Annotated in this window: 54 protein-coding genes (1 of these 54 running past the window's edge); 33 read left to right on the plus strand and 21 right to left on the minus strand. The window is 55.8% G+C overall.

The features are described 5' to 3' along the window. Positions 1–7: 7 nt before the first annotated feature. The 6 genes from rpsD to VNZ60_RS16370 all read left to right on the plus strand — a co-directional run bounded on the left by rpsD (position 8) and on the right by VNZ60_RS16370 (position 5450). Positions 8–631, plus strand: a complete 624-nt coding sequence (rpsD, locus tag VNZ60_RS16345; RefSeq protein WP_092414069.1) for a 30S ribosomal protein S4 — start codon at positions 8–10, stop codon at positions 629–631. Between the two features lie 151 nt (positions 632–782). Beyond that, positions 783–1760 carry a DNA-directed RNA polymerase subunit alpha gene (locus VNZ60_RS16350; RefSeq protein ID WP_014004419.1) on the plus strand — a complete coding sequence of 326 codons (978 nt, stop codon included), beginning with the start codon at positions 783–785 and terminating at the stop codon, positions 1758–1760. A gap of 172 nt (positions 1761–1932) precedes the next feature. Next, a complete protein-coding gene (rplQ, locus tag VNZ60_RS16355; RefSeq protein ID WP_211460599.1) occupies positions 1933–2328 on the plus strand; it encodes a 50S ribosomal protein L17 in 396 nt (131 codons plus the stop codon). A gap of 161 nt (positions 2329–2489) precedes the next feature. Continuing rightward, positions 2490–2822, plus strand: coding sequence for a divalent-cation tolerance protein CutA (gene cutA / locus VNZ60_RS16360; RefSeq protein ID WP_325660927.1), 333 nt, complete (start codon positions 2490–2492; stop codon positions 2820–2822). After that, positions 2815–4686: a protein-disulfide reductase DsbD gene (gene dsbD / locus VNZ60_RS16365; protein WP_325660929.1), complete on the plus strand. Its 1872-nt coding sequence runs from the start codon at positions 2815–2817 to the stop codon at positions 4684–4686. The genes cutA and dsbD overlap by 8 nt, the downstream gene beginning before the upstream one ends. Positions 4687–4808: 122 nt before the next feature. After that, positions 4809–5450: a peroxiredoxin gene (locus tag VNZ60_RS16370; protein ID WP_325660931.1), complete on the plus strand. Its 642-nt coding sequence runs from the start codon at positions 4809–4811 to the stop codon at positions 5448–5450. Positions 5451–5535: 85 nt separating this feature from the next. On the opposite strand, the gene VNZ60_RS16375 is transcribed toward VNZ60_RS16370, so the two are convergent. The 4 genes from VNZ60_RS16375 to yihA all read right to left on the minus strand — a co-directional run bounded on the left by VNZ60_RS16375 (position 5536) and on the right by yihA (position 10145). Beyond that, positions 5536–6666, minus strand: coding sequence for a magnesium transporter CorA family protein (locus VNZ60_RS16375; protein WP_325660932.1), 1131 nt, complete (start codon positions 6664–6666; stop codon positions 5536–5538). Next, entirely contained in the window at positions 6644–7900 is a 1257-nt protein-coding gene (locus VNZ60_RS16380; RefSeq protein ID WP_325660934.1) for a sterol desaturase family protein, read from the minus strand. Before VNZ60_RS16380 ends, VNZ60_RS16375 begins: the two co-directional genes overlap by 23 nt. Before the next feature lie 264 nt (positions 7901–8164). After that, positions 8165–9178 (minus strand): porphobilinogen synthase, encoded by a 1014-nt coding sequence (gene hemB / locus VNZ60_RS16385; RefSeq protein ID WP_325661015.1) that lies wholly within the window; start codon positions 9176–9178, stop codon positions 8165–8167. Between the two features lie 238 nt (positions 9179–9416). After that, positions 9417–10145 (minus strand): ribosome biogenesis GTP-binding protein YihA/YsxC, encoded by a 729-nt coding sequence (gene yihA / locus VNZ60_RS16390; protein WP_325660936.1) that lies wholly within the window; start codon positions 10143–10145, stop codon positions 9417–9419. A gap of 199 nt (positions 10146–10344) precedes the next feature. Here yihA and VNZ60_RS16395 point away from each other — a divergent pair, with 199 nt between their 5' ends. The 6 genes from VNZ60_RS16395 (at position 10345) to VNZ60_RS16420 (ending at position 16953) form a co-directional block, all read left to right on the plus strand. Continuing rightward, complete coding sequence (locus VNZ60_RS16395) at positions 10345–11010, plus strand: c-type cytochrome (RefSeq protein WP_325660938.1); 666 nt, start codon at positions 10345–10347, stop codon at positions 11008–11010. A 72-nt stretch (positions 11011–11082) separates the two neighbouring features. Beyond that, entirely contained in the window at positions 11083–13284 is a 2202-nt protein-coding gene (locus tag VNZ60_RS16400; protein WP_325660940.1) for a cytochrome c biogenesis protein ResB, read from the plus strand. A 94-nt stretch (positions 13285–13378) separates the two neighbouring features. Next, positions 13379–14524: a c-type cytochrome biogenesis protein CcsB gene (ccsB, locus tag VNZ60_RS16405; RefSeq protein ID WP_325660942.1), complete on the plus strand. Its 1146-nt coding sequence runs from the start codon at positions 13379–13381 to the stop codon at positions 14522–14524. Positions 14525–14528: 4 nt separating this feature from the next. After that, a complete protein-coding gene (locus VNZ60_RS16410) occupies positions 14529–15200 on the plus strand; it encodes an HAD family hydrolase (protein WP_325660943.1) in 672 nt (223 codons plus the stop codon). A gap of 86 nt (positions 15201–15286) precedes the next feature. Then, entirely contained in the window at positions 15287–16267 is a 981-nt protein-coding gene (msrP, locus tag VNZ60_RS16415; RefSeq protein WP_325660945.1) for a protein-methionine-sulfoxide reductase catalytic subunit MsrP, read from the plus strand. Between the two features lie 17 nt (positions 16268–16284). After that, the gene (locus VNZ60_RS16420) at positions 16285–16953 is read left to right on the plus strand and encodes a protein-methionine-sulfoxide reductase heme-binding subunit MsrQ (protein ID WP_325660947.1); all 669 of its coding nucleotides are present in this window, start codon (positions 16285–16287) and stop codon (positions 16951–16953) included. Here VNZ60_RS16420 and VNZ60_RS16425 read toward each other — a convergent pair. Both VNZ60_RS16425 and lysA read right to left on the minus strand, forming a co-directional pair. Further along, the gene (locus VNZ60_RS16425) at positions 16920–17687 is read right to left on the minus strand and encodes a transporter (RefSeq protein ID WP_325660949.1); all 768 of its coding nucleotides are present in this window, start codon (positions 17685–17687) and stop codon (positions 16920–16922) included. The two genes, VNZ60_RS16420 and VNZ60_RS16425, sit on opposite strands and share 34 nt — an antisense overlap. A gap of 22 nt (positions 17688–17709) precedes the next feature. Continuing rightward, positions 17710–18996: a diaminopimelate decarboxylase gene (gene lysA, locus VNZ60_RS16430; protein WP_325660951.1), complete on the minus strand. Its 1287-nt coding sequence runs from the start codon at positions 18994–18996 to the stop codon at positions 17710–17712. Between lysA and VNZ60_RS25335 the strand changes: the two genes are divergently transcribed. The 7 genes from VNZ60_RS25335 (at position 18977) to VNZ60_RS16465 (ending at position 25355) form a co-directional block, all read left to right on the plus strand. Further along, positions 18977–19252, plus strand: coding sequence for a hypothetical protein (locus VNZ60_RS25335; protein WP_325660953.1), 276 nt, complete (start codon positions 18977–18979; stop codon positions 19250–19252). The two genes, lysA and VNZ60_RS25335, sit on opposite strands and share 20 nt — an antisense overlap. A gap of 34 nt (positions 19253–19286) precedes the next feature. Then, on the plus strand, positions 19287–19613 hold the full coding sequence (gene cyaY, locus VNZ60_RS16440; RefSeq protein WP_325660955.1) for an iron donor protein CyaY: 327 nt from the start codon (positions 19287–19289) through the stop codon (positions 19611–19613). Between the two features lie 304 nt (positions 19614–19917). Beyond that, the gene (locus VNZ60_RS16445) at positions 19918–21168 is read left to right on the plus strand and encodes an MORN repeat-containing protein (protein ID WP_325660957.1); all 1251 of its coding nucleotides are present in this window, start codon (positions 19918–19920) and stop codon (positions 21166–21168) included. 146 nt (positions 21169–21314) lie between these two features. After that, a complete protein-coding gene (locus tag VNZ60_RS16450) occupies positions 21315–21830 on the plus strand; it encodes a hypothetical protein (protein WP_325660959.1) in 516 nt (171 codons plus the stop codon). A gap of 79 nt (positions 21831–21909) precedes the next feature. Then, positions 21910–23049, plus strand: a complete 1140-nt coding sequence (locus VNZ60_RS16455) for a DUF2827 domain-containing protein (protein WP_325660961.1) — start codon at positions 21910–21912, stop codon at positions 23047–23049. Positions 23050–23076: 27 nt separating this feature from the next. Further along, a complete protein-coding gene (locus VNZ60_RS16460; RefSeq protein WP_325660963.1) occupies positions 23077–24222 on the plus strand; it encodes a DUF2827 domain-containing protein in 1146 nt (381 codons plus the stop codon). Then, positions 24219–25355, plus strand: a complete 1137-nt coding sequence (locus VNZ60_RS16465; RefSeq protein WP_414648867.1) for a DUF2827 domain-containing protein — start codon at positions 24219–24221, stop codon at positions 25353–25355. The genes VNZ60_RS16460 and VNZ60_RS16465 overlap by 4 nt, the downstream gene beginning before the upstream one ends. Before the next feature lie 61 nt (positions 25356–25416). On the opposite strand, the gene VNZ60_RS16470 is transcribed toward VNZ60_RS16465, so the two are convergent. Beyond that, positions 25417–27786, minus strand: a complete 2370-nt coding sequence (locus VNZ60_RS16470; protein WP_325660967.1) for a penicillin-binding protein 1A — start codon at positions 27784–27786, stop codon at positions 25417–25419. Between the two features lie 373 nt (positions 27787–28159). Here VNZ60_RS16470 and VNZ60_RS16475 point away from each other — a divergent pair, with 373 nt between their 5' ends. The 8 genes from VNZ60_RS16475 (at position 28160) to VNZ60_RS16510 (ending at position 37015) form a co-directional block, all read left to right on the plus strand. Beyond that, positions 28160–29239 (plus strand): pilus assembly protein PilM, encoded by a 1080-nt coding sequence (locus VNZ60_RS16475; protein WP_325660969.1) that lies wholly within the window; start codon positions 28160–28162, stop codon positions 29237–29239. Continuing rightward, positions 29239–29907, plus strand: coding sequence for a PilN domain-containing protein (locus VNZ60_RS16480; protein ID WP_325660971.1), 669 nt, complete (start codon positions 29239–29241; stop codon positions 29905–29907). The genes VNZ60_RS16475 and VNZ60_RS16480 overlap by 1 nt, the downstream gene beginning before the upstream one ends. Next, positions 29904–30563 carry a type IV pilus inner membrane component PilO gene (locus VNZ60_RS16485; protein WP_325661017.1) on the plus strand — a complete coding sequence of 220 codons (660 nt, stop codon included), beginning with the start codon at positions 29904–29906 and terminating at the stop codon, positions 30561–30563. Before VNZ60_RS16480 ends, VNZ60_RS16485 begins: the two co-directional genes overlap by 4 nt. Next, positions 30560–31108: a pilus assembly protein PilP gene (locus tag VNZ60_RS16490; protein WP_325660973.1), complete on the plus strand. Its 549-nt coding sequence runs from the start codon at positions 30560–30562 to the stop codon at positions 31106–31108. Before VNZ60_RS16485 ends, VNZ60_RS16490 begins: the two co-directional genes overlap by 4 nt. Positions 31109–31176: 68 nt before the next feature. Further along, entirely contained in the window at positions 31177–33273 is a 2097-nt protein-coding gene (locus VNZ60_RS16495) for a type IV pilus secretin PilQ (protein ID WP_325661019.1), read from the plus strand. A 63-nt stretch (positions 33274–33336) separates the two neighbouring features. After that, a complete protein-coding gene (aroKB, locus tag VNZ60_RS16500; RefSeq protein ID WP_325660975.1) occupies positions 33337–35091 on the plus strand; it encodes a bifunctional shikimate kinase/3-dehydroquinate synthase AroKB in 1755 nt (584 codons plus the stop codon). After that, entirely contained in the window at positions 35088–36230 is a 1143-nt protein-coding gene (locus VNZ60_RS16505) for a deoxyguanosinetriphosphate triphosphohydrolase (RefSeq protein ID WP_325660977.1), read from the plus strand. The genes aroKB and VNZ60_RS16505 overlap by 4 nt, the downstream gene beginning before the upstream one ends. A 95-nt stretch (positions 36231–36325) precedes the next feature. Further along, positions 36326–37015, plus strand: a complete 690-nt coding sequence (locus VNZ60_RS16510; RefSeq protein ID WP_325660979.1) for a DUF4197 domain-containing protein — start codon at positions 36326–36328, stop codon at positions 37013–37015. 142 nt (positions 37016–37157) lie between these two features. Here VNZ60_RS16510 and hpf read toward each other — a convergent pair whose 3' ends face one another. From hpf to VNZ60_RS16545, 7 genes are all read right to left on the minus strand, one after another. Further along, on the minus strand, positions 37158–37508 hold the full coding sequence (gene hpf / locus VNZ60_RS16515; protein WP_325660981.1) for a ribosome hibernation-promoting factor, HPF/YfiA family: 351 nt from the start codon (positions 37506–37508) through the stop codon (positions 37158–37160). Between the two features lie 156 nt (positions 37509–37664). Next, complete coding sequence (locus tag VNZ60_RS16520) at positions 37665–39146, minus strand: RNA polymerase factor sigma-54 (protein WP_325660983.1); 1482 nt, start codon at positions 39144–39146, stop codon at positions 37665–37667. A gap of 187 nt (positions 39147–39333) precedes the next feature. Further along, complete coding sequence (lptB, locus tag VNZ60_RS16525; RefSeq protein ID WP_325660985.1) at positions 39334–40080, minus strand: LPS export ABC transporter ATP-binding protein; 747 nt, start codon at positions 40078–40080, stop codon at positions 39334–39336. After that, positions 40077–40619, minus strand: a complete 543-nt coding sequence (gene lptA / locus VNZ60_RS16530; protein ID WP_325660987.1) for a lipopolysaccharide transport periplasmic protein LptA — start codon at positions 40617–40619, stop codon at positions 40077–40079. Before lptA ends, lptB begins: the two co-directional genes overlap by 4 nt. Positions 40620–40690: 71 nt before the next feature. Continuing rightward, entirely contained in the window at positions 40691–41284 is a 594-nt protein-coding gene (gene lptC, locus VNZ60_RS16535; RefSeq protein ID WP_325660989.1) for an LPS export ABC transporter periplasmic protein LptC, read from the minus strand. After that, a complete protein-coding gene (locus tag VNZ60_RS16540) occupies positions 41281–41853 on the minus strand; it encodes a KdsC family phosphatase (RefSeq protein ID WP_325660991.1) in 573 nt (190 codons plus the stop codon). Before VNZ60_RS16540 ends, lptC begins: the two co-directional genes overlap by 4 nt. Beyond that, a complete protein-coding gene (locus tag VNZ60_RS16545; protein ID WP_325660992.1) occupies positions 41853–42884 on the minus strand; it encodes a KpsF/GutQ family sugar-phosphate isomerase in 1032 nt (343 codons plus the stop codon). The genes VNZ60_RS16540 and VNZ60_RS16545 overlap by 1 nt, the downstream gene beginning before the upstream one ends. Positions 42885–43013: 129 nt before the next feature. Here VNZ60_RS16545 and VNZ60_RS16550 point away from each other — a divergent pair, with 129 nt between their 5' ends. Together VNZ60_RS16550 and VNZ60_RS16555 are read left to right on the plus strand one after the other, a co-directional pair. After that, complete coding sequence (locus VNZ60_RS16550; RefSeq protein WP_325661021.1) at positions 43014–45038, plus strand: monovalent cation:proton antiporter family protein; 2025 nt, start codon at positions 43014–43016, stop codon at positions 45036–45038. A gap of 96 nt (positions 45039–45134) precedes the next feature. Further along, entirely contained in the window at positions 45135–46277 is a 1143-nt protein-coding gene (locus VNZ60_RS16555; protein ID WP_325660993.1) for a PepSY-associated TM helix domain-containing protein, read from the plus strand. 17 nt (positions 46278–46294) lie between these two features. Here the strand turns inward: VNZ60_RS16555 and VNZ60_RS16560 are convergent, their stop codons facing one another. The 3 genes from VNZ60_RS16560 to uvrA all read right to left on the minus strand — a co-directional run bounded on the left by VNZ60_RS16560 (position 46295) and on the right by uvrA (position 51238). Continuing rightward, positions 46295–47512: an FAD-dependent oxidoreductase gene (locus VNZ60_RS16560; protein ID WP_325660995.1), complete on the minus strand. Its 1218-nt coding sequence runs from the start codon at positions 47510–47512 to the stop codon at positions 46295–46297. A 25-nt stretch (positions 47513–47537) separates the two neighbouring features. After that, complete coding sequence (locus VNZ60_RS16565; RefSeq protein ID WP_325660997.1) at positions 47538–48317, minus strand: phytanoyl-CoA dioxygenase family protein; 780 nt, start codon at positions 48315–48317, stop codon at positions 47538–47540. A gap of 68 nt (positions 48318–48385) precedes the next feature. Beyond that, positions 48386–51238, minus strand: a complete 2853-nt coding sequence (uvrA, locus tag VNZ60_RS16570; RefSeq protein ID WP_325660999.1) for an excinuclease ABC subunit UvrA — start codon at positions 51236–51238, stop codon at positions 48386–48388. 203 nt (positions 51239–51441) lie between these two features. Here uvrA and VNZ60_RS16575 point away from each other — a divergent pair, with 203 nt between their 5' ends. From VNZ60_RS16575 to VNZ60_RS16590, 4 genes are all read left to right on the plus strand, one after another. Then, positions 51442–52692: an MFS transporter gene (locus VNZ60_RS16575; RefSeq protein ID WP_414648869.1), complete on the plus strand. Its 1251-nt coding sequence runs from the start codon at positions 51442–51444 to the stop codon at positions 52690–52692. 129 nt (positions 52693–52821) lie between these two features. Further along, positions 52822–53319, plus strand: coding sequence for a single-stranded DNA-binding protein (gene ssb / locus VNZ60_RS16580; RefSeq protein ID WP_325661001.1), 498 nt, complete (start codon positions 52822–52824; stop codon positions 53317–53319). Positions 53320–53450: 131 nt separating this feature from the next. Continuing rightward, positions 53451–53813, plus strand: coding sequence for a hypothetical protein (locus VNZ60_RS16585; protein WP_325661003.1), 363 nt, complete (start codon positions 53451–53453; stop codon positions 53811–53813). Next, positions 53785–54264, plus strand: coding sequence for a hypothetical protein (locus VNZ60_RS16590; protein ID WP_325661005.1), 480 nt, complete (start codon positions 53785–53787; stop codon positions 54262–54264). Before VNZ60_RS16585 ends, VNZ60_RS16590 begins: the two co-directional genes overlap by 29 nt. A 658-nt stretch (positions 54265–54922) precedes the next feature. Here VNZ60_RS16590 and VNZ60_RS16595 read toward each other — a convergent pair. From VNZ60_RS16595 to adk, 4 genes are all read right to left on the minus strand, one after another. After that, positions 54923–55330 carry a nuclear transport factor 2 family protein gene (locus VNZ60_RS16595; RefSeq protein WP_325661007.1) on the minus strand — a complete coding sequence of 136 codons (408 nt, stop codon included), beginning with the start codon at positions 55328–55330 and terminating at the stop codon, positions 54923–54925. 189 nt (positions 55331–55519) lie between these two features. Next, positions 55520–56272, minus strand: coding sequence for an SDR family oxidoreductase (locus VNZ60_RS16600; protein WP_325661025.1), 753 nt, complete (start codon positions 56270–56272; stop codon positions 55520–55522). Positions 56273–56477: 205 nt separating this feature from the next. Next, complete coding sequence (locus tag VNZ60_RS16605; protein ID WP_325661009.1) at positions 56478–57053, minus strand: TetR/AcrR family transcriptional regulator; 576 nt, start codon at positions 57051–57053, stop codon at positions 56478–56480. A gap of 169 nt (positions 57054–57222) precedes the next feature. Next, positions 57223–57671: the 3' portion of an adenylate kinase gene (adk, locus tag VNZ60_RS16610; RefSeq protein WP_325661011.1), read on the minus strand. It continues 208 nt past the right edge of the window; only the last 449 of its 657 coding nucleotides appear in the window; its start codon lies off the right edge, out of view; its stop codon occupies positions 57223–57225.

Genomic DNA, 57671 nt, shown 5'->3' on the forward strand with positions numbered 1-57671 from the left:
AAGCATCGTGGCACGTTATATCGGACCTAAAGCAAAACTTTCCCGCCGTGAAGGTACGGACCTGTTCCTGAAGAGCGCACGCCGCTCGCTGGATTCCAAGTGCAAACTGGATTCCAAGCCAGGTCAACATGGCCGCACATCTGGTGCACGTACCTCCGACTACGGTAACCAATTGCGCGAAAAGCAAAAAGTTAAGCGTATGTACGGCATTCTGGAACGTCAGTTCCGTCGTTATTTCGCTGAAGCGGACCGTCGTAAGGGCAACACCGGCGAAACGCTGCTGCGTTTGCTGGAAGCGCGTCTGGACAACGTTGTTTACCGTATGGGTTTCGGTTCGACCCGTGCTGAAGGCCGTCAATTGGTCTCGCACAAGGCGTTCACCGTCAACGGCAACGTGGTCAACATCGCGTCTTACCAGGTTAAGCCAGGCGACGTTGTTGCCGTTCGCGAAAAAGCTAAGAAACAAGTACGTATCGTTGAAGCTCTGTCGTTGGCAGAACAAGGCGGCATGCCATCGTGGGTTGCGGTTGATGCGAAGAAAATGGAAGGCACATTCAAGTCCCTGCCAGACCGCAACGAAATCGCTAACGATGTCAACGAATCGCTGATCGTCGAACTGTACTCGCGTTAATTTTAGTTTTCCCGGCCCGGCCCGCAGTTTTTTCCGCAGGTTGGGCCTTTTCATCTGGGTGCCGCCGGCAATCTTCTGGATTTCCGGCGGCACCCTTAATGCCATCAGCCTTATCGGTGTAACGAGCCGAGGGTATTGAAAAGGACATTTCATGCAAAACAGCTTGTTGAAGCCACGTATTATCGAAGTAGAAGCACTGGGTGCCGGCCACGCTAAAGTCGTGATGGAACCGTTTGAACGTGGTTACGGCCACACTCTGGGCAATGCGTTGCGTCGCGTGCTGCTGTCGTCGATGGTTGGCTATGCGCCGACTGAAGTGACGATCGCCGGCGTGGTGCACGAATATTCTTCACTCGATGGCGTGCAAGAAGACGTAGTCGATATTCTTTTGAACCTGAAGGGTGTCGTATTCAAGTTGCATAACCGTGACGAAGTCACGTTGACTCTGAAAAAAGATGGCGAAGGCGCTGTGTTGGCTTCCGACATCGATCTGCCGCATGACGTTGAACTGGTAAATCCGGACCACGTGATTGCCCACCTGACCGCTGGCGGCGCACTCGACATGCAGATCAAGGTTGAAAAAGGCCGTGGTTACGTGCCAGGCAACGTCCGTCGTCTGACGGAAGATGCCAACAAGACTATTGGCCGCATCATTCTGGACGCTTCGTTCTCGCCAGTACGCCGTGTTTCCTACGCTGTTGAATCGGCGCGTGTGGAACAACGTACCGACCTCGACAAGCTGGTCATCAACATTGAAACCAATGGCGTGATCACTCCAGAAGAAGCGATTCGCCAATCGGCACGCGTACTGGTTGACCAACTGAACGTGTTCGCGGCACTGGAAGGCACTGAAGCTGCTGCTGAAGCGCCATCGCGCGCACCGCAAGTCGATCCTATCCTGTTGCGTCCGGTCGATGATCTGGAGCTGACAGTACGTTCGGCTAACTGCCTCAAAGCAGAAAACATTTACTACATTGGTGATCTGATCCAGCGTAGCGAAAACGAACTGCTGAAGACGCCAAACCTGGGCCGCAAGTCCTTGAACGAAATCAAGGAAGTTCTGGCATCCCGTGGTTTGACACTGGGCATGAAGCTGGAAAACTGGCCGCCTGCAGGCCTGGAAAAGTAATATTTGTTGTTCAGCCAGGGGTGAGATAGAATCTCGCCCCTGAGCTTGTTTTGCTCTTGTTGTATTCATTGCTGTATCTATTGTTGTGCTAATTTCAACCGGCCCGCGACCAGGCAATAGCCAAAGTCGATCGAAGAGCTGGATGTAAACTCAAAAACTGAAAGGAATTACCATGCGTCATCGTCACGGTCTTCGTAAATTAAATCGTACTTCTTCCCACCGCCTCGCCATGTTGCGCAACATGACTGTTTCGCTGCTGCGTCACGAAGCAATCAAGACCACATTGCCGAAGGCAAAAGAGCTGCGTCGTGTGATCGAACCGATCCTGACACTGGGCAAGACCGATACTCTGGCAAACAAGCGCCTGGCATTCGCCCGTCTGCGCGACCGCGAAATGGTTTTGAAGCTGTTCGCTGAACTGGGCCCACGTTACGCTAATCGTAACGGCGGCTACCTGCGCATCCTGAAAATGGGTTTCCGCGTTGGCGATAACGCTCCTATGGCTTACATCGAGCTGATGGATCGTCCGGAAATCAGCGACGCTGCTGAAGTACCGACAGCGGACTAAGCTCAGTTCGTCAACTTAGTTAGCCAACTTAACCAGCCAAGCTGCGTTAAAATCAAAAGCCAGGCCTATAGCCTGGCTTTTTTGCTTTCCGGCGCCGTTCCCTGGCTTTCTTGCTGGCAGCCAGTGGCGCCCGCTGTAAGGATCGTTCTCGGGGATCGACTATGTCAGACGCCGTGCTTATACTCACCAACTTGCCTGATGCGCCCAGTGCGCAGGCGCTGGCGCGGCAACTGGTGGAACGCAAACTGGCCGCCTGCGTCAATATCCTGCCGGCGGTACAGGCAGTGTATCGCTGGCAAGGCGTAGTGGAACAGGCCAGCGAAGTGACCTTGCTGATCAAAAGTGTCCCCAGCCGCTACGCGGAACTGGAAAGCGCGATCAAGGCGGTCCATCCGTATGTATTGCCAGAAATAATTGCTTTACCGATTGTGGCCGGTTTGCCGGCCTATCTTGACTGGATTACCGCAGAAACCCAAAAGGACGTGAATGTTTAAGTCTCTCAAGCAATTGTCAGTGTTGTTTGCCATGCTGTTTGTGTTTGGCCTGGCGCATGCCGACGAAGACGATTACCTGGCGCCCGAAGTGGCGTTCAAGTTTTCAGCGCGCATGGCCGACGCCAAGACTGCGGAAGTGACCTACGCGATCGCCGACGGCTATTACATGTATCGTGAACGTTTCCACTTCAAGGCCGAAGGCGCCACGCTGGGTGAACCGCAGATTCCGGCCGGCACCGTCAAGTTCGATCAGACCTTCAACAAGAATGTCGAGACTTATCATCACAACGTCACCATTCGTTTGCCGGTCGAAGCGAACGGCAGCTTCACGCTGATTTCCACCGGCCAGGGCTGCGCCGACAAGGGTTTGTGCTATCCGCCTATGGATTCGCGCGTCAGCCTGTCTACGGCCGCTGGCAGCACCACCGGTGGCGGTTTGTTGAGTGCGATGGGTATCGCCAAAGGCGGCGTTGCGGCCGTTGATACGCCGCAAGCAAAGTCAGCGACTGACAATAACGCAGCTGCGGCAATCTCTCAGGCGTCAGGAAACGCGATTTCATCTGCGCCGGCCGATACCGAAAGCGGCCGCATCGAATCGTCGCTCAAGGGCGGCAAACTGCTGGTGATCATGCCATTGTTCCTGCTGCTAGGTCTGGGACTCGCCTTTACTCCCTGCGTTTTACCGATGGTACCTATCCTGTCGTCGATCATTGTCGGCGAGGGTGCCAAGGCCAGCCGCCGCCGCGGGTTCCTGCTCTCCGTGACCTATGCGTTGGGGATGGCGTTGGTCTACACCGCGCTGGGTGTTGCTGCCGGCTTGGCGGGCGAGGGCTTGGCTGCCACCCTGCAGAATCCCTGGGTATTGTCAGCGTTTGCCCTGCTGATGGTGCTGATGTCCCTGTCTATGTTCGGCTTCTATGAATTGCAGTTGCCAGCGGCTTTCCAAACCAAACTGACGCAGGCTTCCGGTCAGCAATCGGCTGGCAAGCTGATCGGCGTGTTTGTCATGGGTGCGATTTCGGCTTTGATCGTCGGGCCGTGCGTGGCGGCCCCGTTGGCGGGAGCCCTGGTGTACATCAGCCAGACGCGCGATGTGGTGATTGGCGGTAGTGCGCTGTTCGCGATGGCGGTCGGCATGAGCGTGCCGTTGATATTGGTCGGCATTTCTGCCGGCTCTCTGTTGCCGCGCGCCGGGGTCTGGATGGAGTCGGTCAAGCGTTTCTTTGGCGTGCTGATGCTGGCGGTAGCGTTGTGGATGGTGACGCCGGTTGTCCCGGTATTGACACAGATGCTGGGCTGGGCCGCCTTGGGTATCGGCTATGGCGCGTTTCTGTTGTGGGGAAAATCATCCGCCTGGTTCGCCAAGGGATTCGGCGTCGTATTCATGGTGTGCGGCGTGGTGCAACTAGTCGGTGGCGTCACTGGCGGGCGCGACGTGCTGGCGCCGCTGGCGCATCTGGGAGGCGCGCAGGAAAGCGCCAGCACGCAATTTATCAAGGTTAAATCAGTAGCGGAACTGGACGCCGCATTGGCGCAAACCAATGGCAAATCCGCATTGCTGGATTTCTATGCAGACTGGTGCGTCTCGTGCAAGGAAATGGAAAAACTCACTTTTACCGACTCCCGTGTAAAGGCGCGTTTTGGCGAAATGATATTGCTGCAAATCGATGTCACCGCCAACAATGCCGATGACAAGGCGATGCTCAAGCGCTTTAATTTGTTTGGCCCGCCTGGCATCATATTGTTTGACGGCCACGGACAGGAAGTGCCCCGCGGCCGCGTCATCGGTTATCAAAACGCCGATAAATTCCTGCAGTCGTTATCGATGCTGGATGCAAAAATAATCGCCAGATCAGCAGGCTGATCTCGCTTCTAACCGTAGCTTATGTCGATAGTCGATAAAATTCTTTACGTTACGGCCAAGGCAACGCTATAGTTTCAGCTCTATGTATTTTGCAAACCCCGTGCAATTTAAAGGAGACTGAAATGACTTTACGCCTTGGCGATGTCGCCCCCGATTTTGAGCAAGACTCTTCGCTCGGCAAGATTAATTTCTACGATTGGGCAGGTGCGTCGTGGGTGGTGTTGTTCTCGCATCCAGCCGACTTCACACCGGTCTGCACCACCGAACTTGGTTTGACGTCCAAATTGAAATCGCAGTTTGAACAGCGCGGCGTCAAAGTGATTGCGCTGTCGGTAGATCCGGCTGACAAACATCAGGAGTGGATCAAGGATATCAATGAAACACAGAACACCGTGGTGGGTTTTCCCATCATCGCCGATGCTGATCGCAAAGTGTCCGAGCTGTATGATCTGATCCATCCGAATGCCAGCGCAACAGCAACAGTGCGCTCGCTGTTCGTGATCGACCCAGCCAAGAAAGTACGCCTGATCATCACTTATCCTGCCAGCACCGGCCGCAATTTCGACGAAATCCTGCGCGTGATCGATTCCCTGCAGCTGACCGATAATTATTCGGTTGCCACGCCAGGAAACTGGAAGGATGGCGAAGATGTCGTGATCGTTCCATCGCTGCAGGATGAGGCTGTACTCAAGCAAAAATTCCCCAAGGGTTACAAGGCGATTCGTCCTTATCTGCGCTTGACGCCGCAGCCTAACCGCGACTGATTTTGCTGCCGCATCGAAGTCAGCAACTCTAAATGAAAAACCCCGTTTTTTGTAACGGGGCTTTTTTATTCCGAACTGACGACACTCAGCGTCGATCCAAAGCCTGGCTTTCCAGATAGCGACGCCGCTGGAAAAATACCAGCATGCCGATCACGATCGCCACCATGCCAGCCATCGCGATCCAGAATCCGGCATTGTTTTTCAGCAGCGGCATCTCGATAAAATTCATGCCGAAAATCCCGGTGATCAGGGTCAGCGGCATGAACAGCGCGGTGATGACGGTGAGTGTGCGCATGATTTCATTGGTGCGATGAGCGACTGCGGAAAAATGGATCTGCACCGCCGATTCAATCGATGACTCCAGCCGCCGCGCGTGATTCAGCACGCGTGTGATGTGCTCCATCACGTCATGGATGCGCACCAGCAGCAGATCCTTGGCGCGGCTGATCTCCACGCCGTCATCGATATCGACGAAATAGTCGCGCAACTCTTGCATCGCATCGTGCTGTTCTTCACATAGATTTTCCAGTTTGCGCAACTCAATCCGCGCATCCAGCAGCGCCATCCAATCCTTGAAAGGCCGGCGCGGATCGAGTAGCGCGCGCTGCCAGCGATCCAGCTGCGTCGTCAGCGGTTGGCGCAGGTCCAGATATTGATCGACCATGGCGTTGATCAGTCGCAGCAACAGGTCTTCCGGCGAGGTTGGCGGACGCGTCGAATGCGGTGTCTTTTCCGGCTTGTTGCAAAGGTCTAGCAGGCGCGTGCGTGCGGCCTCGATGGTACGGCTGTAGCGTTCGTGGACCGTGATCAGCGCATGATCCATGACCAGAAAAGTCACCGGTTGCGTCGCCAGTTTGCTCAATGCGGCGGGAATCCGGCGCTTGCTGCCTTCGCTCTCGGGGGAAACTGTTTTTGACGCCGAACTCTTGTCTCCGGCATCCGCTGCGCCATTCAGCATCAACTTGCGAAACACCACCATGCCGTAATCCTGAGTCGAATCGAAATACGAGGGGTGATTCGGATTCAGCGTATCCGTCATATGCGGATCGTAGATCTGGACGCCGGTAGCGCGGGTAATGGCGTTGCGCCAGGCTTCCGGATCGGCGCCTACTTCTTCGTGGGTGGCGTCGATCCACAGGAAACCTTTGGCCGGTACGGTGTCTGGGATTTCCTTGCTTTCGCTAACCTGGTTGTCACTGATGAGAAAGATGTCCATGCATTGTCGATAAGCGTTTAAAAATAAGCCAGAGGGCGATCATCGAGAGCAGCGATACGCTGATGACGGCGCCCTGCATCAGCGGTGATAAGAATACCGCGCCAAACCAGGCTTTACCTAGCAGTACACCGGCGCTGGTAGCGCTCAGCCGCAGCGCTTCCAGAGCAACATAGCGCGCCCGCATCTCCATCAGGCCGCCGATAATCCACAGCCCTGCGATCAGCCAGGTAGCGTAAGCCAGACTCTCCATCCATGGCATGCTGACCTGTGCCGCCAGGAAATGGGTGGTGACCAGCAACACGATGCCAAATTGCAGCAAGCAATAGACCTGGGCGGCGCGACTTAGTTGCGGATGATACAGCGGCCGGGCGATATCGAAAGCCGCGCTCGGCCATTTTGCGGCAACATCGGCAGGGCGCCAGCCTGGTGCGGCAAGCCAGACCCGCAGTTTGTCGCCACGGCTCTGTGCGCGCCAGGCATCCAGCCAGAGCACTTTATACACTTCGAAATTGGCCCAGATCGGATTCCAGCTGCGCAAGGGGCTGCGAGTGCCGTACACTACCGGATCCTGGTCGCTCTCTTCGATGAAGCTGCCAAACAAACGATCCCACAGGATCAGGATGCCGCCGTAATTTTTATCCAGATAGATATCGTTGACGCCGTGATGCACACGATGATTCGACGGCGTGACGAACACCCGGTCCAGCCATCCCAATTTACCTATCTGCTGGGTATGCACCCAAAATTGATAGAGCAGATCGATCAGCGCCAGCGCAGCAAATACTTGCACCGGATAACCCAGCAGCGCCATCGGCACATAAAAAATCCAGCCCAGAATCGGGCCGCTGCTGGTCTGGCGCAAAGCTGTGGACAGATTGTAGTCTTCGCTTTGATGGTGCACCACGTGGGCCGCCCACAAAACGTTGACCTCATGGCCGCAGCGATGCAGCCAGTAGTAGCAAAAATCGTAGAGCAGCAAGCCGGACAGCCAGACCCAGATGCTGTCGCCAGGGAGTTTGAATAGCGCGACATGATTCACCAGCCAGGCATAGATGCCGATGCGCAGCACTTGCATGAAGACGCCCGAGACCTGGCTCAATACGCCCAGGCTGATGCTATTGATGGCATCGTTGAGGCGATAAGTATTGCGCCGTCTCAGCAGGCCGACGATCAGTTCGATGAATATCAATAAAAAGAAAACTGGCGTCGCCAGGGTGATTACCATTTCTTGCATGTCAGTCTCCTAGTCGCTTGGCGGGCGATCGATTGTTATGTGCTTGCATGGTAACCAATGCCGAACGCATTTGGATTAGAGCGCCCTGTCTAGTGAGGGGCGCAAGCGCCTGACAAGCGATGCCAGCGATAACAGAGCGGAGGAGTCGTCAGGCTGCGGTGGGGCCGCAGCTGCCAACGAATTTGACATGATTTTTAATGGTTTGATGGCAGGAATGTAGTTCTCAAGCACGCTTGCCATTTGTTACCGTAAGCAGATCGCACCTCAGCCTTTTTTTAAGTGACGAGCAATATCCAGCGCAAAATAAGTCAGCACGCCGTCTGCTCCAGCGCGCTTGAACGCCATCATGGCCTCCATCATGGTCTTGTCATGATCGAGCCAGCCGTTTTGAGCGGCGGCCATGATCATCGCGTATTCGCCACTGACCTGATAGGCAAAGGTCGGTACTTTGAATTCATCTTTCACGCGACGCACGATATCCAGATAGGGCATGCCAGGTTTCACCATCACCATGTCGGCGCCTTCGGCCAGATCCAACGCGACTTCATGCAAAGCCTCATTGCTGTTGGCGGGGTCCATCTGGTAGGTGTTCTTATTGCTCTTGCCAAGCGTTGCGGAAGAGCCGACAGCATCGCGGAATGGCCCGTAAAACGCCGAGGCATATTTGGCAGAATAAGCCATGATGCGGGTATAAATATGGTGATGCGCTTCCAGTGCAGTACGAATTGCGCCGATGCGGCCATCCATCATGTCGGACGGCGCCACGATATCCACCCCGGCCTCGGCCTGGGTCAGCGCTTGCCTGACCAAAATGGCGCAGGTTTCATCATTCAGTACATAACCGTCCGGGCTCAGCACGCCGTCCTGGCCATGGCTGGTGTAGGGATCCAGGGCAACGTCAGTCAGGATCCCGAGTTCAGGAAAACGCTGTTTCAGCTCACGGACCGCGCGCGGGATCAATCCTTCCGGATTGGTGGCTTCGATGCCATCCTGGGTCTTCAGCGAAGGATTTATGACGGGAAATAAAGCGATCACCGGGATCCCCAAAGCCACACATTCTTCCGCCACGTTCAACAGCAAATCAATCGACAGGCGCTCAACCCCTGGCATCGATTTGATTTTTTCGCGCTGATTTTTACCATCCAGTACAAATACCGGATAAATCAGATCGGCGGCGGTGACCGTGTTTTCCCGCATCATTGCGCGCGAAAAGGCGTCTTTGCGCATGCGGCGCATGCGGATGGCTGGGAATTGGGCAGTTTTCTGAGAATGTGGCATGTCGGTTTCCGAGATATCAGGTGGGGGGATAGCGATCAAGTTTGGCGCTTCGCTAATATTTTCGCTGAAAGATAAAAAAATCGTGAACTTTTTCGGGTGAGTCCTTCTCCTAGCAATAGGTGCATCATTCGCCTCCCGCTTCCCTCCCTGAGCGGGGCCGTATCGCTTTTGGTGATAAGGCATTCTGCCCTGGAGATATTCCCCTTTCTCCAGGGCTTTTTTATGTTTAGCTAATTGACTAAACTTGCTCTTCGTCGTCGCCCGCTGCTGCATCAGGTGCTGCATCAAGCCCGTCATCGGCTGTACCAGTCAGGCCAGCCAGCTCCAAAATACGATCATTGGCTTCTTCCAACCCACTGCGGTTCAACGCTGAAAACAGCTGCGCGGTAAACGGCAGTTGCTGATTGTTTTCATCAACGTAACTTGCCAGGAAGGTACGGGCCTGGCGCAGCGCATTGGTTGCATCGTTGCGGTTGAGCTTGTCGGACTTGCTCAAGATGCAATGAATCGGCTTGCCGGTAGGCGCAAACCATTCCACCATTTGCACATCGAGTTCGGTAAACGGGCGGCGCGAGTCGACGATCAGCACCAGCGCTGCCAGTTGCTGGCGGCGGCGTACGTAATCGCCGAGCAATTGCTGCCAGTGCAGCTTGGCCGAACCGGACACTTCCGCATAGCCATAGCCAGGCAAGTCGACCAGCAAGGCACGAATCTCGTCGATCCGGGTTTCATCCTTGCGATGCTGGGCGACATGGGCGCCGCCTATGGAAAAATAATTGATGTGCTGGGTACGGCCGGGTGTTTTAGATGCAAAAGCAAGTTTCTTTTGATTGCACAAAAGATTGATAGCGGTCGATTTGCCGGCGTTGGAACGGCCGGCAAAAGCGATTTCCGGGACTTGCAAAGTTGGCAAGTCTCGAAGATGATTGACCGTGGTAAAGAAGCGGGCTTGCCAGAGTAGGGACATGGGGTGAGCAGAAAATGCGGTAAGGGGAGGCAAAAATGCCGGAAAGCTATTGTACAATAAGGGGTTATGTACTGCTGTTCCGCTTAGCTTTGCCTTATACGCAATCGATGGCCTTTGGGAGCCAGGTTATCGATAGCTGTGGCTGGGCCGGCCAGCTTCGTCGCCACCGAATTCTAAAATCAAGTCTCAGGGTGTTTGAATGAACCGTGCGTTTTTTCCAGTAGTGACATCTTTCTTCGTTGCAGTGCTTGCGCTTTCCTCCGTTGCCCACGCAGCGGATGCGCCAAAAGCCGGGCCTGCCAAAGCGGATCCAGCCAAGGGCGAAGCACTGTATACCGGCGGCGATGCGGCGCGCAATATCACCGCCTGCGTCACCTGCCACGGCGCGGCCGGCGCCTCGACCATCAGCGTCAACCCGAAACTGGGCGGCCAGCACGCTGAATATATCCACAAGCAATTGACGAATTTCCAAGGCGCTGACCGGAACAATCCGATCATGTCGCCGCTGGCCAAGGTGTTGACTGACGATGAAATGAAAAACATCGCCGCCTATCTGGAAGCGCAAGCGGTCAAGCCGGGCGCCGCTAAGAACAAGGACACGCTGGAGCTGGGTAAAAAAATCTATCGCGGCGGGATCGCCGAAAAGAACATTCCAGCCTGTGCCGGTTGCCATAGCCCGAACGGCGCCGGCATTCCGGCCCTGTTTCCGCGCATCGGCGGCCAGCATCAGGATTACACTGTTACCGAGCTGAATAATTTCCGCGACCGCATTCGCAAGAACAGCCCGCAGATGGCGACAATTGCGCGGGATATGTCGGATGATGAAATCAAGGCGGTCGCCGATTACATCGCTGGATTGAGATAAAAACAATAATAGTTCATGAATTCAGGGGTGGCCTAGGCCACCCCTTTTTCTTTTGAAAAAGATAAATTGTCTATGAGCACAAGTACGCACGAAATCAAGGATAGCGAGATCACTACGGCAGGAATACAGCTGAAGACCAGCCGGCGCTGGCTGGCCGACGCGGTTGAGTTGTTGTCGTCGATGCGGTTTGCCATCAGCTTGCTGACGATTATCGCGATCGCCTCGGTGATCGGTACGGTGCTCAAGCAAAACGAGCCGATGCCGAACTACGTCAATCAATTCGGCCCGTTCTGGTTTGAGGTATTCAGCAAACTGGGTCTGTATTCGGTGTATTCGTCCTGGTGGTTCCTGCTTATCATGACCTTCCTGGTGATCTCGACTTCATTGTGCATCGCGCGCAATGCACCGAAGATGCTGAAGGACATGCGCAGCTGGCGCGAACACGTGCGTGAGCAATCGCTGCGCAACTTCCATCATAAGGCGGAGTGGACTTCGGCCACGGCGCCTGCGGTGCTGGCCCAGCAACTGGTAGCGCGGATTGCCGCCAAAGGCTACAAGACCAAGCTGGTGGCGAAAGACAATGCCACCCTGATTACCGCCAAGCAAGGCGCCGCGAATAAATGGGGTTATATCTTTGCCCACAGCGCGATCGTGATCATCTGCATCGGCGGTTTGCTGGACTCCGATTTGCCGATACGCGCGCAACAATGGCTGTATGGCAAAACGCCGTTCAACGGCAACGGCATCATTGCCGAAATCCCGGCAGAACATCGCCTGGGGCTGGGTAATCCCACCTTCCGCGGCAACACCCTGATTCCGGAAGGTTCAGCCAGCAGCACCGCCATCATTCCGCAAAAAGACGGCGTCATGATCCAGGATTTGCCATTCACGATCCAGCTGAAAAAATTCATTATCGATTTCTATAGCACCGGCATGCCCAAGCTGTTCGCCAGCGAGGTTGTGATCAGGGACAACGCTGACGGCCATACTTTCCCGGCCACCATCAAAGTCAACCAGCCTCTGATCTACAAGGGCATCGCGGTCTATCAATCGAGTTTTGAGGATGGCGGCAGCAAACTGAAACTGACCGCCTATCCGATGGCCGGCAGCGGCGAAACCACCTTTCCGGTGAGCGGCGAAGTCAACGGCACGACTCCATTAGCCAACCTCGCATTAGCCAACCCCGCCTTAGCCAATAACGGTAATACCGACTATACGATTGAATGGTCTGGTTTTCGCCCGTTTAACGTGGAAAATATGGCTCAGTCGGGTGACGATTTACGTGCCGTGACCAAGGCCAAGAGCATCAACCAGCGTTTGAGTGACGATTTGAGCAGCCATCTTGGCAATGCGGCGAAAAGCGCCAACAAGAAGGATTTGAAAAATGTCGGCCCTAGCGTGCAATACAAATTGCGCGACAAGACCGGCCAGGCACGTGAATTCAGCAATTACATGCAATCGATCAAGGTCGATGACGCCTATGTGTTCCTGGCCGGGGTGCGCGATGCGCCGGACGAGCCGTTCCGTTATTTGCGGATTCCTGCGGACGAGGACGATACGGTGCATGAGTGGATGCGCATGCGGGCGGCGTTGATGAATCCGGAATTGCGCGCAGCGGCGGCACATCGTTATGCGCAGCGCGCGATACCCGAAAGCCGTGACGGCATTGCCGCCTTGCGCGTCCAGCTGGAGCAATCGGCCATGCGCGGCTTATCCTTGTTCGCGGGGGACGACAAACAAGCCGGCGGCCAGGCTGGCGGATCGGCGGGATACCTGGCGATTTCCAAATTTCTGGAGCAAGTGCCGCCGCAAGAGCAGGAAAAGGCGGCAGACATTTTCATGAAGATCCTCAACGGCAGCATGTGGGATCTGTGGCAGGTAGCACGCGAGAAAGATGGATTGAAAGAACTGCCGGCGGATGACAAGCGCGCCCGTTTCTTGCAATTGAGCACTAATGCACTGTCAGATGCAAGCTTCTATAATGCGCCTGTATATCTGCAAATGACGGGTTTTGACGAGATCAAGGCGTCGGTATTCCAGGTTACCCGCTCACCGGGCAAAAAGGTGGTGTATCTGGGCTGCCTGCTGTTGGTGCTGGGCGTGTTCTCGATGCTGTATGTGCGTGAGCGCAGGTTGTGGGTGTGGATTCGCCCGGACCAGAATGCGGCAGGGCAGTCGCATGCATTGATGGCGATGAGCTCACAGCGCAAGACGCTGGATTTTGAAAAAGAATTTGAAGTGTTGAAAACACAATTGAAGCAGTCGGAAGCATAGGTCGGTTAGCCCTGCAGAGGTGCGGGGCAAGGCAGGCAAAGATAGACGTTCCGTTGTGCCTTCGGCGCAGTAGCGGAACGATATGGAGAAAATGATGGAACTGACACAAACGTATTCCCCACCCGGCAGCTTTATCAAGCGCCTGTCCGTGATCGACTGGCTGTATGCCGTCGCGCTGGTGGCAGCTTCGCTATTCGCCCTGAATCGCTACGGCAGCCATATGGATTACTACGAAAAAGGTGTGCTGCTGCTAGCCGGCCCGACATTTTCCTGGCTGGGCTGGCACTGGAAATCGGTGCGCTGGCTGATGGCTTTGCTGGCTGTGTTGTCGTTGTCGGCAATCGCCATGTATGGAGGCGTGCTGGACATGGCCAACCAGAAATTTTTCCTGAAATATCTGCTCTCCAGCCAGTCGGCGATTCTGTGGATGAGCACGCTGTTTTTCCTGTCTACCCTGTTTTTCTGGGGCGGCTTGATCACGCGCTCCGAGTTTGGCGCATCGATAGGCTCCAAGCTGTGCTGGGCTGCGGTGGTGATGGGTTTCACCGGCATGCTGGTGCGCTGGTACGAGTCTTACCTGATCGGCGCCGATATCGGTCATATCCCGATCTCCAATCTGTATGAAGTGTTTGTTCTGTTCAGCCTGATCACCGCCCTGTTTTACCTCTACTACGAACATCACTACCGTACCCGCCAGCTCGGCGCTTTCGTGCTGCTGGTGATCTCGGCCGCTGTCGGCTTCCTGCTGTGGTACATGGTGTCGCGCGACGCCGCGGAAATTCAGCCGCTGGTGCCGGCGCTGCAAAGCTGGTGGATGAAAATCCATGTGCCAGCCAACTTCATCGGCTACGGCACCTTTGCCTTGTCGGCGATGGTGGCAGTGGCTTATCTGCTGAAATCCAAGGGTTACCTGGTTGATCGCTTGCCAGCGCTGGAAGTGCTGGACGATGTGATGTACAAGGCCATCGCGGTCGGTTTCACTTTCTTTACCATCGCCACCATTCTCGGCGCTCTGTGGGCCGCCGAAGCCTGGGGCGGCTACTGGTCGTGGGATCCGAAGGAAACCTGGGCACTGATCGTCTGGCTCAATTACGCGGCGTGGTTGCACATGCGTTTGATGAAGGGCTTGCGCGGCCAGGTTGGGGCATGGTGGGCGCTGATCGGTTTGCTGGTGACGACTTTTGCTTTCCTCGGCGTGAACATGTTCTTGTCCGGCCTGCATTCGTATGGAGAGTTGTGATCTGATGACAAAACCCGCGCAGGCAGCATCACCTGCCCCTGTAGATTTAGTCATTTTTGATTGCGACGGCACCTTGGTCGACAGTGAAACGGTCGCTACCGACGTGCTGGTGGCCTATCTGGCGGAGTTAGGCACGCAGCTGTCAGCCGAGGTGGCTCTGGCCCGCTTCAAAGGCGGCAGGATGGCCGATTGCGTGATCGAACTCGAACAAATGCGCGGCCAGCCCTTGCCGGCCGATTTCACCAAAGTGTTGCGCGAACGGATTGCGCTGGTCTTGCATCAGCGTTTGCAGCCGATCGAGGGCGCCCTGGAATTGGTGAAGTCGCTCAAAGTGCCGTTCTGCATGGCCTCCAACGGACCTCTGAAACAGATCGAGTTATCGCTCGGCGTGACCGGTTTGCTGTCTTATTTCGAAGGCCGCATCTTTAGCGCCTACGAGGTCGGTTCCTGGAAGCCGGCGCCGGATCTGTTTTTGCATGCGGCCGCGCAAATGGGCGTCGAGCCTTCGCGCTGCGCCGTAGTCGAAGATAGCCTGCCTGGTGTGCAGGCAGGGGTGGCGGCCGGCATGCAGGTATTCGCCTTGCAGCCGGAGCAGGTCGAAGCGAAACTGCCGAAACAGGCTAAAGTGATTTCCCGGCTGGCAGAGTTGCACGACCATATCAATATCGCCGGATAAAATAAAAGTGCGCGATAGCGCGTTTGCTCCTGTAAGGATGCGGCGGCTGCTCTGACTAAGCTTCATCAACTTCACCGGAGATTTGCATGCCGCTCTATCGTCGTCCCAACGGAATCGATCTGCCGTTTTCTTCCGAAATTACGCCGCGTGAAGTATTTGAATCGCGCCGCAGTTTTATGCGGCAGCTTGCCGTAGGTGCGGCGGGCGCGGGCGGTTTGCTGGAGCTGTCGAGCGGTGAGGCCTGGGCCCAGGCCGGCGGCGGCCAGAAACTGGCTGCCAAAGCCAATCCGGCTTATGTCGTGATGGACAAGGCGACGCCCTATAAAGACGCTACCAGCTACAATAATTTCTATGAATTCGGCACCGAGAAATCAGATCCTGCCGAAAATGCCGGCAGCCTCAAGACACGACCCTGGACGATAGCGATTGAAGGCGAAGTCAAGAAACCGCTGACCCTGGATATCGATAGTCTGTTGAAACTGGCGCCGCTGGAAGAGCGTGTCTACCGCTTGCGTTGCGTCGAGGGCTGGTCGATGGTGATCCCCTGGATCGGCTATTCCCTGTCGGCGCTGATCAAGAAAGTGGAGCCAAACGGCAACGCCAGGTTCGTTGAATTCACGACGCTGGCTGACAACCGCCAGATGCCGGGTTTGCGTGCTCCGGTGCTGGAGTGGCCGTATATCGAAGGTGTGCGCATGGATGAGGCAATGCATCCGTTGGCCTTGCTGACCGTCGGCATGTATGGCCAGGTATTGCCGAATCAGAGTGGTGCGCCGGTGCGCATGGTGCTGCCTTGGAAATACGGATTTAAATCCGCCAAGTCGATTGTCAAGATTCGCTTCCTCAAGGATCAGCCGCAGACAGCATGGAATATCGCAGCGGCGCGCGAGTACGGTTTTTATTCCAATGTGAATCCGGATGTCGACCATCCGCGCTGGTCGCAAGCGACCGAGCGCCGCATCGGCGAAGACGGTTTTTTCACCAAGAAGCGCAAGACCTTGATGTTTAACGGTTACAACGAGGTAGCCTCGCTGTATGCCGGTATGGACCTGAAGACGTATTTCTAAAATCTGGAATGCTCAGCATGTTCAATCCGACGCCCAAGCAATTCAAGTTCCTCAAAATCATTCTGTTTGCATCGGCATTGTTGCCGGCGGCACGGCTGCTGCTGTTTGGATTTACCGATCGCCTGGGCGCCAACCCGATCGAATTCGTCACGCGCAGCAGCGGCGACTGGACTCTCTATTTTCTTTGCATAACGTTAGCTGTAACGCCGCTGCGACGTTTTACCAACTGGAATTGGCTCATCAAACTGCGGCGCATGCTGGGTTTGTTCGCTTTCTTTTATGCCAGCCTGCATTTCACGACATTCCTCTGGTTCGATCATTTTTTCGATGTAAGCGAGATGCTCAAAGACGTCGTCAAACGCCCTTTCATTACAGTCGGCTTCATCGCTTTCATCTCGCTTTTGCCACTGGCGTTGACCAGTACCAACGGTATGATCCGTCGCCTGGGCGGCAAGCGCTGGCAATGGTTGCATCGCAGTCTTTATGTGATTGCCATGTTGGGAATCTTGCATTTCTGGTGGATGCGCGCCGGCAAGCACAATTTTGAAAAGCCGATTCTGTTCGGGACTATCGTCGCCGCGCTGTTACTGGTGCGAGTCTGGTTTGCCTGGCGTAATCGCAGCGATGGCGCTGCCAAATCTCGCGCTTCCGTTCAGAAGCGCCAGGTAACGCCGACCCCGACCTGACGATGGGTCTGGGCCGCGCAAGGGTCGCAGCCGATACCGAATTTCAGCCCCAGGTCGAGGTCGAGATTCGGCGTCGGCGAATAGACGGTCCCGGTCACGATGTAGCCGGGATTGCTGCTCGAATGCATGTCGCCGCTGGTATCACTGGCCCTTTCGGTATTGCTCAGGATGCCGCCGTCCAGGACCAGGCTCCACTTGGGATTAAGCTCGTACAAGGCATAGGCAGATAAACGCCACTGCACGGTGCGGTTGGCTTGCTGATCGCTAGCCAGACGATACCGGTTGTAATACGCGGCCAGGTTGCCGCTGAAAGCCCAGTCGCCGCTTTGATAGCTGCTGATCAGCGTCAGCGACATGCTGGTGGCGCCATGCCCCAGGCCACGGTTGGGATCGCCGCTCGGAAACGTTATCTCAGGCTTCACGCCGAGGCTAAAGTCATCGTGTTCCAACAGCCGCCATTTCATCCCCAATGCAATGTCATTGATGCCCGACGGCTGCGACAGCGTTGCCGGCGGATTGACATAGATATCGAGATTTTTCAGCAAGCCGTAGCTGTAGGTAAAGTTGGCGACATGCGTGTGCACATCGTTCTGGCGCAGCCAGTCGGTGTTCAGTTCAAGCTGATGATTGCCCTTGTCCTGAGTGCTTGTATCGTCGGTCACCAGTGGATGGTTCGCGTGCGCCGCCTGGATCAGTAAACAGGAAGTTACGGCAGTGAGCAACAGCTGTCGCATGGTCTTCCTGTTCATCTTCTGCTTAAGGCGATATGACAGATTCCAGGGCGAACAGATCGGCTGGATTCTCGCGCTGCCTGATCAGATGCACCTGCGCACCGTCCACCATCACTTCGGCTGCACGGCCGCGCGTGTTGTAGTTGGAGGACATCGTCATGCCGTAAGCGCCGGCCGACATCAGCGCCAGTAAATCGCCGGCTTCGACCGCCAGTGAACGAGCACGCGCCAGCCAATCGCCTGATTCGCATACCGGGCCGACCACGTCATAGGTCTGTGCAGTCGTGCTGCGCTGGCTGACGGTCTTTACGTCATGCCAGGCTTCATACAATGCCGGCCGCATCAAGTCATTCATGGCGGCGTCGACCACCGCAAAATTCTTGGCTTCCGAATGTTTCAGATACTGAATTTCAGTCAGCAGAACGCCAGCATTGCCGACAATTGAACGGCCCGGTTCAAACATCACCTTGATTGGCACGCCCTGGTATTTCTCCTGGCGCCAGGCATTGATGCGCGCAAACAAACGGCCCAGGTAATCGGCAATCGCAACCGGCTGTTCATCGTCATAAGTAATGCCGATGCCGCCGCCGATATCCAGATGGTGCAACTGGATGCCCTCGCCGGCCAGTTGGTCAACCAGCTCGATCAGCTTGTCCAATGCTTCCAGCATGGGCGCGTCATCCAGCAACTGCGAACCGATATGGCAATCAATTCCGACCACATCAATATGCGGCAGAGCGGCAGCGGTGCGATAGCAAGGCAGGGCTTCGTCATAAGCCACCCCGAATTTGTTTTCCTTGAGACCGGTCGAGATGTAAGGATGGGTCTTGGCGTCGACATTGGGATTGACGCGTAACGAGATGGCCGCGCGTTTGCCCATGCTGCCGGCAACTTCGTTGAGGCGATGCAGTTCTGCAGTCGATTCAACGTTGAAGCAAAGAATGTCGTGCGACAAGGCCAGCCGCATTTCCTGGCGCGACTTGCCGACGCCGGAAAAAATTACTTTGGCGGGATCGCCGCCGGCGGCGATTACACGTAATAATTCGCCTCCCGAGACGATATCGAAACCGGAGCCAAGCTGGTTCAGCAATTGCAGCACGGCCAGATTGGAGTTGGATTTGACCGAATAACAGATCAGCGCGCCATCCGGCTTGCTGCTGTGTTGTTTGCAAGCATCGGCGTAAGCTGAAAAATTAGCTACCAATGCGGCTTTGGAGTAGACGTAAGTAGGGCTGCCAAATTGTTGCGAAATAGCGGTTAACGCGACGTTTTCAGCGTGCAGGACGCCATTCTTGTATGAAAAATACGACATAGTGGCGGCTTATTTGGTAGCAGGTGTTGTTGGTGTGTCTATGGTTGTCGGTGGCGTCGGGACAGTCGCATCATCAGATGTCGTCGGAGCAACATTTGGCTTGGCCGGCGCCGGTGCGGTTCTGACGATAGGCGGCGGTAGTTTGGCAGGCATGAACAGCGGACCTTTTTGGCCGCAGGCCGCCAGGCCGAGCGTAAGCGCGAGCATGGCGATCGTGCTGATGGGCGACAAATCAAAAATGGGCTTCACGGATTAGAATCACAGTTTAACGAAACGGATTGGAGTGTAGCATGACAGAATCAGAATTCCTGGCGGCGGCAGAAGCTGTCTTGAGCAAGATCGAGACGGCGCTGGAGCAGGCCGCAGACAATACCGATCTGGACGTAGAGTGCAAGCGTAGCGGCAATGTGCTGGAGATCGAGTTTGTCGACAACGGCAGCAAGATTATCGTCAACAGCCAGGCGCCGATGCAGGAATTGTGGATTGCCGCCAAATCCGGTGGTTTCCATTACAAACAAAAGGCTGATTTCTGGGTCAATACACGTGACGGTTCGGAGTTCTTCGCCGCATTGTCGGCGATGATCAGTTCCCAAGGCGGGGTGCCGATCACGTTGTAAAATTTCTCGCCAGCGAGCTCAGGAAGCAGATTTCTCAGCGGGCATTTGTCGTAATATACAGACAATAATACAGACAATAATACAGACAATACAATGTTGTTTTGATACGTTCGTTTGCCGGTTGCAGCACGGGCTTGATTGCAAGCTTCGCAAGAACTGCATCAAGGAGAGTTGTTTAACGCATCTCAACTATCGATAGCCACCAATGAACACCATAAAAATCAGGGATTCAGAAGATGCAAGTGATTGGCGTGATGGCTCTACCTGCGGTGAGACAGCAGGCTATCGACCTCGAACCATGCCAATGCGGACCATCTTTCTGATAGGTGTATTGCTGTCCACAATCGAGCTGGCAGGAGCCGCCAACGTTCCCGCGGTGGTCGGTGCGGCTAGCCAGAACAATCTGCTGAACAACGGTGCAACCGAAACGCCGAGACACTGGGCCGCGGATACCAGCAATGGATGCAAAGTCTGGAGCCCGGTACCGATTGGCAACGAGATCACGGTGCGTTGGAGCGGGCGCTGCGATAAAGACCTGGCGCAAGGTCCAGGAACGGTGCGCTGGCTGAACAACAACAAACAGGTGGCAGAACTCACCGGCAACATGGAGCAGGGGAAAATACGCGGCCACACCACCGGCGTCGAAGAGCCGGGTAACCGCATTGACGGGATGTTTATCGACTCCCTGCCGGAAGGAGAAGGCAAGGCTAGCTTTGCTGACGGCTCAGGCTATAACGGTATGTGGCATCGCGGCCGCCAACTGGGTTATGGGATCATGACGTTTCCTCCGGCTCATCCACAATACCAAGAGATGCTGAAGGAGGGCAGAGGCAGGAGAGCCGAGAATGGCGTTTATATGCTGCGCGGCTGGTGGGAGGGCAAAACCTTTGTGCTCCCATGCGACAGCGAAGAAGAATGTGAAAAAGCCGTGGTGGCGATGATGAAGCGCGAGCAAGCCGCCGCCGCTGCCAAGGCTGGCGCCGTTGCGGCCCCCGCTCCCGCTGCGGAGCCGGTGGCGGCGCCTGTAACGCCGTCACCTGTAATACCGGCGCCGATAATGCCTGCGCCAGAATCGGCAATCCCTGACGCGACGCCTGCAATGGCAACGCCGGCGCCGGCACCAGAGGCGCCAGCTCTGGCGCCGGCCGCGCCAACCGTGTTGCCGACGCCGGAGAACACTGCGACGGAGCCTATGCCGGCCGCACCGGCGCCCGACATTCCTGCGCTAACCGCGCCGCCAGCTGAAGCACCGGCTCTGGAGCCGCTTGCGCCGGCCTTGCCACCGCCAGCAGCTCCCGCCACGGAACCACTGCCACCTGGCGCCCCTGACGCTGATCCTGCCGCAATTCCGGCGGCGGCAGCTCCAGCACCTGAGTTACCTGTCACAGAACCAACGATGGAGGCGCCGATTCCAGCGCCGCCAACACCCACTGCGGAGCCGGGCAGCGACCCCGCCGCCCCTGACGTTAAGCCTGTTGTCGTACCAGAGGTTGCGATACCGATTACCTCGGATGCCGACGTCGACACACTGCTCACAAAAAACGGATTTAGCTGATGAAGCGTGCAACACATATTTTTGAAACAACCGCAGTAAGCAATTCAAAAGAATTACCTGCATCAAGCGCATACCGAGAACCATGGCTGGCATTATTGCTTTGCGTGATTCTTTTATCGTGGCTGACGCCAGCCGCATATAGCCAGATGCGTGCTGATTTACCCGGCGCCAAAGCGGCTGCCGCAGCGCCGAAAAACCTGCTGGCGGAAGCGGCCAGCGGTGTCGGCGTCAAACAGTGTCAGCCAGCCATTACGCGTTTGTCGGCGCTGGCCATCAACGGCACTCGCGGCCACGATGTGCTGGTGGATTGGGATCGCGCCCATCCTGATCGCGGACCGTTCTTTTCGCTGACCGGGATCGAATATGCCGGCGCCTCGGCGGCAGTATCCATCACTGCCGTGCCGCAGGATGGCGGTGCATGTTCGGTTGCGGCCGAACGCATTTCTATCGCCCCGTATTCATGCAAGAGCATTGCCGATACCGAATTGAAAGGGTATAGCGCGACGCCTTTGCTGCCGACTTTCACGGTATATGTATCGCCTGCCGAGCCGGGTGGTTCGGTCTCGCTGGTGGATTCACCGCCGGGTTGCCTGATCATCCGGCGCTATGTGCAGTACAACTGGACCGAGCAGACAAAAATGGCGGCGCCGGTGCGCAAGTAATGTGCAAGTGCGGTGCAAATGCGGCGCACATGAAATGAAATACACAATATATTCGCTACTTTAGATTTGAATCCAAGACATGATTTCTTCAATTGGCAGCTTGCGCATCGGTATCACCATCGGTTTGCACCAGGAAAATGAATCGCTATGGAACAACGGCATCAAGCAAAATGCCGTGTACCTGGCGGAGACTTTGAAACAATGTCCGAGCGTGGCTTCGGTGCATCTGGTGAATACCACCGCGATCGCCATCACCGCGGCGCTGCCGTGGGATCAGGCACGTTGGCCAACGGTGACCTTCGAGCAAGCCAAAGACAATCTGGATGTACTGATTGAACTCGGCGGCCAGATCGACTCTCAGCAGACTGCTTACCTGAAGACGCGAGGCTGTCGCTTGATATCCTACTGCTGCGGATTTGAGTATGTGCATGTGATGCAATCGGTATTATTCAACCGGCCGCTATGGGGTTACGACCTGTTCGTCAACCAGCGCTACGATGCGATCTGGATGGTGCCGCAAGTAGCTACCAACAGCCAGTCCTATTTTGAGACTTTGCGCCGCCGGCCCGCGCAAGTGGTGCCGTTTGTATGGGATCCGATCTTCGTCAATCAGCGCAGTCGCGATTTCGAACATCACGGTGAATATCGCCCGCGCTCCGGTCCTAAACGGTTGACCGTCATGGAGCCGAATAACGATATCGTGAAATTCTGCATGTACCCGGCATTCATAGCGGAAGAAGCCTATCGGCAACGACCGCAAGACATAGAGATTTTACAGGTCACGAATGCCGAGCGGCTGGCCCGTGAGAGTAAGGAATTCATTGCGGTGATGAACCAGCTGGATATCGTGCGCCAGCACAAGGCGGTGTTCCTGGGGCGTTTCGAGACGCCCCAGTTTCTAAGCCAGATGACGGATGTGGTGATCTCTCACCAGATAGAGAATGCGCTGAATTATTTTTATTTCGACGTTTGCTGGCAAGGTTATCCGCTGGTGCATAACGCCTATATGTGCACTGAGCTCGGCTACTACTACGAGGGAAATAATGTACAAGACGGCTGCCGCAGATTGCTCGAAGTGCTGACCACGCATGACGACAGCTGGGCGGCATATCTGGCGCGCCAGCGCCAGGTATTGAGCCGCTACCTGCCAGCTTGCCCGCAAGTCACTGCCGAGTATGAGCGTTTGCTGACGAATTTATTGCAACAGCCGATTGTATGATCAGATGGTTTTAATCCTTCCTAATTCATGAAAAAAATAAATGTAGGTGTCTCCGTCTTTGCTGTGCAAGGTGCGCAGATTTGGTCTAATGGTCTCAATCAGAATCTGGCATTTCTGTTGATGCTGTTGCGGCAAAGCCCGCAAGTCGGCCGCGTGTTTTTACTGAACGGCGGCAACCTCGATCATATGCCTGAGGCGATGGGGCTGGACGGCTTTGATGTGCCTCTGGTGAAACCCGATGACGTCACTTTCGAGCTGGATGTAGTGATCGAAATGGGGGCGCAGTTGCCACTCGAGTGGTTGCGTCATGTACGGGCCTTGGGCGTCAAGATCATCACTTTTTTTGTCGGCCACACCTATGCCGACAACGCCGAAGCGCCTATGTTCGATGGGCCTAGCGGCCAGATTTTCAATGGCACGCCGTGGCATGAGATATGGACTCTGCCGCATCACATGAAAAGCAGCGGGCCATTGTTGCGCACCGTGTCGCGGGTGCCGGTGTTTGCTGTGCCGCACATCTGGTCGCCGCTGTTTATCCAGGGGCAGATCGACCAGGTTGAAAAAGACGGTCATCATTTCGGTTATCAAGCCAGGAACGGCCTCGATCGGCCGGGTTGGCGCACGGCGATTTTCGAACCGAATATATCGGTCGTCAAAAGCTGCTTTATTCCGATGCTGGTATGCGAGCAGGCATATCGGCTGGATCAGCGCTCGGTGAGTATGATGATGGTGATGAATACAGTGCAGATGAAAGAGCATCCAACCTTCAATCGTTTCGCCATCAATCTCGACCTGACGCAACATCACAAGGCCACTTATGAGCCGCGGGTGGCGTTTGTCGACTGCATGGCGCAGCAAAAGATGGATGCGGTGGTGTCGCATCAGTGGGAGTGCGGTTTGAATTATCTGTACTACGATGCGCTTTATGGCGGCTATCCGCTGATCCATAATTCGGAATATCTGAAGGCTGGCGGCGTCGGCATTTATTATCCGGATTTTGAAGCCAGCGCCGGCGGCCAAGCCCTGCTCGGCGCCTGGCGCCAGGAACCGGAATTCTGGGATGACTATAAAAAGGCGGGCGCCGCGTACTTGCGCAGGCTAGCTCCAGCACACCCTGATAACGTGGAAGCATTCGTGAAAAGACTTCAACACACCGTGGAGGGGCAGCCATGAGCCACCCTATGCCACAACGTAAACTGCGCGTCGGCGTAACCCTGTATGTGCGGCCGGGGCCGCAATCGATCTGGGAAAACGGTATTTTCCAGAATTGCGCATTCCTGGTGCAATTGTTCAATCAGTCGCCGGCGGTAGAGCGTGCAGTGCTGGTGCTGGACGGCCAGACCAACCAGGTCAGCGACGCCATGATGCTAGGCGATCTGGGGATAGACATGATCGGCCTGGATCAGGCCATGGAAACCCTGGATGTGGTGATTGAAATGAGTGCCCAGCTGAGCGAAGACTGGGTCAGGAAATTCCGCGAGCGCGGCGGACGTTATGCCTGGATGCGGGTTGGCAACGACTATGTGATCGACATCGAGCGCGCTATGTTCAACAAGCCGCACGGCGGTTTATGCAGCGACAAGCCTTACGACGCGGTGTGGACCTTGCCGGAGTACCTGCGCAGCTGCAAAGATTATTTCGGCCTTACTGCACGGGCGCCGGTGCACATCGTGCCGCATTTGTGGACGCCGCTGTTTTTTGAAAAAGGCATCGCCACCTTGCCCAGTCATCTCAGCTATGGTTACCAGCCGGGCAAACCGCGCTGGCGGGTGTGCAGTTTCGAACCTAATGTCTGCATGGTGAAAACCTCGCTGCTGCCGATGCTGGCATGCGAAGAAGCATATCGCGCGCAACCGGCGTTCCTGCAACATCTGCGGGTGTGCAATACCTTGCATCTGAAAGAGCACCTGAAGTTCTCGCAATTCGCGCGCTCGCTCGATGTGGTGAACCACGGGCTGGCGTCTTTTGAAGGGCGCTTTGCGGTGTATGAATTCATGGCCAACTATGGTGACTGCATCATTTCGCATCACTGGGAAAACGGCCAAAACTACCTGTATTACGAGGCCTTGTACGGTGCTTATCCGCTGATCCACAACTCGGAATTCATCAAGGACTACGGCTACTACTATCCGGAATTCGATTCCTTCGCCGGCGGCCAGGCCGTGTTGCACGCATTTGCCACGCACGATGCGCAGCTGGACGATTACCGGCGCAATGCGCAGACACTATTGCGCACGCTGGATGTGAGCTTGCCGGAGAATATTGAAATCTATACCCAACGCTTGCTGGATCTGTATTCGAATTAAAAAAGGCTTCCCTGATCGATACAGGGAAGCCTTTTTTTGACCAACAGCTTGTTCGGTTCGATCAGAACAATTCGTTCTTCACCTCATCCCTGGCTTTTTCTTCTTCCGTCGGCGCCGTGCTGCCGCCGCCAAGGCTCTGCGTCGCGATTCCCGGCGGGTATTCCGCATAATAGTATTCGCCGCCGGAATGAATCAGGCCGTCCGGCACCGCGCGGTCTTCCATCGGCACACCCTTCAATGCCTGCTGCATGAAACTGATCCAGATCGGCAGCGCCAGACCGCCCCCTGTTTCCTTGTCGCCCAGGCTGCGCGGCTGGTCGTAACCCATCCAGCCGACTGCTACCAGCGATGGCTGATAACCGGCAAACCAGGCGTCCAGCGAATCGTTGGTGGTGCCGGTCTTGCCGGCCAGGTCGGTACGGTTCAGCGACAAGGCCTTGACCGCGGTGCCGTAGCGCACCACGTCGCGCATCATGCTATCCATTAAGTAGGCATTGCGCGGATCGATGATGCGATTGGTTTCGTCGCCGGCGGTTTCCGGATGCACTTGCGACAATACATTGCCGTCGGCGTCAGTGATTTTGCTGATGATGTAAGGGCTGATTTTATACCCGCCGTTGGCAAATACCGCGTAACCGCCGACCATTTGCAGCGGCGTCACCGCGCCGGCGCCCAGAGCCAAGGTCAGGTATGGCGGATTTTTGTCAGCATCAAAGCCAAAACGCGTCACATATTCCTGCCCGTATTTAGCACCAATCTTATCCAGGATACGCACCGAGACCACGTTCTTCGACTTGGTCAGCGCGCGCCGCATGCTCATCGGACCTTCGTATTTGTTGCCGTAGTTCTTGGGTTGCCAGATCTGGCCGCCGGTCTCGCCGCCGCCGTAAGTGAGCGGTGCGTCATTGATGATGGTGGCTGGCGACAAGCCCTTTTCCAGCGAGGCCGAATAAATGAACGGTTTGAACGACGAACCCGGCTGGCGCCAAGCCTGGGTGACGTGATTGAATTTGTTGCGGTTGAAATCAAAACCGCCGATCAGAGCGCGGATCGCGCCATCCTTGGCGTCGGCGGCGACAAACGCCGATTCCACCGCAGGCATCTGCGTAATGCTCCAGTTTTTTCCATCCAGCATGACGCGGATAATGGCGCCGCGTTTGACTTTACGCTGCGGCGGCGCTTTGTCGCTCAGCAGATTGGTGGCGATGCTGAGGCCGGCGCCGCTGATACTGATTTCCTGGCCCGACGATAGCAATGCGCGGACCAGTTTCGGACTGGCCTCCAGCACCACCGCCGCGACGATTTCATCGCTGTCGGGATGGTCGGCCAGCTCTACTTCGATCGCGTCTTCAGCCTCTTCCTTGGTGCCGTCCGGGATCTCCATATAACCCTCGGGGCCGCGATAGCCGCGTCGCTTCTCGTAATCCATGACGCCACGGCGTAGCGCTATATACGCCGCATCCTGGTCGGCCTTGGTGATGGTGGTGAAAACGTTGAGGCCACGGGTGTAGGTATTTTCCTTGAATTGCTCATACACCAGCTGACGCGCCATTTCAGAGACGAATTCGGCGTGGATGCCAAATTCGCTGGCGCCGGTCTTGATGTGCAGGGTTTCGTTCTTGGCCTGTTCGTACTGCGCTTCATTGATGTACCCGAGTTGCAGCATGCGCAGCAAGATATATTGCTGGCGCACTGTCGCCCGCTTCGGATTAACCACCGGATTGTTGGCTGACGGCGCTTTGGGCAAACCGGCCAGCATTGCGGCTTCCGCAGTGGTGATGTCCTGCAGCCTCTTGCCAAAATAGATCTGCGCTGCCGAGGCAAAGCCGTAAGCGCGCTGGCCCAGATAAATCTGGTTCATATAGACCTCCAGAATCTGGTCCTTGCTCAGATTGCGCTCGATTTTCCATGCCAATGGAATTTCATACAGGAATTTGCGCGACGCTTTCTGGAAGAAAGTCGGCTCGTTGCTGGTCAGGAAAAAATTGCGGGCGACCTGCTGAGTAATCGTACTGGCGCCGCCGCCGCCGCCGGTCAGATTGGAAAAACTGGCGCGCAAGATGCCTTGGTAGTCGACCCCGCCATGCTGGTAAAAACGATCGTCTTCAATTGCCAGCACGGCTTTCTTCATTACATCGGGAATCTCGTTGATGCGCACCAGGCTGCGCCGCTCCTCGCCAAACTCGCCGATCAGCACGCCATCAGCCGAAAAAATGCGCAATGGGATTTTGGGTTTGTAATCGGTGAGCGAGTCCAGTTCCGGCAAATTTGGGTAAGCCATCGCCAGCATCAGGAAAAAAGTCAGACAACCGATAACTGTCAGGCCGACAACAATGCCAAAGAAGCCCAATACCAGCCGCAGCAAAAGCGGCAGGCGACGGCGCGAAGGGGGAGGGGAGTGCTGCTGGGTGTCGCTGTCTGGAGGCGTCATGCGATGCGTTTTATGAAAGATGGATGCCCGGCATTATAGCGGCACAGTGCTTGGCTCAAAACTTGCTCTGCATCATGCGTTCTTGATGGACAGCAAACTACGTTGCGAAATCCAGACAGAAATGGTCGAAAAAATCAAATTTGCATGAATGGAGTGGCTGTGGAGTCGAAATTCGTAGCAGTTAAACAATTGCTGTGTGGAAAATTTCTTTACAGTACCGCACTCTTATTGCTACGATTTCACCTTATAAAATTTAACATTGCTGTAAGCCCTGTTTTACAGGTTTTTCCTAACTTCGAGACGGTATACCGCTAATGCGACCGCCTTGCAGGCAGAATGTTCCCCAAATAATACATACTCGGGAGAAATGCTCTTGGCATTAGATCTTGGATCGCTGATCGGTAAGAAGAACCCGCCTCTGGTGGGAATTGATATTAGTACGTCGGGCGTCAGGCTGGTCGAGCTGTCGGAGACGGGCAAGGATCAATTGCGTCTTGACCGCTATGCCTCAGAACCGTTGCCGCGCGGTGCGGTGGTGGATGGCAATATTGAAAATATCGAGCAAGTCACCGAAGTGGTCCGGCGGCTGTGGAAAAAAAGCGGCTCGAGCACCAAGCTGGTGGCTTTGGGTATGCCGCCTGCATCGGTGATTACCAAAAAAATCATTCTTGCCAGCGGCATGCTGGAAGAAGAACTGGAGATGCAGGTCGAATCCGAGGCGAGCCAATATATTCCGTTTGCGCTGGATGAAGTCAGCCTTGATTTTGACGTTATCGGACCTGCGCAGCATTCACCGGATGACGTTGAAGTGTTGCTGGCGGCCACCCGCAAGGAAAAAGTTGAGGATCGTGTGGCGGTAGCGGAGGCGGCCGGCCTCAAGCCGACCGTGATGGACATCGAGTCCTACGCGGCGCGCGCTGCGATCAATCGCATCATCGGGCAACTGCCGAAAGCCGGGCAAGGGCAGATTGTCGGCCTGTTCCAGATTGGGACCCAGACCACGCATGTATCGGCGTTGCTGGACGGCCAGCTGATTTATGAACGGGAACAACCGTTTGGCGGCAACCAGCTTACTCAGGACATTGTGCGTGCCTATGGCCTCTCGTACGAGGAAGCGGATGCAAAAAAACGTAGCGGTGATTTGCCGGAAGGCTACCAGCAAGAGGTCCTCAATCCTTTTCTTGAGAGCGCTGCGCTGGAGGTTACGCGGGCCATTCAATTCTTCTTTACCTCGACGCCGTACACCCGTCTCGACCAATTATTCCTGGCTGGCGGTTGCGCCACTATCCCGGGTCTGGTTGAGGTAGTGGCTGGACGCGCCAAGATTTCGACTTCGGTGGTCAGCCCGTTTACGGGCATGCAACTGGGGCCGAATGTGCGGGAAAAACAATTGCGCATGGATGCGCCGTCTTACCTGGTCGCCTGCGGTCTGGCCATGCGGAGGTTTGGCTGATGATCAAGATTAATCTACTACCGCACCGCGAAGCTAAGCGTAAACAACGCAAGAACGCTTATTTCGCCATGCTGGCGTTGTCGGCAATTATCGGGCTGATCGCGGTGTTGCTGGTCGGCGCATTTTTCGCCAACAGTATTGCCAACCAGGTCGAGCGCAATCGTTTTATCACGGCGGAAAACACCCGTCTTGACGGCGAAATCAAGGAAGTTGCCACGCTCAAGCAGGAAATCGAGGCGTTGAAGGCGCGTCAGCAAGCCGTCGAGGATTTGCAGAGTGACCGCAATCAGCCGGTGTACCTGATGGACGAGCTGGTCAAACAGGTGCCGGAGGGCGTCTACCTGAATTCCCTCAAGCAGGAAGGGCAACGGGTGGCGTTGAACGGTTATGCGCAGTCGAATGAACGGGTATCCGAGCTGCTGCGTAATCTGGGTAACAACTCGGCTTGGCTGGAACGTCCTGATCTGATTGAGATTCGTTCGGCCAATATTGGCGGCACAGGTCGCGATGGCAAGCGTGTCTTCGCGTTTACCGTCAATGTCGGTATCAAACGACCGTCTGAAAAGGACGCCAAAGATGCCGCCGCAACGCCAAAAATTGCGGGTGCTGCCGTGACCGGCACCGGCGCTAGCGCCGCGCCAAAAGCAACCTTGAAGGACGCCAAATAATGGATTTGAATAATTTGGGCGCCTCGCTGAGCGCGCAGTTTCGCGGATTGAATGGCCGCCATCCAGGCCAATGGCCGATAGCCCCTCGTGTTTTATCTGGTGTCGGGGTATTTGCGCTGGTGCTGCTGGCGGGATGGTTTTTTTACTGGAGCGACCAGCAAGACGTACTCAACGCAGGCGAACAGCAGGAACTACAGCTAAAAGATCAGTACAAGTCGAAGATCCAGCAAGCTATCAACCTGGATGCTTTGCGCAAGCAAAAACTGCAGGTGGCTGACTACGTTTCCACCCTGGAAAAGCAATTGCCTAGCAAGGCGGAGATGGATGCGTTGCTGTCCGATATCAACCAGGCTGGCTTGGGACGCGGCCTGCAGTTCGAACTGTTCAAGCCCGGCCAGGTGGTCGTGAAGGATTACTACGCCGAACTGCCAATCAATATCAAGGTAACCGGCAACTATCACGATGTCGGTTCGTTCGCCAGCGACATCGCGAATCTGCCGCGTATCGTTACCTTGAATAATATGAACCTGACAGCAGGCAAGGACGGCGCGCTAAGCCTGGACGCAATTGCCAAGACCTTCCGTTATCTGGATAAGGATGAAGTGGCGGCGCAACGCAAGGTCGCCGATCCATCTAAACAGAAAGGTCAAAAATGACGTTTTTTCGCATTGGGCGTCTGACCCAGGTGACATTTTTTGTCGTATTCATCTCAACTTTGTCAGGTTGCGGTGACAGTGGTGTGCAGGAATTGAAGGAGTGGATGGCCGAAGTCAAGAGCCATACCAAGGTCGGGATTCCGAAGCTGACTGAGCCGAAAAAATTCATTCCCTTCACGTATGCCAGCGCGGCCAGCATCGATCCATACAACCCCAGCAAATTGCTGGTGGCGCTGGCCAAGCTGCAGGGTAAGTCAAACGGCTTGAAGCCGAATCTTGATCGGCGTCGCGAAACGCTGGAAAACTATCCGCTGGATACGATCAAGATGGTGGGAACGTTGCAAAAAGTGGGTTTGAGCTATGCCTTGCTGCAAGTCGACAAGACCGTGTTCCAAGCCAAAGTGGGGAATTACCTAGGACAGAATTTCGGCATGGTCACCGGCATCACTGAGTCTGAAGTAATTTTAAAAGAAATCGTACAAGATGCGTCCGGCGAATGGGTCGAGCGCGAAGCCAAGTTAGCGTTGCAGGAGAGCACAAAATGATTGCAGCAGGAAAAAAATTCGTTAACCTGAGCGTAAGCCGGCTGAGTTTGATTCGACAGAAAGCATTGATGTTGGGGGCGCTGGTGTGTTTGCTGGCGACCGGAGCATCGGCAATGGCCGCCGAAGATAACGCAATTACTTCGATCAATGCCAATCAGCAAGGCGCCAATGTCATCGTCAAGATCAGTTTCAAGCGCCCTTTGAGCGCACAACCCACTGCGTTTTCCATCGTCAGTCCGGCCCGTATCGCGCTGGATTTCGTCGGCGTCGGCAACGCCACCGGCAAGACATCGCAAGATATTAGTCTGGGTGACGTGCGCAACGTGGTCTTGGCGCAAGCCGATGACCGTTCGCGTCTGGTATTCAATCTGAAACGATCTTTGTCGTACGCCACTGCAATGGACGGCAACGCCTTGATCGTCACTATCGACGGTTCCGGCGGTCTTGCCACTCCGGTCAATGCCGTCGGCACGCCGGTGGCTCCAACAGCCACGGCTACTGCTGCGGCGGCAACGCCCTTGTTGAACGGCAAGCCGGCACTGCGCGATATCGATTTCCGCCGTGGTACTGCGGGTGAAGGGCGGGTGGTGGTTGATCTGCCGAACACCCAGGTCGGTGTCGATGTGCGTCAGCAGGGCCAGACAATTGTTGTGGATTTCCTGAAAACCAGTTTGCCAGACGTGTTGCGTCGTAAGCTCGATGTCGGTGATTTCGGTACGCCTGTGAAGACCATCACCACCGTCACGCAAGGCGAGAACGTGCGCATGATCATCGAGCCGAAAGGCCTTTGGGAGCAAAGCGCCTATCAAAGCGACAGCCAGCTGGTGATCGAAGTCAAGCCGCTCAAGGAAGATCCGAACAAGCTGGCGCAGGGCACCCAGGGTTATCACGGCGACAAGCTGTCCTTGAACTTCCAGAACGTCGAAGTGCGGTCGGTATTGCAAGTGATTGCCGATTTTACCGGCTTGAACATTATTACCAGCGATACCGTCGGTGGCAATCTGACCTTGCGGCTGAAAGACGTTCCTTGGGATCAGGCCTTGGATATCGTGATGCAGGCCAAGGGCTTGGATATGCGCAAGAATGGTTCGGTCATCTGGATCGCACCGAAAGATGAATTGTTGACGAAGGAGAAGCTGGAGCTTGAGCAACGTTCACAAATTGCCCAATTGGAGCCATTGCGTACCGAATCATTCCAGCTGAACTATCAAAAAGCTGAAGCCTTCAAGAAGGTCTTCGGGCTTGATGACGCTGGCGGCGGCGGCGGCGGCGGCGGCGGCAAGAAGAACTCAATCTTGTCAAGTCGCGGCAGCGCAGTGATCGATCCGCGCACCAACCAGTTGTTCGTGACCGACACGCCGACCATCTTGCAAAACATTCGCAGTCTCATACAAAAAATCGATATCGCTTCGAGGCAAGTTCTGATTGAGGCGCGCATGGTCGAAGCGAATGACGGCTTCAGCCGCGACCTTGGCGCCAAGCTTGGGTTTGGCTTCAATAGCAAAAATGTCAGCTCCGGTGGTACGCAAACCGCACCGGTGTCGAACAGCACGCTTCCTCTGATCGCAGGAAATTCAGTGAATTTGCCAGCCAATCCCTCTACCGGTACTGCAGGATCCGTGGCGTTGACCCTGTTCAATTCCGCTGCATCCAAATTCATCAGCCTCGAATTGTCGGCGCTGGAAGCGGACGGACATGGCAAGATCATCTCCAGCCCACGCGTGGTTACAGCGGATCAGCAAAAGGCCCTGATTGAGCAAGGCACTGAAATCCCTTATCAGAATGCCACCAGCAGCGGCGCCACATCGGTTGAATTCAAGAAGGCAAATCTGAAATTGGAAGTTACACCGCAAATCACACCGGATGGCAATGTCATTTTGACGGTCGATGTAACCAATGACAGCGTCGGCAAAGTCGTTCCCGGTGGCGTCTCGATCAATACCAAGCATGTTCAAACCCAGGTTCAGGTCGAAAATGGCGGCACTGTGGTGATCGGCGGTATATATACTCAGACGATTTCAGATAACGTTAATAAAGTGCCACTGCTTGGAGATATTCCGGTTCTGGGTTATCTTTTCAAACAAACGGCAATTGTTAATCAAAGAACTGAATTATTGATTTTCCTGACACCGAAGATTGTCATCGACCGGATCGCTGGGCACTAATTGCGCAGAAGACACCGGCCGGGCGCCGGTGTCTTTATTTTGAGCAAAAGGTTAAGTGGTGAAATGGTGCGGTACACAGGCAATATCTTTCTGGTCGGCCTGATGGGCGCGGGCAAAACCACGGTTGGCCGTGCTCTTGCAAAAAAACTCAATAAATTATTCATTGATTCTGATCACGAAATCGAGGCGCGTACCGGCGTCTCGATTCCCTTGATTTTTGAAATAGAAGGCGAAGAGAGCTTCCGTCAGCGCGAGACGGAGGTGATACGCGATCTGAGCGCCCGGCGCGGCATCGTGCTGGCCACCGGCGGCGGCGCTGTCATGCGGCCGGAAAACCGCGAATATCTGAAAAGCCGCGGCACAGTCATCTACTTGCGCGCCAGCATCCACAACATTCTGCAGCGTACCAGCCGCGATAAAAACCGGCCGCTATTGCAAACCGCCGATCCACGCCGACGCCTGGAAGAACTGTCGCGGCAGAGAGAGCCGTATTATCGCGACGTGGCCGACATTGTCATCGATACCGGCCGACCTAACGTACAATTCCTGGTACACAGCATTCTGAGCCAGCTGAAGCTGGAACCCGAAGAACTTGAGCTGGAACAGCAAGCGGGTGCAGTCAGCCAGGCGGGCGTTATCCCCCTTTCTTCACAAAATTTTTCTATGAGTTTTCCTATGGGTTTTCCTACGACTCAGCAGTCGACCCCTCCGGCCTTAGCGCCAGCCATCACGCTCCAGGTAGAGCTGGGTGAGCGCAGTTATCCGATCGAAATCGGACCATCGTTATTGACAGACCGCGAGCGCATCGCCCGCCTGATCACGGGCAAGCAGGTCGCCGTGGTGACCAACACTACCGTTGCGCCGCTGTACCTGCAAGGGTTTAGCCAGACATTGCGGGACGCCGGCAAGAGCGTGCTGGAAATCATCTTGCCGGACGGCGAAGAAGAAAAGAACTGGGGCAGCCTGATGCAGATTTTCGATCGACTGCTGAGCGCAAAATGCGATCGCAAGACTACCCTGATCGCCCTCGGCGGCGGCGTCATCGGCGACCTTACCGGTTTCGCTGCTTCGGCCTACATGCGCGGCGTGCCATTCGTACAGATTCCTACCACCTTGCTGGCGCAGGTCGACTCCTCGGTGGGCGGCAAAACCGGCATCAATCATCCGCTCGGTAAAAACATGATCGGCGCTTTCTACCAGCCGCAAGCCGTGATCGCCGATACCATGACCTTGCATAGCTTGCCGGAACGCGAGTTGTCGGCCGGGCTGGCGGAGGTGATCAAATACGGCGCTGTGATCGACGCCGAATTTTTCAAATGGATAGAGACAAATATCGGCAAGCTGATGGCGCGCGATAACGTCGCCCTGGCATACGCCATCCGCCGTTCCTGCGAACTGAAAGCCGATGTGGTCAGGCAAGACGAGCGCGAAGGCGGTTTGCGCGCCATCCTGAATTTCGGCCATACCTTCGGCCATGCAATTGAATCCGGTCTGGGCTACGGTAAATGGCTGCATGGCGAAGCGGTTGGCTGCGGCATGGTGATGGCAGCAGATTTGTCGCATCGGCTGGGCCACATCAGCGCCGTCGACAAGGAACGGGTCAGCGCGCTGGTGCGCGCCGCCGGCTTGCCGACCGAAGCACCCAACCTCGGCGCCCAGCGCTGGCTGGAGCTGATGCAGATCGACAAGAAGAATGAAGACGGCCAGATCAAATTTATCCTGATGCGGCCTTTGGGCGGCCATCTGATCACCGCCGCGCCGCAAGAGGCCTTGCTGGCGACACTTCAGCAACTGGCGTCCGGAGATCTGCCACGATGAACCCAGAAGCGTCTCTCGCACCGTATGCCGCACATTCTGCGCTATCGCGAGGACGCTTGTTTGAGGAGGCCCCCCCTAGCGCACGCAGCGAGTTTCAGCGCGATCGCGACCGCATCATCCATTGCACTGCATTCCGCCGGTTGGAATACAAGACCCAGGTATTCGTCAATCATGAAGGCGATCTGTTCCGCACGCGTCTGACGCACAGCATCGAAGTGGCGCAAATCGCTCGCTCGATTGCGCGCAACCTGCAGTTGAACGAGGATCTGGTGGAAGCGATTTCACTGGCCCACGATCTGGGACATACACCGTTTGGCCACGCCGGCCAGGATGCCCTGAATGACTGCATGGAAGCGCATGGCGGCTTCGAACACAATCTGCAAAGCCTGCGCGTGGTCGATAAGCTGGAACAGCGCTACGGCGCTTTTGACGGCTTGAATCTGATGTTCGAAACCCGCGAGGGCATCTTGAAGCATTGCTCGCTGGCGAACGCGAAAAAACTGGGCGACATCGGCCAGCGCTTCATACTGCGCCTGCAACCGAGCCTGGAGGCGCAAGTCGCCAACCTGGCAGATGAGATCGCCTACAATAACCACGATGTCGACGACGGCTTGCGTTCGGGCTTGCTGACGCTGGAGCAGATGAACCAGATCGATTTTTATGCCACGCATAGTCGCGAGGTCGAACGGTTGTTTCCTGGATTGAGCGGGCGGCGCGCGATCAATGAAACGGTGCGGCGCATGATCAATGCCTTGATCACCGACTTGATCCAGACCTCGCAACAACGGATCCTGGACGCCCGTTTGCAGAGCCTCGACGATGTACGCAATGCGCCGCCCCTGATCGCATTTTCCGATGGCATGGCGCGGCAGGCCGCCACGCTGAAACGCTTCTTGCGCGAAAATCTTTATCGCCACTACCTGGTTAACCGCATGACCGCCAAGGCGCGTCGGATTGTCGCGGAACTGTATGCCTGTTTTAGCGCAGAGCCGACGCTGCTGCCGCCCGACTATCAAGTCGGCCCGGCAAATTCGCAACAGCAGGCGCGCGCGATTGCCGATTACATCGCCGGCATGACTGACCGCTATGCGATACGCGAGCACAGGCGTTTGTTCCTGGTGGACGAAGGGCATCTGTAACATTCATTCACATTCGGAGCGCTGCGTTTATTGATCCGGCCATGACAAGTTGGGGTAGACTTTATCGCTATTCACTTACCTTCACGAGGATCACCATGCATCGCGTATACCAAACAGCAGTGACATTGACTCTGGCAGTAGCGGCCTCTGCCGCGCTGGCCCTCTCACTGAGTGACCTGAGCAACCAGGATGCCAGCAGCGGCCTCAAAGCGGCGTTGCAAAAGGGGGCGGATGTAGCGGTGTCCAAGCTGGGCGTCGAGAATGGTTTCCTGAATAACGACAAGGTAAAGATCGGTTTGCCCGGCGTGCTCGATAAAGCCATGCCGTTGTTGAGGATGACCGGCCAGGGACAGAAGCTGGACGATCTGGTGGCATCGATGAATCATGCAGCGGAACAAGCCGTGCCATTGGCCAAGCCCTTGTTGTTGAATGCTGTCAAATCGATGTCAGTGACGGATGCAAAAAATATCCTGACCGGCGGCGACACTTCGGTGACCGATTTTTTCAAACAAAAAACCTCAGCGCAATTAAGTCAGAAATTCCTGCCGATTGTCAAAGGCGTGACCGACCGCAACGGTCTGTCGGCGAAATACAATGCGATCATGGAGCAAGTCGGCAAGACCGGCATGGTGCCGGCTCAGCAAAGCACCGTGGAAGGTTATGTTACCCAACGTGCACTGGACGGTTTGTACACAGTCATCGGTGACGAGGAGAAAGCGATTCGCCAGGATCCCATCAGCGCCGGCAGCGCGATTATCGGCAAGGTGTTTGGCGCGCTCAAATGAGAGAGTGCATCAGCAATCGTGGAGACAATCGCAGTGGCAACAATTAACAATAATATGATTTGATAATAACAAAGGGCGCATTGACTGCGCCCTTGTTCATTTATTGGCGCGAGCTATCCAGCTCGCACGTTTGGCGGCCGGTTCAGGTCGCGGCGGGGAGTTCTTCCGGCAGATGCTTGATAGCGTCATGCTGGTGGTTTTGCATCTTGTCCTTGTACTTGATCACCTGGCGATCGAGCTTGTCGATCAGGGCATCGATGGCAGCATAAAGATCGTGAGCAATGCTTTCAGCATGCAAATCTTTTCCTTTTACGCGCAGATTGATTTCCGCTTTTTGGCGCTTTTCTTTTTCAGTGATTTTGTCGACGGTCAGAATCACGCTGATATCGATGACCTGGTCGAAGTGGCGTTTGATACGCTCTAGTTTGCTTTGCACATATTCGCGAATGGCGGGGGTTAATTCGAGGTGATGCCCACTGATGGTGAAGTTCATACAGCGCTCCTATCAAGAATATTGCTGGCGGTCCGGAACAGAATACGCTGGATCTTTAGGCGGACGGTTCAAGAGCAACTGTCCTGGCAAGATCCAATGAAACCCGCTTGAGCCGAACACAGCAAGGGTAAGCTTAACAATCAAACCAGAAAAAAACTACAAGGCCTTGCGCAGGTTAACAGACGGAATTTTCAGTGCTTCGCGATATTTTGCGACGGTGCGGCGGGCGACCACCATACCTTGTTCCGCAAGCATGTCGGCAATCTTGCTGTCAGAGAAAGGATTTTTTGAATCTTCCGCTCCTATCAATTGCTTAATGAGTGCCCTGATTGCTGTCGAGGAAGCCTCTCCGCCTGCCTCGGTAGCAACATGGCTGCCGAAGAAATACTTCAGTTCAAACATCCCGTGGGGAGTAAGCATGTATTTCTGTGTGGTTACACGAGAAATAGTACTCTCGTGTAGTCCCAGTGTATCAGCTATTTCACGCAACACAAGCGGCCTCATGGCGACTGCCCCGTGCGAAAAGAAATTCCTCTGGCGTTCCACGATTGCTTGCGCAACCCGCAGGATGGTGTCGAAGCGCTGCCGCATATTCTTGATCAGCCACTTGGCTTCCTGCAGCTGTGAAGTGAGGGCGCCGTCGCCCTTGCTTTGCTTCAGAATGTTGGCATACAAGACATTCACTCTGAGCCGCGGCATGACGTCATTGTTTAGCATCACCTGCCAGCCTTGTTTAGTGCGCCTGACGATCACGTCCGGCACCACATAGTCGGAAGTGTTGGCGGCGAACGGTGCGCCCGGATGCGGATTGCATTGCTTGATGACTGTCTGTGCTTCGCGCAGATCCTCGTCGTCGCAATCGAGCGCCTTCTTGATTTTATTGAAATCGCGTTGCGCAAAAAGCATCAGGTGATCTTGCACAATCGCCAATGCCAGGCGGCGTGTGACGAATGGTACTTTGATAAAACGCTTGATCTGCAAGCTCAGGCATTCCGCCGCATTGCGGGCGCCGACGCCGGCCGGGTCGAAACTTTGCACCATCTTCAGCGCCATCGATAACTCTTCGATGGCGATCTCCAGTTCTGGCGGCAGACGCTCCAGAATCTCTTCCAGGCTCTCTTCCAGGTAGCCGTTATCGTCCAGCGCATCAATGGTCAGTTCGACCAAGGCGCGGTCGCGCATATCGTGCAGCGTTTCGCGCATTTGCTGCAGCAGATGCTCGCGCAGGGTTGATTCGTGGGCTTCCAGCTGCGGCCGTGCATCCTCGTCGTCCGAGGTTTTTGAGCTGCGCGCGATGTCGTCAAAACTCCATTCGCTATCGCCGCTTTCCTGGCTGTTTTCAGCGGCCGGCGGCGTGTCGAGACTGGCTTCGCTTTCGCTCGGCGAGCTGCTGACTTCGCTATCGCCTACCGGTGCATCCATGGTTGACGTGGTGCCGCTGATGGCGCCGTCGGCCAGCAGGCGCACAGAGTTATCGAGCGGATCGTCGACTCTTTCCAGCAGCGGATTATCCGACAGGATCTGTTCCAGTTCCTGATGCAGTTCGAGCGTAGATAGTTGCAGCAGCCGTATCGACTGCTGCAACTGAGGTGTCAGCGCAAGATGCTGTGAGGTGCGAAGCTGGAGTGATTGTTTCATGGCTACCGTGCAGACAATTCACTTTGAGTTAAGCAATATATTTGCGAGACAGAGTTCAGGAGCCACCGTAGCGTGGCGAATTACTCTGCCTCCAACTATTCAGATAAAACGGTCAAATTACAATTTTTTTTGCCGGCGTAACTGCGGTCCGGCGCCTGCCACATCTGCATTTGCATCCGCATCAAACCTACATGCGGAAATGCTCACCCAGATACACGCGTCGCACCGATTCATCGGCGATGATGTCGTCCGGGCTGCCGCTGGCCAGCACGCTGCCCTGATTGATGATGTAGGCGCGATCGCAGATACCTAGCGTCTCGCGTACATTGTGATCGGTGATCAGCACGCCTATGCCGCGTTCCTTGAGAAAGCGGACGATGCGCTGGATCTCGATCACGGCGATCGGGTCAATCCCGGCAAACGGTTCATCCAGCAAAACGAAGCGCGGATTAGTGGCCAGCGCGCGCGCGATTTCGACGCGCCGGCGTTCACCGCCGGACAGCGACAAAGCCTGGCTTTCACGTAATTTTTCGATTTGCAATTCGTGCAGCAGCTTGTGCAACTGTTCGTCGATCTGCGCCTTGCTGAGCGGCTTGCCGTTGGGCCGTTGCAACTCCAGCACGGCGCGGATATTGTCTTCCACCGTCAGCTTGCGAAATACCGAAGCTTCTTGCGGCAGATAGGACAGGCCAAGCACCGCGCGCCGATGGATAGGCAGGTGTGAAATGTCGACGCCGTCGAGGTCGATCTCGCCGCCATCCGATGGCACCAGGCCGACGATCATATAGAACGAGGTGGTCTTGCCGGCGCCATTCGGCCCCAGCAGGCCGACCACCTCGCCGCAATTGACTTTCAACGATACGTCATGCACCACCTGGCGCGCGCCGTAGCTTTTTTGCAGGCCTTTGACGATCAGGGTGCTGGGTGTGCTCATGGTGCAGCTTTCGGACGCGGTTGGATCACAGCGCGTATGCGTCCGGCGCCCGGCTGGCTATTGCCGTTGACCGTATTGTTGACCGAATAGAATTCGGTGCGGCTATCGTAGGAAATGAATTCGCCGTTAACTTCGTCGGTTGGTTTGTCGCCTTGCAGGCGGCGCATCTGCGCCTTGGAAAACAGTTTGGTGATTTCAGTTTTACCGTCGTATTCAATGCGTTCGGCGTGGCCGTCAATCCACAGGTCCGGACCGCCGTCGCGTTTTTGCTTGAACGTCGCCAGCTTGCCTGGATCCGCATACAAGGTGGCGAACTGATAACCGGAAGGATCGGTGGTCACTACCACGCGATCGGCTTTCATCAACAGCGTGCCACGCGTCAGGACTACGTTGCCGGTGGCGACATTGACCTGTTTGACGTCGTCATAAGTGAGCTGGTCGGAATCGATCAGTGTCGGTTTCTCGGAGTCTGCTTTTTCTGCACGCGCAACGCCTATGACGCCGAGCAATAGCAGAGAGATTAAAAAAATTCGTTTCATGAAAAATCCTGAATAAAGGATAGAGCGGTATGCATAAAATGGGTCGCTTATTTCGTTGCTTATTTCGTCGATCAACGCGGTTTTGGCGGAAATACGCCGTGCACCCTGCTAAACATTTTCAGTACACGCGTGGAATTGTTGAAATCCATGCCGGTGCCGTGCAATATCGATTGCCCCAGTGTGAGTTCCACCGGTTTGTCTGATTGCATGACGTCGTCGTCTGGCAATAGCAGCAGGTACTCGGACTTCAAGTGGAAATTGTCTGCCAGCGGTGTCTTTGGCCGATCTGCAATAACGTCGCCGTATAAATGGACCTTGCTATTGTTGTCTTCAATCTTGCCGCGGTTGGCGCGCAGGTTCATCGGCGGCTTTTCTTTGTCCAGGCTATGGATTATCGGTTTTTGCACATCAAACGAATCGTCCTCTGGATTGTGGGTCAGCAGATCGCCGGAGATGTTGTAGCGCGGCAGTCCGCTGGGTGACATTTGCACGTAGTTGAAATGCTCGACGAAATAATCCGGCTCGGTGCGTGCCGCCTTCGGCAGCAAGTCTTCAGTATTCTTGTGCATCACTTGCAGCAGCCAGAAACTGCCGAGCGCCAGCAAGACGAACAATATCAGCAGCAGCAGAAAACGAAAGCGGTAAGCCGAGCGCAGATTTTTCATGCGGCGCCTGACGGGATAGCGCGCACGGTAGTGTGCAAATACGACGCCAGTGTGGCGGCGTAAGTATTTTGCGCATGCATGATCAGGTCACAGATTTCGCGTGCGGCGCCGTGGCCGCCACCGGCCTGGGTGACGTAGTGCACGCGGCTCCTGACATCGGGGTGGCCGTTGGGAACGCTGACGGCAAAGCCGACTTGCGACAATATCGGCAGATCGATCACGTCATCGCCGATAAAGCCGCAAACATCCGCGCTCAGCTGCAGTTGCGCCAGCAATTTGGCAAAAGCCGCGTACTTGTCATGCACGCCTTGCTGCACATGGGCGATGCCGAGGTCGCTGGCGCGCCGGCTGACAATCGCTGACTGCCGCGCACTGATGATGGCAGTGGCGACGCCGCTTTGCTGCAACTGCTTGATGCCGTGTCCATCGAGCGCGTTAAAGCGCTTGAGTTGTTCACCGTCGGCGCCGTACAGCAAACCACCGTCGGTCAGGATGCCGTCGACGTCAAAAATCATCAGGCGGACGTGCGCTGCGCGAGCTGTCAGATCGGCATTCTCCTGGATCGTCATCAGATCACCTTGGCGCGGGTCAGGTCATGGATATGCAATGCGCCGACCAGCATGCCGCTGGCGTCGGTCACCAGCAGCTGATTGATGCGGAATTGCTCCATCATGTGCACCGCATCGACGGCCAGTTGATCCGGGCCTATGGTATGTGGATTGGCGTGCATCACATCGGCAATCGTGAGTTTGGTGAAATCCTGGACCTGCTCGATCAGGCGCCGCAGATCGCCGTCGGTAAACACGCCGATGACATGAAATTTATCGTCCACCACGGCCGTCATGGCGATCCCCTTACGGGTGATTTCCAGCAGAGCCATTGACAGCGACACATCCGCGGTCACCGCCGGAATCGATTCGCCGCTGCGCATGACGTCGCGCACATGGGTCAGCAGACGGCGTCCGAGTGCGCCGCCGGGATGGGAGCGGGCGAAATCTTCCTCGCGGAAGCCGCGCGCATCGAGCAACGCCACTGCCAGCGCATCGCCCATCGCCAGGGTGGCGGTGGTGCTGGCGGTTGGCGCCAGGTTCAAGGGACAGGCTTCCTGGTCCACCTTGACATCCAGGTGCACATTGGCCAGCTGCGCCAGCGCCGACTCATGGTTGCCGGTCATCGCGATCAGGCTGGCGCCCATGCGTTTGATGATCGGCACGATCGCCATCAACTCAGCGGTCTCGCCTGAATTGGAAATCGCAATGAATGCATCGTCTTCAGTCACCATGCCGAGATCGCCATGGGCCGCTTCGGCAGGATGGATGAACAGCGCCGGGGTGCCGGTAGAGGCCAGCGTGGCGGCGATCTTGCGGGCGATGTGGCCGGATTTTCCTATCCCTGACACCACCACCCGGCCATTGCAATTGAGCAGCAAGGCAATCGCCTGGGCAAAGGGATCGTTGAGGTCGTCGGAAATCCGGTTTTTCAATGCGATGATGGCATCGGCTTCGATTTGCAGGGTGCCGCGAGCAAGCTCCAAAGCACGGCCTGCGTCGAATGACTTGGACAGGATTTTGGGCAAAATTTTGGTATCGGTTAGACTCATCCCGAAAGTATAAACGAAATCCTAAAGCAAAAAACTTGCCAGTCTTCATCGGCATCAATTAATCTGTCTTCAATCGTCCTGACGCAGGCGTTGCCGCAACATAATGTTGATATTGAATTAATTACGATGATGCTTTCTGGACTAGAATTGACAATTTTGCTGCTCGGCTCCGCCGTATTGGGGGTGGTGGCTTTTCGCAGCTTCCATTTGCCGCCCATGCTGGGCTATCTGGCAGTGGGAATCCTGATCGGCCCGCATGCCCTGGGTTTTGCCGAAGACAGCAACACCACCCACGCGTTGGCGGAATTCGGGGTGGTGTTCCTGATGTTCTCGATCGGCCTCGAATTTTCGCTGCCGAAGTTGACGGCGATGCGGCATATCGTGTTCGGCCTGGGCATGGCGCAGGTGGCGCTGACCATCGGCGCCACCATGTTGTTCGGCTGGCTGATGGCGATCGTCCTGCCGCAATTCACCAATATCAGCTGGCAGGCAGCGTTCGCCCTGGGCGGCGCGCTGACCATGTCTTCCACCGCCATCGTTTCCAAGTTGCTGACCGAAAGAATGGAGCTGGAAAGCGAGCACGGGCGCCGCATTATCGGCATCCTGCTGTTCCAGGATCTGGCGCTGGTGCCCTTGCTGATTATCGTGCCGGCACTGGCCGCGCATAGCGGCAATCTGCTGGCGACGCTGGCCTGGGCCAGCGGTAAAGCGATATTGCTGCTGGCGCTGCTGCTGTTTTTCGGCCAGAAGCTGATGCGGCGCTGGTTCCAGATCGTGGTGCGGCGCCGCTCGCAAGAACTATTCATGCTGAACCTGCTGCTGATCACGCTGGCGTCCGCCTGGTTGACCCAGCGCGCCGGCTTGTCGCTGGCGCTGGGCGCATTTATCGCCGGCATGCTGATTTCAGAAACCGAATACAAGCATCAGGTGGAAGAGGACATAAAGTCATTCCGCGATGTGTTGCTGGGCTTGTTCTTCATTACCGTCGGCATGCTGCTCAATCTGCGTCTGGTGATGGAACACTGGTGGCTGGTATTGCTGCTGCTGATCGGCCCGGTGTTTCTCAAATTTGCGCTGATCGCTGCGCTGGCAAAAATATTCCGATCTTCTACCGGCGTCGCGCTGCGTACCGGGCTGGCGCTGGCGCAGGCTGGTGAATTCGGGTTTGTGTTGCTGAACCAGGCCGGCGGTTTGCAACTGGTCGATCCTTTGCTGATCCAGCTGATCCTGGCGTCGATGGTGCTGTCGATGCTGGCCGCACCTTTCATTCTGGCCAAGTCGGATGCGATTGTGATGAAGCTGTCGGCCAATGAATGGATGATGCAATCGCTGGCGTTGACGCAAATCGCGACGCGCACCATGGCCACCAAGAAGCACGTGATCATCGCCGGTTTCGGCCGTAGCGGCCAAAGCCTGGCCAAGTTGCTGGAGGAAGAGGGCATCAGTTATCACGCGCTCGATCTCGATCCGGATCGGGTCCACGATGCGCGCGCCGCCGGCGCCCAGGTATCGTATGGCGACGCCTCGCGCCGCGAGAGCCTGGTGGCGGCTGGCGTGCATCGCGCCGCCGCTTTGGTGATTACCTACGCCAGCACGCCCTCGGCCTTGAAAGTGTTGCACCACGTGAGCGAACTGGCGCCAGCGCTGCCGGTGATTGTGCGTAGTTACGACGATACCGATCTCGACAAACTGCGCGCCGCCGGCGCCACCGAAGTGGTGCCGGAAGCCATGGAGGGCAGTCTGATGCTGGCCTCGCACGCGCTGGTCATGCTGGGCGTGCCTCTACGCCGCGTGGTGCACAAGGTGCAGGCCGTGCGCGATGAGCGTTATGCCACCTTGCGCGGGTTTTTCCATGGCGTCGACGATGCGCCGGACGCCGCCGATCATTTGCAGGTGCGCTTGCATTCGGTGGCCTTGCCGGAAGGCGCGCGCGCTATCGGCCGTTCGCTGGCGTGGCTGGGCCTGCCGGAAATGGGCGCCGAAATCACCGCCTTGCGGCGTGGCCGCAACGGCATTGCCCTGACGCCGGAGGCGGTGTTACAGGCAGGCGATATTGTCGTCCTGCGTGGCGCCGCCGACGCCATCTCTCGGGCTGAAGGGCGTTTGCTGCAAGCCTGGAGCGTCACCAGCCATCACAGTGACGAAGATTTTTGAGAATAATACCCATTCTCATTCAATCGACATTTACAATACACGCTTTGTGTACGTTTTGTGCACGACTTAAGCGAGTTTGTGATTGTGAAAAAAGCAATGCGTCATTGGTTGGTCAAGCTGCACCGCTATAGCGGCTTGTTATTGTCCCTATTCCTTGTCATGGCAGGCCTGACCGGTTCGGCGCTGGCCTTTAACGATGATATCGACGCCTGGCTCAACCCGCAGTTCTACCATCTCACCTCAACCGGCAGCAGGCAGCCCATCGATGTACTGGTGGTCCGGGTTGAGCATGATTATCCGCAAGCACGGCTGGCATTTATTTCGACGGAGCAGGACGCCAATGCGCCGCTGCAGGCAAAGCTGCGTCCGCGCAAGCCGAACCAGGAGTTGGCGGTCGACACAGTGTTTATCGATCCGGTCAGCGCTACCGTGGTCGGCGAGCGCAATACCAAGGCCGTCAGCCTGGCGCGGCAAAATCTGATGCCGTTTCTATTCCGCCTGCATCGCTACCTGTTGCTGGACAAGCCCGGCGCCATCATCTGCGGCAGCCTCGGCTTGTTGTGGCTGGTGACGCTGTTGATTGGCATCGCGCTGGCCTGGCCCAAACATCGCAAGGGCTGGGGCAAGGCACTGTCGGTCAAGCGCGGCGCCGGCAGTTTTCGTCTGATGTATGACTTGCACCGCACGGTTGGCCTGGTCGCCGGGATACTGCTGGTGATAAGCGCTTTTACCGGCGCCGTGATGAATCTGCCGGACGTCGCCCGGCCGCTGGTCACCAGTCTGTCGCCATTGACGCCGCCGCCCAAGGAGGTGGCCAAAGCGCCGGCTACCGAGGCCAGGCCGCAGATCAACTGGCAACAAGCGCTGGTTGCGGCGCAGGCCGCCATGCCGCTTGCCACGCCGGCGCGCATCGCCCGTGACGAAAAAAACGGCGTCTACCAGATCCGCATGCGCAAGCCGGACGATATCCAGGAAGGCGGCAGCGTGCGGCTATTTATCGATGCCGCCGACGGCCATGTGCTGCGCGCACTGGATCCGTTAAAAGGCTCGGCCGGCGATGCCTTCATGGGCGTGCAATACGGCTTGCATACCGGCCAGATACTGGGTTTGCCAGGCAAGATCCTGGTTGCGTTGCTGGGCTTGCTGCCGCTCTTGTTCACGATTACCGGGATCGCCATCTGGCTGCAAAAACGCAAGTCGGAAACACTGGTGCGCGCCCGTCGTTTGCAGCAGGCTTGAAGAATTTCAGGCGCTGTCTATTTCAGGGTTTGCAACTTGCCGAACAACCAGCCTGTCTTACTGCCGCTGAGCGTCATTGCCATCTGCTCGCGGGCTATCGGCATACGGCATAGCGGGCCCAGGGCGATATCGCGCAAGGTACTGGCGATGCGCGAATCGGATTGAAAGAATGGCGTCAGCAATTTGCTGGCGCCCTGGTAATAACGCAGATGGGCGCGCCGCCGTTGCGAATACAGGATCAGCGCCGGCTCTACCGCTGGCGTTTCGGCAAAACAGCTTGCCAGCGTCATCGCGTCGATCAACGCCAGATTGGCGCCTTGCCCCAGTTGCGGACTGGTGGCGTGGGCGGAGTCGCCAATGCAAACCACCCGCGCATCATGCCAGTGCCGCATCTGCACATCGGCATAGCGTGCGAAAGTAAGTTGTTCAGGGCTTTGTATATGCTGCAGAACCGTTGCGATCGGCGCCAGCTCCAGCACGGTTTTTTTCCACGTTTCCAAGCCTTGCTCTTGCCAATGCAGCAAGCGGTCTGCGCGCAGACTCCAGAACAGGCTGAGTATCGGCTGCTCCATTTGCTGATAGGCAAATCCGGTCGGCATCAAGCCCAGCATTTGCCGCGCATGACGGAACCATTGGCGCAGCCCGCCCTGGGTCAAGCCATCGTCGGGCACCAGCGCCCACAAAGCGCCCCAGGGATAAGGCGTAATTTTTTGCGGAATCGCCAGCGCCGCTCGCAATTGCGAACGGCTGCCGTCGGCAATCACGGCGCAGTCGAATTCACCGGCCAGGTGTTCCGCACTGCCTGGCGCCGGAGTGCGGCAAAACAGCAAGGTTTTGCCGCCCGTTTGCTGGATGCGCGTGATGTCGGCCCCGGTGCGGATCTCTACCCCTGTGCTTTGCACGGCCTGCCATAGCACCGAAAACAAGGCGCCGCGATGCAGGCCGAGGCCGAACGATTGCTGGTCGTAATGGCGGTAACGAACGTCCAGCACCGTGCGGCCGCCAGCGGTAGTGCCGAACAGGCGGTCGCTGCGGGCGCCGTGTTCCAGGATTTGATCGAGCAGCCCCAGCGCTGCCAGCACCTGCATGCCGGTCGGCTGCAGCAAGATGCCGGCGCCTACCGCGCTCGGCTGCGCGACTCTTTCGAAGAGGGTGACATGATGGCCGGCGCGAGCCAGGAACAGGGCGCTGGCGGCACCCGCCGTGCCACCGCCGATGATCGCTATGCGCGGCATGGTTGCGGCGCGCCGGGGACGGCTTTCAATGGCTCAGAAGAATGTCTGGCGCGGCGGCAGAACGGCTGCCGGGCAGCGGCTGATTGCTTTGTCCATGATACGCAAAGACCACCGATTCCTTAACCGTCTCGGTATTGTTCCTGCCGGCCGCATGGAACAGCCCGCTGTGGAAAAAAACCACATCGCCTTGATGCAATTCCACCGATTTTCCCAACGCAAATAGAGCCTGGTTCTCCACAACTTCAGGGCGCAGGAAATCCAGTTCATCCATTTGTTCCGGTTTCATATCGAGCCGATGCGAACCTGGAATGAAGCGCAGGCCGCCATTGTTTTCATTTTCGCTATCGAGCGCCAGCCAGACCGAAATCAGCTCGTTGCGCGGAAACGACCAGTAGCGGATATCGCGATGCCAGCCGGTGGCGGTGCCGAAATGCGGGTGCTTGGTCATCACGCAATTATGGTGCGACAAAGTCAGGCATACCGGTTCGCCCAGCAGCAACTCCAACTTCGCCACCAGTTGCGGATTGCTGGCCCAGGCGCGATAGCTATCGTCGCGCTGATAGGCATTGCGCAGGCGTCGCGCGGTGCGGCCGCCGACGCTGTCAAGCGACTTCGGCGCACCGGCGTAGCCGACTTCCGATTCATATTCCAGCGGCGCCACCGCTTGCGCCAGATGGGCATTGGTGGTGGCCACCATCCGCTGGCAATCGGCCGCCGGCGCCATGCGCGGCAGGATCAGGTAACCGTCTTTTTCAAAGGCGTCAATTTGCGCTGCGGACAGCGCTGGAGTGGTGTTGGTAGACATGATTATCTCGTGTTATCGCATTCCATCAGCGTAGCAGGGGGCGAACACTGCCGCTGTGGAATGGCTGTTTATTTTTTATGCAGTAATGGTCCCAGATATTTACCGGTGACGCTGGCCTCGTTGGCCGCGACCTGTTCCGGTGTCCCGGTAGCGATGATGCGGCCACCGCCAGCGCCGCCTTCCGGCCCCAGATCGATCAGCCAGTCAGCGGTTTTGATGACATCCAGATTATGCTCGATGATGACCACGGTATTGCCTTGATTGCGCAGGCGGTGGATCACTTTCAGCAGCAGGTCGATGTCATGGAAATGCAAGCCAGTGGTAGGTTCATCCAGGATGTACAAGGTGCGGCCGGTATCGCGCTTCGACAGTTCCAGCGACAGCTTGACCCGTTGCGCTTCGCCGCCGGACAAGGTGGTAGCGCTTTGGCCGAGGCGGATATAACCGAGACCGACATCCAGCAAGGTATGCAATTTGCGCGCGATGACCGGCACCGGTTTGAAGAATTCATGGGCTTCTTCCACCGTCATGGCTAGCACTTCGGTAATGTTCTTGCCCTTGTAATGCACTTCCAGCGTCTCGCGGTTGTAGCGCTTGCCGTGGCAGACATCGCAAGGCACATACACGTCCGGCAGAAAGTGCATTTCCACTTTGATCACGCCGTCGCCCTGGCAGGCTTCGCAGCGGCCGCCCTTGACGTTGAATGAGAAACGTCCGGCGTTATAGCCGCGTTCCTTGGCCATCGGCACGGTCGAAAACAAATCTCGGATCGGCGTGAACAAGCCGGTGTAAGTGGCAGGATTCGAACGCGGCGTGCGGCCGATAGGCGCCTGGTCGACCGAAATGACTTTGTCGAAATGTTCGAGGCCGCCTATCGATTCGTGCGCCGCCGGTTCCGCTTGCGAGCCATACAAATGGCGTGCGGCGGCGTGATACAGCGTATCGTTGACCAGCGTCGATTTGCCCGAGCCGGAAACCCCGGTGACACAGGTCAGCAAGCCGACCGGCAAATTCATCGTGACGTTTTTCAGGTTGTTGCCGGTGGCGCCGGTGATGATGAACTGGCGGTCAGGATCGGCCGGCGTGCGTTTTTCCGGCACCGCGATTTTCAGCGTGCCGTTCAGGTATTTGGCGGTCAGCGATTTTTTACTTTTCAGAATCTGCTCCAGCGTACCTTCGGCGATCACTTCGCCGCCGTGCACACCAGCGCCCAGTCCCATGTCGACCACATAATCGGCGGTGCGGATCGCATCTTCATCGTGCTCCACCACCAGCACGCTGTTACCGATGTCGCGCAAATGGCGCAGGGTTTCGATCAGACGGTCGTTATCGCGCTGATGCAAGCCGATCGACGGTTCATCCAGCACATACATGACGCCGGTCAGGCCGGAACCGATTTGCGAAGCCAGCCGGATCCGTTGCGCTTCGCCGCCGGACAAGGTGTCGGCGCTGCGTTCCAGCGACAGGTAATCGAGGCCGACATTATTCAGGAAGGTCAGGCGTGAGACGATTTCTTTGATGATGCGGTCGGCGATTTCCTTCTTGGCGCCAGTCAGTTTCAGCTTTTCAAAGAACGACAAAGTCTCACGCAGCGGCGTCGCGGCGACTTCGTAAATGGCTCTTTCCTGCTTGCCGTTGCCGACCTTGACGAAGCGTGCTTCGACGCGCAGCCGCGCACCGTGGCAGGACGGGCATTCCTTTTCATTGATGAACTTGGCCAGTTCTTCCTTGACCGCCATCGAATCGGTTTCGCGATAGCGGCGCTGCAGATTGTTGACCACGCCTTCAAACGTGTGCTCCTTGATGACCGTGCGGCCGCGTTCATTGACGTAGCTGAACGGAATCGTTTCGCGGCCGGAGCCATACAACACTGCCTGCTGGGATTTTTCCGGCAGTTTTTCAAACGGCACGTCGATGTCGAAATCGTAGTGCGCCGCGATGCTGGTCAGCATCTGGAAATAGAACTGGTTGCGCCGGTCCCAGCCCTTGACCGCGCCGCTGGCCAGCGACAGGTTAGGGAAGGCGACGATGCGCTTGGGATCGAAAAATTCGATATGGCCGAGGCCGTCGCATTCCGGGCAGGCGCCCATCGGATTGTTAAAGGAGAACAGGCGTGGTTCCAGTTCCTGCAGCGAATAACCGCAGGTCGGGCAGGCGAACTTGTTGGAGTACACGTGCTCGGCGCCGCTATCCATTTCCAGCGCAATCGCGCGGCCTTCAGCCAGGCGCAGCGCGGTTTCGAAACTTTCCGCCAGCCGCTGTTTGACGTCTGCTTTTACTTTCAAGCGGTCGATCACCACATCGATAGTGTGCTTCTCGGTCTTCTTCAGTTTGGGCAGATCGTCGACTTCATAAATCTTGGCAGTACCGGTACCGCTCTGGATCCGGAAGCGCACAAAACCTTGCGCCTGCATCTGTTCAAACAGGTCGACATGTTCGCCCTTGCGATTGGCCACCACCGGCGCCAGGATCATCAGCTTGGTCTCTTCCGGCATCGCCAGCACCGCATCCACCATCTGCGACACCGATTGCGCCGCCAGCGGTTTTTCCGGATGGTCCGGGCAGTATGGCGTGCCGACGCGTGCATACAGCAAACGCAGGTAATCGTGAATCTCAGTCACGGTGCCGACAGTGGAACGCGGATTGTGCGAAGTGGCTTTCTGCTCGATCGAAATCGCCGGCGACAAACCTTCGATCAGATCGACATCCGGCTTTTCCATCAACTGCAGGAATTGCCTGGCGTAGGAAGACAGCGATTCGACGTAGCGCCGCTGGCCTTCCGCGTACAGCGTATCGAACGCCAGCGACGATTTGCCGGAGCCGGACAAGCCGGTGATCACGATCAGTTTGTTGCGCGGTAAATCCAGATTGATGTTCTTGAGGTTATGCGTACGCGCACCCCGGATGCGGATCTCTTCCATTTACAGCTTTCAGCGTGAGTTTAAGGCCGTGTTGGCTTGTTGGAATTGCAATTTTCACGTTTGAAAGGCCAGCTTCTGGCGCCGGCGGGGGTGTTAGCCCAGCGCATCGATGGCATAGTCAATGGCATATCAAACGGATCAACCTGATACTATAACGGGTTTCGATCTTCGTCGTTGCACCCCCTTCAACGGCGCATCCGTTAATGCCCAATATGATTAGTTCGCCCACCACTCCCGATAATGACGCCGGCAGCCGCATGAGCCGTGCCGAAGTCAAGGCCAGCGGCGCTTTGGCCTCGATATTTGCATTGCGCATGCTCGGCCTGTTTTTGATTTTGCCGGTGTTTGCGGTGCATGCTAAAACCTTGCCCGGCGGCGACAGTGCTGCACTGGTCGGCCTGGCCATGGGGATTTACGGCCTGGCGCAATCGTTCGGACAAATTCCGTTTGGCGTTGCCTCCGACAAATACGGCCGCAAGAAAATCATCGTCATCGGCTTGATTCTGTTTGCATTGGGATCCTTCATTGCCGCCGCTGCAGGCGATATCTACTGGGTCATCATCGGCCGCGCGATACAAGGCGCGGGCGCGATCTCGGCAGCAGTGACCGCTTTCATCGCCGATTCCACCAGGGAAGAGCATCGCACCAAGGCCATGGCGATGGTCGGCGGCTCCATCGGTTTGACGTTTGCCCTGTCGCTGATCATTTCGCCGCTGTTGTACCAATGGGTCGGCATGGGCGGCATCTTTGCCATGACCGGCATCCTGTCGCTGGCGGCGATAGCGGTGGTGGTGTGGCTGGTGCCATCGGCGCCGCTGGTCAAGGCCAGGCGCGTGGCCTGGTCGGAAATCTTGCGCAACAGTGAACTGATGCGGCTCAACTATGGCGTATTCGCCTTGCATATGACGCAAATGGCGATGTTCGTGGTGATGCCGGCGGCGCTGGTCAAATACGCCGACTTGCCGCTGGAGTCGCACTGGAAAATCTATCTGCCGGTGGTGCTGGCATCTTTTGTACTGATGCTGCCGCCGGTGTTTGTCGGCGAGAAGCAGGGCAAGATGAAGCAGGTGATGCTGGCCGCCGTGGCTTTGTTGCTGGCGGTGCAACTCGGTCTGCTGCTGACGTTCTCCATGGCAACGATCCATTGGCAATGGCTGGTGGTGCTGTTGCTGGGATTTTTCATTGCCTTCAACGTACTGGAAGCCAGCCAGCCGTCGCTGGTGTCGCGCATCGCGCCGCCGGCCGCCAAAGGAGCTGCTCTGGGCGTCTACAACACCATGCAAGCCCTGGGTTTGTTCTGCGGCGGCGCCCTAGGCGGATTGCTTAAACAGCATGTTGGCGCCCCCTCGGTTTTCATATTAGGCGCGGCAGCGACCCTGGGCTGGCTTATAATCGCATCCAGCATGAAAAATTTGCCGCGCCGGGGTCGTTCATCGGCTACTGCGGCAGCGTAGTGCACAACGCGCAGCAAGGCCCGCAGCAAGGCCCATTAAGCAGCATCAGACAGCAAGCGCCTTGGGCACGATGCATCAAGCGCAGTTTTCAACGCATTTTCAAGATATGAGCATTTAGGAGAGCATTACATGGCATCGGTCAATAAAGTCATCATCGTCGGCAATCTCGGCCGCGACCCGGAAACACGCTACATGCCGAACGGCGAAGCAGTCACCAACATCGCCGTGGCCACGACGGAAAGCTGGAAAGACAAGAACAGCGGCGAGAAAAAGGAATTAACCGAGTGGCACCGCATTACCTTCTATCGCAAGCTGGCGGAGATCGCCGGCCAGTACCTGAAAAAAGGTTCGCAGATCTACATCGAAGGCCGTCTGCAAACGCGCAAATGGCAAGACAAGGATGGCGCTGAACGCTACACCACGGAAATCATCGCCGACACCATGCAGATGCTCGGCAGCCGTCAAGGCGCGGGCGGCAGTGCACCTATGGACGACAGCGGCTACAGCAGCGCGCCACCGGCACGCCAGCAAAATACCGGCGCCCCGGCAGCCCCAGCCCGCCAGCAGGCGCCAGCGTCGCGGCCAGCGCCGAATTTCTCGGATATGGATGACGATATTCCGTTCTAGCACCTAACTTTTTAGTTTTGTAAACACCCGACCCACTTCTCTATATGAGGAGTGGGTTTTTTCTTATTTACATAGAAGTTGTAGTTTGATTTAATAAAAACTTATCTACTAACTTTAAAGAAAGTAAATAAGTGTCAGCCTCTCAATCTCTTGAGGTTCGCAATCTCGTATTTTCTTTCGGCGAAAGGTTTCCCGCACTCATCGATCGTGAGACGGGAATTCCTGACTTCGATGTCACCCTCTACGTTTTGACACAGCTCAGAGCCAGGAACCTCTCTTCATCCACTCTCACTGCTGCAATCCGCTCTGTGATGTTCGGGTATCAAGTGCTGGAGCACATGGGAATTGATTTCCAAGAACGAATCGACAACGGGAAGTTATTTGACTTGGGGGGAGCTCGATCGCTTAGTGGACAGCTTCTCGTGGACTCAAAAAAAGCTCCGACGGGTTTTGGTCAAATCGGCTATGGCATCGATTCCGAGGCGCGTATTTAGCCTTGAGTCGGTCCGCAAGTCAGCTCCGGCGATGGACGACTCACAAAGCATCAATGCTGAAACAGTGGCAACCAGACTGTTGTATTTCCGTGATTTCGTGAAGTGGAAAATTGATCGCAGCCTATATGCGCTTTCGATAGATCATGAGAACTATTTAAGACTGCGCGATGCCAAGGATCGTGCATTAGTTACCATTAATACCCGCATACCCAAAGGTTTTTCTAAGAGCGATTTACTTGCTCGCCAAGGCTTATCCGCAGAAGAGATCAGTTTGTTGCTGGAGGTCGTTAAACTCGACTCTATATGCAATCCTTGGAAGTCGGAATTCATACGAGTGCGTAACCGTCTGATCGTCCATTTGCTGTTGAGCCTCGGTCTTCGCAAAGGGGAATTGTTGGGGATTAAGATTGGTGATATGAACCTCGAGAAGAATGAGTTGGCCACGAGCTAGCGAAGCGCCGCATTGGGTATTTTCCGTCTCAATCTTAAGCCTGGCTGATAGCGTAGTTGCTGCTTTCGGCGATGACGGCTGGAGAATTGGAGAGCCTTTCCGACAGAAAAGGGGAGTTTCAGCCTTCAGCAATGCGTTTAATCAGAGCTCTACGACATAAATTACACAGAATACGATATCCCCACTACGATGTGACCTTGGTGGTGATCCGATTTGCAGCGTGTGCCTGTCTATCCTAGATTGGATTCCCCCTGTGCCCTTGGGAGATCTTCCCACTCACGTCACCCTCGCCCAGGAATGAAGATTATGAATCGCGTAACTAACTCGATGTAATAGATACTGTGTACGGGAAGCCTAAAACGGAAAGTGTAAACAAACCTGGCTTTTTACCCAATTTGTTTACGTTTATAAATGCAAAAAATCTATTGGCAATTGTTTAATTGGATTTCGAGACTGTTTACACAATTAGGTATGCAGAACCGTTCTAGGAAATATGTTTTTGTATTTGTGAACAAAACTAACGCAGCCCTTGAAAAGGCTGCGTTTTTTATTGTTTACACTTTTTTTTTGAAATTATTATTTCGCTCCTTAAGGCATACCTCAAAAAAAAGTAGCCAATGGTTGGCTCGTTTGTGCGACGACAACCCGGCCTGATAATTCAGAGTTCTTCAGGAAATTTGTTGCCGAACATGGGAAGGCCGCTCTTTGACTCCTCATGCGAAGCCTCGTCTTGAATGACGTCCCAATGCTCGACCAGAATGCCATCGACGATGCGCAGAATGTCTGCCGCGATCCAGTTCTTCGGCTGGCCATGGCCAGAAAATCGCCCGTGGACGATCACGAAATCGCCATCGGCCACTATCACCCCCGGTTCGTACTTCAGCGTAGCTGGAACGCTTTTGATGAGATTGAACAGGCCGTCGCGGCCGGGTTCGATATGCGCGCTATGCTGGATGTAATTGGGCGACCAATAACGCTCACATGTCACGTAATCACGCTTGTTAAACAAGGTGTCGAATGCCTCAAGGACAAGTGCTTTATTTTTCGTTTCAATCGTTTCATTCATTTTGTTCTCCAAATTCACGGTTGTGCTCTCCGCCGTAAAGATAGCTGCACGGCTTATCAAGAAAGCTTCGCAGACCAGGCCGCAGCCTGATCTCAGCCCGTACTGGAACGGCGACGACGTGCACAAAGGACTCGCCTCGCACGGAGGTCGTCACAACGCACTATCGTCGCCCGCCCGAACCATCTCCGATCAATGTGGCGGTTGCTCCATCATGTCGTTGAACTGGATTACAAACGCAGCCTCGTCAGGTCCCGGGTTATTGCGCAGCATCTTTGCGCCCTCCACCAACACCTCCTCCGCGTCTGTTCCAAGGACCTTGATAGTTTCGTCGATGAACTGTGCCAGAGGCATCGCCCGAGGTTCGTCATTGCTATTCAGCAGATCCGTTTGCACCCAGGGCGGAGCTAACTCCAGCACCTTCACCGAACTGTCTTTCAACTTGTAGCGCAGCGATTGGGTGTACGAGTGTATGGCCGCCTTGGTGGAGGAATACACCGCCGACATCGCCAGTGGCACAAACCCCAGTACCGACGATACATTGATGACAGTAGCCGCATCCTGTTTCTTCAAGTGCTCGATCAGCGCCGACGTCATCCGGATCGGGCCCGCCAGATTGGTCGTGATGGTCGACACCAGGAGGCCTTCATCGATTGTGCTCGCGGCATCGTCGATCTGCATGATGCCCGCGTTATTGATCAGCACATTAAGCTTTGGGTGCTCTGCAATCAGTTTTGTTGCGACCGCCGCGATGCTGGCAGGATCCTCGACATTGAGTTCCACCGACTGCATGCCGGGATTCGCCTTGGTTACTTCATCCAGATGGCCCTTACGCCGGCCGGAGATGATTACCTGGTTTCCCAGTTTGTGCAAAGCCTCTGCCAGGCCACGCCCAATTCCTGAACCACCACCAGTAATAAAGATAGTATTTCCACTAAGTTTCATTTTCTGTTCCTCTTGTTTGGTTTGTTTAAATACAATTTGCAGCAGGGCGTGCTCTGGCCCGTTCGTCAAACAACCGGGGCGTTCCCAGTCGATCTTCCTACCATCTCGTGGCGGAATTTTTAGCAGTCATGTAAGTCTCCTTTAATATGACCGGTCATCTTAAAAATGCTAGAAAAAAACCAAAAAAACTGTTTGCGACAGTGGATCAGACCAGAATTTTACGAAACGTCACATCCATGAATGCATCAAATGCATCGCGACTCCGTTCAACTCTCGCCCTCAAGGTCGCCCCTTCCCACGCATTGAGCAAAAATCCCGCGAGTGTCTGTGCGTTCAGTTCATTCCCTATCGAGTGATCGGCTTGGCCGGCAGCAATGGTCGCCCCAATAGTTTTGGTCCAAGCTTCATACACTCGCGCTAACTCGCTTCTGATGATCGGACTTTGATCCGACAGTTCAGCACTAAAATTTCCGAGCAAGCAACCTTGTTCAAAGTCGAGGCTAACGATCATTTCATTGAGTGCAACAAAATACTGTCTCAACCGTTCCACTGGCGCGATTGACTGATCTGTCAATACATCTCGAAAGTTACCGCGGGTTCCATAATAGGCCACGATCTCCGCTCCGAGCGCTTCCTTGCTCTCGAAGTGGTTGTAAAACGACCCCTTCGGCACACCGGCTGAAACAGTAATGTCTTGCACGCTGCAACCATTGAAACCCTTCTCGGGGAGGAGTTTTAATGCTGCTTCGATAATATGGTCGTGTACGTTCGGCTTTGGCATGAAAATATAATATGACCGGTCATCTCATATGTCAAGCAAGACTCTTCAGATTTTTAATGATCAGGAAGCAGCAACGTATAGCCGAATCCGGCCAATACCTTCGCCTGCGATCAAGGTATATGAGCTAGCAGTTACCCGGTTTGATAGGGGTCTATTGAATGCGCATCCTTTACAGCGCGATAGCCGCAAATGCATTAGCCCGAATCACGTCCACAAAGCCGACACCGTCTATCTTCCGATATTTTGCCGCCCCGGGTTGTCCGGACTGAGCCCATTGCGTGTAATAGGCAATCAGCATTTCCGTTTGCTCGTGATAGACCCTTAAGCGTTTTTTAACCGTCTCTTCCCTATCGTCGTCGCGCAGAATCAAATTCTCACCGGTCATATCGTCTGTTCCCTCGACCTTCGGCGGATTGAATTTCACATGGTAGGTACGACCAGACGGCGGATGAATCCGGCGCCCGCTGATGCGTTCCAGAATGACCTCGTCCGGCACATCGATCTCCAGCACGTAGTCAATTCCGACGCCGGCTTCCTTCATCATCTCGGCCTGTGGCAGCGTGCGCGGAAATCCATCGAACAGATAGCCGTTGGCGCAATCGGCTTGCTTCAAGCGAT

It is taken from the genome of Collimonas sp. (assembly GCF_035566375.1).
Lineage (GTDB): Bacteria > Pseudomonadota > Gammaproteobacteria > Burkholderiales > Burkholderiaceae_D > Collimonas.

Coding starts and splice junctions, on each gene's coding strand:
- VNZ60_RS16400 (WP_325660940.1), top strand. CDS start 11,083: ATGAGCACAAGTACGCACGAAATCAAGGATAGCGAGATCACTACGGCA.
- VNZ60_RS16565 (WP_325660997.1), bottom strand. CDS start 48,317: ATGTCTACCAACACCACTCCAGCGCTGTCCGCAGCGCAAATTGACGCC.
- VNZ60_RS16410 (WP_325660943.1), top strand. CDS start 14,529: ATGACAAAACCCGCGCAGGCAGCATCACCTGCCCCTGTAGATTTAGTC.
- hpf (WP_325660981.1), bottom strand. CDS start 37,508: ATGAACTTCACCATCAGTGGGCATCACCTCGAATTAACCCCCGCCATT.
- VNZ60_RS16425 (WP_325660949.1), bottom strand. CDS start 17,687: ATGCGACAGCTGTTGCTCACTGCCGTAACTTCCTGTTTACTGATCCAG.
- VNZ60_RS16350 (WP_014004419.1), top strand. CDS start 783: ATGCAAAACAGCTTGTTGAAGCCACGTATTATCGAAGTAGAAGCACTG.
- VNZ60_RS16560 (WP_325660995.1), bottom strand. CDS start 47,512: ATGCCGCGCATAGCGATCATCGGCGGTGGCACGGCGGGTGCCGCCAGC.
- VNZ60_RS16445 (WP_325660957.1), top strand. CDS start 19,918: ATGCGGACCATCTTTCTGATAGGTGTATTGCTGTCCACAATCGAGCTG.
- rplQ (WP_211460599.1), top strand. CDS start 1,933: ATGCGTCATCGTCACGGTCTTCGTAAATTAAATCGTACTTCTTCCCAC.
- aroKB (WP_325660975.1), top strand. CDS start 33,337: ATGGTGCGGTACACAGGCAATATCTTTCTGGTCGGCCTGATGGGCGCG.
- lptA (WP_325660987.1), bottom strand. CDS start 40,619: ATGAAACGAATTTTTTTAATCTCTCTGCTATTGCTCGGCGTCATAGGC.
- VNZ60_RS16600 (WP_325661025.1), bottom strand. CDS start 56,272: ATGAAACTTAGTGGAAATACTATCTTTATTACTGGTGGTGGTTCAGGA.
- VNZ60_RS16375 (WP_325660932.1), bottom strand. CDS start 6,666: ATGGACATCTTTCTCATCAGTGACAACCAGGTTAGCGAAAGCAAGGAA.
- VNZ60_RS16460 (WP_325660963.1), top strand. CDS start 23,077: ATGAAAAAAATAAATGTAGGTGTCTCCGTCTTTGCTGTGCAAGGTGCG.
- VNZ60_RS16370 (WP_325660931.1), top strand. CDS start 4,809: ATGACTTTACGCCTTGGCGATGTCGCCCCCGATTTTGAGCAAGACTCT.
- dsbD (WP_325660929.1), top strand. CDS start 2,815: ATGTTTAAGTCTCTCAAGCAATTGTCAGTGTTGTTTGCCATGCTGTTT.
- cyaY (WP_325660955.1), top strand. CDS start 19,287: ATGACAGAATCAGAATTCCTGGCGGCGGCAGAAGCTGTCTTGAGCAAG.
- cutA (WP_325660927.1), top strand. CDS start 2,490: ATGTCAGACGCCGTGCTTATACTCACCAACTTGCCTGATGCGCCCAGT.
- VNZ60_RS16465 (WP_414648867.1), top strand. CDS start 24,219: ATGAGCCACCCTATGCCACAACGTAAACTGCGCGTCGGCGTAACCCTG.
- VNZ60_RS16490 (WP_325660973.1), top strand. CDS start 30,560: ATGACGTTTTTTCGCATTGGGCGTCTGACCCAGGTGACATTTTTTGTC.
- lptB (WP_325660985.1), bottom strand. CDS start 40,080: ATGAGCACACCCAGCACCCTGATCGTCAAAGGCCTGCAAAAAAGCTAC.
- lptC (WP_325660989.1), bottom strand. CDS start 41,284: ATGAAAAATCTGCGCTCGGCTTACCGCTTTCGTTTTCTGCTGCTGCTG.
- VNZ60_RS16550 (WP_325661021.1), top strand. CDS start 43,014: ATGCTTTCTGGACTAGAATTGACAATTTTGCTGCTCGGCTCCGCCGTA.
- VNZ60_RS16510 (WP_325660979.1), top strand. CDS start 36,326: ATGCATCGCGTATACCAAACAGCAGTGACATTGACTCTGGCAGTAGCG.
- VNZ60_RS16595 (WP_325661007.1), bottom strand. CDS start 55,330: ATGAATGAAACGATTGAAACGAAAAATAAAGCACTTGTCCTTGAGGCA.
- VNZ60_RS16545 (WP_325660992.1), bottom strand. CDS start 42,884: ATGAGTCTAACCGATACCAAAATTTTGCCCAAAATCCTGTCCAAGTCA.
- VNZ60_RS16575 (WP_414648869.1), top strand. CDS start 51,442: ATGCCCAATATGATTAGTTCGCCCACCACTCCCGATAATGACGCCGGC.
- ccsB (WP_325660942.1), top strand. CDS start 13,379: ATGGAACTGACACAAACGTATTCCCCACCCGGCAGCTTTATCAAGCGC.
- yihA (WP_325660936.1), bottom strand. CDS start 10,145: ATGTCCCTACTCTGGCAAGCCCGCTTCTTTACCACGGTCAATCATCTT.
- ssb (WP_325661001.1), top strand. CDS start 52,822: ATGGCATCGGTCAATAAAGTCATCATCGTCGGCAATCTCGGCCGCGAC.
- VNZ60_RS16555 (WP_325660993.1), top strand. CDS start 45,135: ATGCGTCATTGGTTGGTCAAGCTGCACCGCTATAGCGGCTTGTTATTG.
- msrP (WP_325660945.1), top strand. CDS start 15,287: ATGCCGCTCTATCGTCGTCCCAACGGAATCGATCTGCCGTTTTCTTCC.
- VNZ60_RS16450 (WP_325660959.1), top strand. CDS start 21,315: ATGCGTGCTGATTTACCCGGCGCCAAAGCGGCTGCCGCAGCGCCGAAA.
- VNZ60_RS16520 (WP_325660983.1), bottom strand. CDS start 39,146: ATGAAACAATCACTCCAGCTTCGCACCTCACAGCATCTTGCGCTGACA.
- VNZ60_RS16540 (WP_325660991.1), bottom strand. CDS start 41,853: ATGACGATCCAGGAGAATGCCGATCTGACAGCTCGCGCAGCGCACGTC.
- lysA (WP_325660951.1), bottom strand. CDS start 18,996: ATGTCGTATTTTTCATACAAGAATGGCGTCCTGCACGCTGAAAACGTC.
- VNZ60_RS16395 (WP_325660938.1), top strand. CDS start 10,345: ATGAACCGTGCGTTTTTTCCAGTAGTGACATCTTTCTTCGTTGCAGTG.
- hemB (WP_325661015.1), bottom strand. CDS start 9,178: ATGCCACATTCTCAGAAAACTGCCCAATTCCCAGCCATCCGCATGCGC.
- uvrA (WP_325660999.1), bottom strand. CDS start 51,238: ATGGAAGAGATCCGCATCCGGGGTGCGCGTACGCATAACCTCAAGAAC.
- VNZ60_RS16455 (WP_325660961.1), top strand. CDS start 21,910: ATGATTTCTTCAATTGGCAGCTTGCGCATCGGTATCACCATCGGTTTG.
- VNZ60_RS16505 (WP_325660977.1), top strand. CDS start 35,088: ATGAACCCAGAAGCGTCTCTCGCACCGTATGCCGCACATTCTGCGCTA.
- VNZ60_RS16495 (WP_325661019.1), top strand. CDS start 31,177: ATGTTGGGGGCGCTGGTGTGTTTGCTGGCGACCGGAGCATCGGCAATG.
- VNZ60_RS16605 (WP_325661009.1), bottom strand. CDS start 57,053: ATGCCAAAGCCGAACGTACACGACCATATTATCGAAGCAGCATTAAAA.
- VNZ60_RS16590 (WP_325661005.1), top strand. CDS start 53,785: ATGGCATCGATTCCGAGGCGCGTATTTAGCCTTGAGTCGGTCCGCAAG.
- VNZ60_RS16470 (WP_325660967.1), bottom strand. CDS start 27,786: ATGACGCCTCCAGACAGCGACACCCAGCAGCACTCCCCTCCCCCTTCG.
- VNZ60_RS16420 (WP_325660947.1), top strand. CDS start 16,285: ATGTTCAATCCGACGCCCAAGCAATTCAAGTTCCTCAAAATCATTCTG.
- VNZ60_RS16480 (WP_325660971.1), top strand. CDS start 29,239: ATGATCAAGATTAATCTACTACCGCACCGCGAAGCTAAGCGTAAACAA.
- VNZ60_RS16380 (WP_325660934.1), bottom strand. CDS start 7,900: ATGCAAGAAATGGTAATCACCCTGGCGACGCCAGTTTTCTTTTTATTG.